This is a genomic window from Pseudomonas sp. 21, from assembly GCF_000955805.1.
Classification (GTDB): domain Bacteria; phylum Pseudomonadota; class Gammaproteobacteria; order Pseudomonadales; family Pseudomonadaceae; genus Pseudomonas.
Genome location: NZ_JYOA01000003.1, coordinates 754,837 through 811,422 on the forward strand (window position 1 = coordinate 754,837; position 56,586 = coordinate 811,422).

General features: G+C 66.0%; 47 protein-coding genes and 4 tRNA genes. 29 read left to right on the forward strand and 22 right to left on the reverse strand.

From position 1 onward, the window contains the following. Window positions 1-22: 22 nt before the first annotated feature. Window positions 23-613: a hypothetical protein gene (locus tag UB43_RS29555; RefSeq protein ID WP_177329782.1), complete on the reverse strand. Its 591-nt coding sequence runs from the start codon at window positions 611-613 to the stop codon at window positions 23-25. Between the two features lie 91 nt (window positions 614-704). Between UB43_RS29555 and UB43_RS09080 the strand changes: the two genes are divergently transcribed. The 15 genes from UB43_RS09080 (at window position 705) to UB43_RS09150 (ending at window position 15,970) form a co-directional block, all read left to right on the forward strand. After that, window positions 705-1,886 carry an acyltransferase gene (locus tag UB43_RS09080; RefSeq protein ID WP_045210108.1) on the forward strand — a complete coding sequence of 394 codons (1,182 nt, stop codon included), beginning with the start codon at window positions 705-707 and terminating at the stop codon, window positions 1,884-1,886. A gap of 344 nt (window positions 1,887-2,230) precedes the next feature. Then, window positions 2,231-3,451 (forward strand): aspartate aminotransferase family protein, encoded by a 1,221-nt coding sequence (locus UB43_RS09085; protein WP_045210109.1) that lies wholly within the window; start codon window positions 2,231-2,233, stop codon window positions 3,449-3,451. A 152-nt stretch (window positions 3,452-3,603) separates the two neighbouring features. Then, on the forward strand, window positions 3,604-4,620 hold the full coding sequence (aruF, locus tag UB43_RS09090; RefSeq protein ID WP_045210110.1) for an arginine/ornithine succinyltransferase subunit alpha: 1,017 nt from the start codon (window positions 3,604-3,606) through the stop codon (window positions 4,618-4,620). 11 nt (window positions 4,621-4,631) lie between these two features. Further along, entirely contained in the window at window positions 4,632-5,651 is a 1,020-nt protein-coding gene (gene astA, locus UB43_RS09095; protein WP_024766337.1) for an arginine N-succinyltransferase, read from the forward strand. A gap of 25 nt (window positions 5,652-5,676) precedes the next feature. Beyond that, window positions 5,677-7,143, forward strand: a complete 1,467-nt coding sequence (astD, locus tag UB43_RS09100) for a succinylglutamate-semialdehyde dehydrogenase (protein ID WP_156160377.1) — start codon at window positions 5,677-5,679, stop codon at window positions 7,141-7,143. Continuing rightward, entirely contained in the window at window positions 7,143-8,489 is a 1,347-nt protein-coding gene (gene astB, locus UB43_RS09105) for an N-succinylarginine dihydrolase (protein ID WP_045210112.1), read from the forward strand. Before astD ends, astB begins: the two co-directional genes overlap by 1 nt. A gap of 9 nt (window positions 8,490-8,498) precedes the next feature. Continuing rightward, window positions 8,499-8,780, forward strand: a complete 282-nt coding sequence (locus UB43_RS09110) for a GTPase (protein ID WP_045210255.1) — start codon at window positions 8,499-8,501, stop codon at window positions 8,778-8,780. 50 nt (window positions 8,781-8,830) lie between these two features. Next, window positions 8,831-9,823, forward strand: a complete 993-nt coding sequence (gene astE, locus UB43_RS09115; RefSeq protein WP_045210113.1) for a succinylglutamate desuccinylase — start codon at window positions 8,831-8,833, stop codon at window positions 9,821-9,823. Between the two features lie 175 nt (window positions 9,824-9,998). Further along, window positions 9,999-11,003 (forward strand): low-specificity L-threonine aldolase, encoded by a 1,005-nt coding sequence (gene ltaE, locus UB43_RS09120; RefSeq protein ID WP_045210114.1) that lies wholly within the window; start codon window positions 9,999-10,001, stop codon window positions 11,001-11,003. A 121-nt stretch (window positions 11,004-11,124) separates the two neighbouring features. Continuing rightward, entirely contained in the window at window positions 11,125-13,749 is a 2,625-nt protein-coding gene (alaS, locus tag UB43_RS09125; RefSeq protein ID WP_045210115.1) for an alanine--tRNA ligase, read from the forward strand. A 101-nt stretch (window positions 13,750-13,850) separates the two neighbouring features. Then, a complete protein-coding gene (locus tag UB43_RS09130) occupies window positions 13,851-15,086 on the forward strand; it encodes an aspartate kinase (protein ID WP_045210116.1) in 1,236 nt (411 codons plus the stop codon). A 186-nt stretch (window positions 15,087-15,272) separates the two neighbouring features. Further along, window positions 15,273-15,458, forward strand: coding sequence for a carbon storage regulator CsrA (gene csrA, locus UB43_RS09135; protein WP_003085981.1), 186 nt, complete (start codon window positions 15,273-15,275; stop codon window positions 15,456-15,458). Window positions 15,459-15,518: 60 nt separating this feature from the next. Then, a tRNA-Ser gene (locus UB43_RS09140) sits at window positions 15,519-15,609 on the forward strand. A 109-nt stretch (window positions 15,610-15,718) separates the two neighbouring features. Beyond that, window positions 15,719-15,795, forward strand: a tRNA-Arg gene (locus UB43_RS09145). 98 nt (window positions 15,796-15,893) lie between these two features. Then, window positions 15,894-15,970 (forward strand) — tRNA-Arg (locus UB43_RS09150). A gap of 67 nt (window positions 15,971-16,037) precedes the next feature. Here UB43_RS09150 and bamE read toward each other — a convergent pair. After that, on the reverse strand, window positions 16,038-16,565 hold the full coding sequence (gene bamE / locus UB43_RS09155; protein WP_045210117.1) for an outer membrane protein assembly factor BamE: 528 nt from the start codon (window positions 16,563-16,565) through the stop codon (window positions 16,038-16,040). A gap of 322 nt (window positions 16,566-16,887) precedes the next feature. Here bamE and mgtE point away from each other — a divergent pair, with 322 nt between their 5' ends. Beyond that, entirely contained in the window at window positions 16,888-18,330 is a 1,443-nt protein-coding gene (gene mgtE, locus UB43_RS09160; RefSeq protein ID WP_045210118.1) for a magnesium transporter, read from the forward strand. Window positions 18,331-18,455: 125 nt separating this feature from the next. Here the strand turns inward: mgtE and amrZ are convergent, their stop codons facing one another. Next, a complete protein-coding gene (gene amrZ, locus UB43_RS09165; RefSeq protein WP_017517196.1) occupies window positions 18,456-18,788 on the reverse strand; it encodes a transcriptional regulator AmrZ in 333 nt (110 codons plus the stop codon). Window positions 18,789-19,273: 485 nt separating this feature from the next. Here amrZ and phnN point away from each other — a divergent pair, with 485 nt between their 5' ends. Further along, window positions 19,274-19,837 (forward strand): phosphonate metabolism protein/1,5-bisphosphokinase (PRPP-forming) PhnN, encoded by a 564-nt coding sequence (gene phnN / locus UB43_RS09170; RefSeq protein ID WP_045210119.1) that lies wholly within the window; start codon window positions 19,274-19,276, stop codon window positions 19,835-19,837. 2 nt (window positions 19,838-19,839) lie between these two features. Here phnN and UB43_RS09175 read toward each other — a convergent pair whose 3' ends face one another. Next, entirely contained in the window at window positions 19,840-20,316 is a 477-nt protein-coding gene (locus UB43_RS09175; RefSeq protein WP_045210120.1) for a GNAT family N-acetyltransferase, read from the reverse strand. Window positions 20,317-20,408: 92 nt separating this feature from the next. Between UB43_RS09175 and UB43_RS09180 the strand changes: the two genes are divergently transcribed. Continuing rightward, a tRNA-Arg gene (locus UB43_RS09180) sits at window positions 20,409-20,485 on the forward strand. A 40-nt stretch (window positions 20,486-20,525) separates the two neighbouring features. Here UB43_RS09180 and UB43_RS09185 read toward each other — a convergent pair. The 5 genes from UB43_RS09185 to wecB all read right to left on the reverse strand — a co-directional run bounded on the left by UB43_RS09185 (window position 20,526) and on the right by wecB (window position 29,072). Continuing rightward, entirely contained in the window at window positions 20,526-21,593 is a 1,068-nt protein-coding gene (locus tag UB43_RS09185) for a diguanylate cyclase (protein WP_045210121.1), read from the reverse strand. A 96-nt stretch (window positions 21,594-21,689) separates the two neighbouring features. After that, on the reverse strand, window positions 21,690-22,565 hold the full coding sequence (locus UB43_RS09190) for a DUF4434 family protein (RefSeq protein WP_045210122.1): 876 nt from the start codon (window positions 22,563-22,565) through the stop codon (window positions 21,690-21,692). Then, a complete protein-coding gene (locus tag UB43_RS09195) occupies window positions 22,565-25,750 on the reverse strand; it encodes a bacteriophage N4 receptor, outer membrane subunit (RefSeq protein WP_045210123.1) in 3,186 nt (1,061 codons plus the stop codon). The genes UB43_RS09190 and UB43_RS09195 overlap by 1 nt, the downstream gene beginning before the upstream one ends. Then, complete coding sequence (gene nrfB, locus UB43_RS09200) at window positions 25,747-27,921, reverse strand: cyclic di-3',5'-guanylate-activated glycosyltransferase NrfB (protein WP_045210124.1); 2,175 nt, start codon at window positions 27,919-27,921, stop codon at window positions 25,747-25,749. The genes UB43_RS09195 and nrfB overlap by 4 nt, the downstream gene beginning before the upstream one ends. Continuing rightward, window positions 27,918-29,072 carry a non-hydrolyzing UDP-N-acetylglucosamine 2-epimerase gene (gene wecB, locus UB43_RS09205; protein ID WP_045210125.1) on the reverse strand — a complete coding sequence of 385 codons (1,155 nt, stop codon included), beginning with the start codon at window positions 29,070-29,072 and terminating at the stop codon, window positions 27,918-27,920. The genes nrfB and wecB overlap by 4 nt, the downstream gene beginning before the upstream one ends. Before the next feature lie 255 nt (window positions 29,073-29,327). Between wecB and UB43_RS09210 the strand changes: the two genes are divergently transcribed. The 6 genes from UB43_RS09210 (at window position 29,328) to UB43_RS09235 (ending at window position 37,232) form a co-directional block, all read left to right on the forward strand. Continuing rightward, window positions 29,328-30,179 (forward strand): LysR family transcriptional regulator, encoded by an 852-nt coding sequence (locus tag UB43_RS09210; RefSeq protein ID WP_045210126.1) that lies wholly within the window; start codon window positions 29,328-29,330, stop codon window positions 30,177-30,179. Between the two features lie 690 nt (window positions 30,180-30,869). Further along, complete coding sequence (locus UB43_RS09215) at window positions 30,870-31,925, forward strand: putative 2-aminoethylphosphonate ABC transporter ATP-binding protein (RefSeq protein ID WP_045210127.1); 1,056 nt, start codon at window positions 30,870-30,872, stop codon at window positions 31,923-31,925. A 1-nt stretch (window position 31,926) separates the two neighbouring features. Next, window positions 31,927-33,642 (forward strand): putative 2-aminoethylphosphonate ABC transporter permease subunit, encoded by a 1,716-nt coding sequence (locus UB43_RS09220; protein WP_045210128.1) that lies wholly within the window; start codon window positions 31,927-31,929, stop codon window positions 33,640-33,642. A gap of 94 nt (window positions 33,643-33,736) precedes the next feature. Next, the gene (locus tag UB43_RS09225) at window positions 33,737-34,762 is read left to right on the forward strand and encodes a putative 2-aminoethylphosphonate ABC transporter substrate-binding protein (protein WP_037012373.1); all 1,026 of its coding nucleotides are present in this window, start codon (window positions 33,737-33,739) and stop codon (window positions 34,760-34,762) included. Window positions 34,763-34,966: 204 nt separating this feature from the next. Further along, window positions 34,967-36,097, forward strand: a complete 1,131-nt coding sequence (locus UB43_RS09230) for a TIGR03364 family FAD-dependent oxidoreductase (RefSeq protein WP_045210129.1) — start codon at window positions 34,967-34,969, stop codon at window positions 36,095-36,097. A gap of 112 nt (window positions 36,098-36,209) precedes the next feature. After that, a complete protein-coding gene (locus tag UB43_RS09235; protein WP_037012376.1) occupies window positions 36,210-37,232 on the forward strand; it encodes a transporter in 1,023 nt (340 codons plus the stop codon). Window positions 37,233-37,390: 158 nt separating this feature from the next. Here UB43_RS09235 and UB43_RS09240 read toward each other — a convergent pair whose 3' ends face one another. From UB43_RS09240 to phhA, 3 genes are all read right to left on the reverse strand, one after another. Continuing rightward, window positions 37,391-38,587: an amino acid aminotransferase gene (locus UB43_RS09240; RefSeq protein ID WP_045210130.1), complete on the reverse strand. Its 1,197-nt coding sequence runs from the start codon at window positions 38,585-38,587 to the stop codon at window positions 37,391-37,393. Further along, entirely contained in the window at window positions 38,584-38,940 is a 357-nt protein-coding gene (locus tag UB43_RS09245; RefSeq protein ID WP_024764391.1) for a 4a-hydroxytetrahydrobiopterin dehydratase, read from the reverse strand. The genes UB43_RS09240 and UB43_RS09245 overlap by 4 nt, the downstream gene beginning before the upstream one ends. Window positions 38,941-39,045: 105 nt before the next feature. Beyond that, a complete protein-coding gene (gene phhA, locus UB43_RS09250; RefSeq protein WP_045210131.1) occupies window positions 39,046-39,834 on the reverse strand; it encodes a phenylalanine 4-monooxygenase in 789 nt (262 codons plus the stop codon). Window positions 39,835-40,105: 271 nt separating this feature from the next. On the opposite strand from phhA, the gene UB43_RS09255 reads away from it, so the two are divergent. Then, window positions 40,106-41,668 (forward strand): sigma-54-dependent phenylalanine hydroxylase transcriptional regulator PhhR, encoded by a 1,563-nt coding sequence (locus tag UB43_RS09255; RefSeq protein ID WP_045210132.1) that lies wholly within the window; start codon window positions 40,106-40,108, stop codon window positions 41,666-41,668. Between the two features lie 63 nt (window positions 41,669-41,731). Here UB43_RS09255 and UB43_RS09260 read toward each other — a convergent pair whose 3' ends face one another. Further along, the gene (locus UB43_RS09260) at window positions 41,732-42,100 is read right to left on the reverse strand and encodes a hypothetical protein (protein ID WP_045210133.1); all 369 of its coding nucleotides are present in this window, start codon (window positions 42,098-42,100) and stop codon (window positions 41,732-41,734) included. 111 nt (window positions 42,101-42,211) lie between these two features. Here UB43_RS09260 and UB43_RS09265 point away from each other — a divergent pair, with 111 nt between their 5' ends. Together UB43_RS09265 and UB43_RS09270 are read left to right on the forward strand one after the other, a co-directional pair. Continuing rightward, window positions 42,212-46,528, forward strand: coding sequence for a DEAD/DEAH box helicase (locus UB43_RS09265; protein WP_045210134.1), 4,317 nt, complete (start codon window positions 42,212-42,214; stop codon window positions 46,526-46,528). A gap of 57 nt (window positions 46,529-46,585) precedes the next feature. After that, the gene (locus UB43_RS09270; RefSeq protein ID WP_045210135.1) at window positions 46,586-48,106 is read left to right on the forward strand and encodes a glycosyltransferase family 39 protein; all 1,521 of its coding nucleotides are present in this window, start codon (window positions 46,586-46,588) and stop codon (window positions 48,104-48,106) included. A 12-nt stretch (window positions 48,107-48,118) separates the two neighbouring features. Here the strand turns inward: UB43_RS09270 and UB43_RS09275 are convergent, their stop codons facing one another. Beyond that, entirely contained in the window at window positions 48,119-48,436 is a 318-nt protein-coding gene (locus tag UB43_RS09275) for an Mpo1-like protein (RefSeq protein WP_045210136.1), read from the reverse strand. Between the two features lie 144 nt (window positions 48,437-48,580). Between UB43_RS09275 and UB43_RS09280 the strand changes: the two genes are divergently transcribed. Further along, a complete protein-coding gene (locus UB43_RS09280; RefSeq protein ID WP_045210137.1) occupies window positions 48,581-49,579 on the forward strand; it encodes an AraC family transcriptional regulator in 999 nt (332 codons plus the stop codon). 158 nt (window positions 49,580-49,737) lie between these two features. Here the strand turns inward: UB43_RS09280 and UB43_RS09285 are convergent, their stop codons facing one another. Continuing rightward, complete coding sequence (locus tag UB43_RS09285) at window positions 49,738-51,192, reverse strand: TrkH family potassium uptake protein (RefSeq protein WP_045210138.1); 1,455 nt, start codon at window positions 51,190-51,192, stop codon at window positions 49,738-49,740. A gap of 178 nt (window positions 51,193-51,370) precedes the next feature. Between UB43_RS09285 and UB43_RS09290 the strand changes: the two genes are divergently transcribed. After that, window positions 51,371-51,931, forward strand: a complete 561-nt coding sequence (locus UB43_RS09290; protein WP_017517219.1) for a nitroreductase family protein — start codon at window positions 51,371-51,373, stop codon at window positions 51,929-51,931. Here the strand turns inward: UB43_RS09290 and UB43_RS09295 are convergent. The 7 genes from UB43_RS09295 to UB43_RS09325 form a co-directional block, all read right to left on the reverse strand. Further along, window positions 51,912-52,391 (reverse strand): hypothetical protein, encoded by a 480-nt coding sequence (locus UB43_RS09295; protein WP_045210139.1) that lies wholly within the window; start codon window positions 52,389-52,391, stop codon window positions 51,912-51,914. The genes UB43_RS09290 and UB43_RS09295 overlap by 20 nt on opposite strands. 26 nt (window positions 52,392-52,417) lie before the next feature. Beyond that, entirely contained in the window at window positions 52,418-53,755 is a 1,338-nt protein-coding gene (locus tag UB43_RS09300; protein ID WP_045210256.1) for a HAMP domain-containing sensor histidine kinase, read from the reverse strand. 93 nt (window positions 53,756-53,848) lie between these two features. Next, window positions 53,849-54,304: a Spy/CpxP family protein refolding chaperone gene (locus tag UB43_RS09305; protein ID WP_045210140.1), complete on the reverse strand. Its 456-nt coding sequence runs from the start codon at window positions 54,302-54,304 to the stop codon at window positions 53,849-53,851. A 170-nt stretch (window positions 54,305-54,474) separates the two neighbouring features. Continuing rightward, window positions 54,475-55,152, reverse strand: a complete 678-nt coding sequence (locus UB43_RS09310; RefSeq protein ID WP_045210141.1) for a response regulator transcription factor — start codon at window positions 55,150-55,152, stop codon at window positions 54,475-54,477. A gap of 13 nt (window positions 55,153-55,165) precedes the next feature. Further along, window positions 55,166-55,576: a hypothetical protein gene (locus tag UB43_RS09315; RefSeq protein WP_045210142.1), complete on the reverse strand. Its 411-nt coding sequence runs from the start codon at window positions 55,574-55,576 to the stop codon at window positions 55,166-55,168. A 107-nt stretch (window positions 55,577-55,683) separates the two neighbouring features. After that, window positions 55,684-55,983 carry a YciI family protein gene (locus tag UB43_RS09320; protein ID WP_045210143.1) on the reverse strand — a complete coding sequence of 100 codons (300 nt, stop codon included), beginning with the start codon at window positions 55,981-55,983 and terminating at the stop codon, window positions 55,684-55,686. Between the two features lies 1 nt (window position 55,984). Continuing rightward, on the reverse strand, window positions 55,985-56,578 hold the full coding sequence (locus UB43_RS09325; protein ID WP_045210144.1) for a septation protein A: 594 nt from the start codon (window positions 56,576-56,578) through the stop codon (window positions 55,985-55,987). Between the last annotated feature and the right edge of the window lie 8 nt (window positions 56,579-56,586).

Below are 56,586 nucleotides of genomic sequence, written 5' to 3' on the forward strand. Positions count from 1 at the left end.
ACAAGCTAGGCGCGACCATAGATCAGGCTCTGGCTTTCAACTGTGCTAATCCTTCGCTCGAACGCCGCTGGCAAGCCTGGAGAAAACCGTCGCGCTGCTCGCGACTTTCCCCGTGCTTGGACGTCTCGGTCGCTAGAAGGCGTGGCAACAGATCCAGGCCAGCTTGCACCTCTGCCGCAGGCAACGCAGGGGGCGCCAGCCAGCGAAGTAAAGGCTCCACGCGACCGATTTCCAGTTGATTGAGGTCTGGGAAAAATTCGTTAAGGACTTTTGTGCGAATACCGCTGCTGATGGCCTTCAGTGCTTGATCGCCGGACTGCTGTTGGCCGTGCAGACGATAACTCAGCAGCACTTGGGGTAGATTGGCAAACTTTCCCCCGTGGCACATGGCATTGACGAAGTAACCATAGTCAGCAGCACCTTTTGGGTCGAGACTTGGCTTGGAGAACGGTCTTTTTCCGTAGTTTAGAGGGCGGAGGCATTGAAGGCGGTCGAGGGAGAGTCGGCGCTTTTGCGGTGATGCTGGCGGTCGCCGTTTCGAGAGCGGTACTCGGCATCCCTCGTATTCACCCTTCGCCGTCATCTTCTCGCAATCACCTAGGTGCGTTTCCATCCCCAAAACAGAAGGGTCTGTCATCAAGCACGGTGATTGACGCAAGTTTCCTCGTCTAACCTGCGACGCCGCTGAGACGTCGAGGTTCGCCGTGAGCAATGACCTGGTGCCTTCCCGGAGCGCCTCATCCTCTTTCGATTACCTGCTGATACTGCGCGGCATCTGCGCGATGGCGGTAGTCTTTCGCCACTACCCCTTCGAGCTTGCCTCCGTGCCTGGGTTGGGTGGCGTCGAGTGGCTATTGCGGCCATTCGGATATATTCCGGTGCTGCTGTTTTTCTGCCTGAGCGGCTTCTTGATTACCCAGGGTTTCGTGCTCCGTCGCTACGACGTCGGCTCACCCGTCGAGGTAATGCATTACTACCGCAGTCGGGCGCTGCGGATGCTCCCGTTGTATTACCTGTCGATCGTGCTCTGTGTGGCCATCTATTGGCCAGGGCCGCGAGAGCGCCTCTGGGATGTGGCCAGGCTGTTCTGGTTCACGGGTGCCTACAAGCAGACGGACGTCGTCTTCAACCATGTGTACTGGACGCTCCCCATTGAAATGGCATTCTTCCTTCTGGCGCCTTGGCTCTTCCTTGTGCTCGACGCTGCGTACCGTCGGCTGACCCCGCTGGGCGCGTGGCTTCTCGTCATGGTTGGCTATGCAGCATTCAGTCTCGGATCGTTTGCCGGTTATCCCGAGCAGAACGGCGTCGTGATGAGTCGGGCTGACTGGAACAGGCTCGCCCACCAGGACCTTCTTTATAACTTTGAAGTCTTTCTACTGGGTGCGCTGACGGCCATGCAGCTGCACCACGGTAAGCCACTGGCAAGTGGCTGGCGTCCTGCATTGAAGCTGGTTCTGGTCCTGGGGCTGATGGCGGTGCTGGCACGTACAGGCTTGGTGGGCGATCGGTTGTTTGAGCAGGGCCGGGTCGATGGATTCACGCTCTACCTGTTGCTGCCCTTGCTGGGAATCTGGTTTCTCGGCTTCGCTCTTTTGTATGCTCGGCCACAGCTACGCGCCGTTGCATGGCCTGGCAAAGCTATACGCCGGGTATTCGAGACGATTGGCCATTGGTCCTACGGCATCTACCTGTTGCACATGCCGGTGCTCTTTCTGCTCGAGCGAACTGGGTTGTTTGATTCGAGCGCAAGGGTGCTGAGCTTCGTGGCCCTTTCGGGGGTGCTCATGGGGGCTGCACTGACGTACCGCTTTATTGAGCGGCCACTGCTTAAGTTCCGCGCACCGCCGCGGTGCCTTGGCGAAGCGACGGCACTGCCTGGTTAAGTTGCACCAAGCCCCGTTGCCTCGCTCGCCTCGATATTGGGCCGGTGCAGAATTCCTCCGCGCTTACTTCAGCGCCAGGGAGGAATTCGACCGCCACCTGCCGGCCTCGCCTTATTCCTTTCCCCGCGGTGCGCCGAGCGAACAAATTCCACGCGCGTTGGTACCCGCAGCAGTTCGCAGGCCTTACACTGCGCCTTCCCGACGCTTTCTGTCGCATTTCCGTAAGCCTCGGCAATTCGCGGGTTGGCGCTATAACAAGTTGTCGCATGGCGGCAATGACGGCCCGCAGTTCGTCCCTACAATCCATTCATCGATAGCCGCCTCAACCAGGCAGGAGAACACCGATGTCCGCTCCGCAAGCTCAGGTCCAACGCTCCGATTTCGACCAGGTCATGGTTCCCAACTATTCGCCGGCTGCCTTCATTCCGGTGCGTGGCGAGGGTTCCCGAGTCTGGGATCAGAGCGGCCGAGAGCTGGTGGACTTTGCCGGCGGCATCGCAGTGAGTTCCCTGGGTCACACCCACCCGGCACTGATGCAGGCGCTGACCGAGCAGGCCGGCAAGATCTGGCACGTCTCCAACGTGTTCACCAACGAGCCGGCCCTGCGTCTGGCGAAGAAGCTGATCGACGCCACCTTCGCCGAGCGCGTGTTCTTCGCCAACTCCGGCGCCGAGGCCAACGAGGCCGCGCTGAAGCTGGCGCGCCGCTACGCCCATGACGTCTACGGCCCCGAGAAGTACGAGATCATCTCGATGGTCAACAGCTTCCACGGCCGCACCCTGTTCACCGTCAACGTCGGCGGCCAGGCCAAGTACTCCGATGGTTTCGGCCCGAAGGTCGAAGGCATCACCCACATTCCTTTCAACGACCTGGAAGCCCTCAAGGCAGCCATCTCCGACAAGACCTGCGCCGTGATCATCGAGCCGGTGCAGGGCGAGAGCGGCGTGCTGCCGGCCGACAAGGCGTACCTGGAAGGCGTGCGCAAGCTGTGCGACGAAAACAACGCGCTGCTGATCTTCGATGAAGTGCAGAGCGGCTTCGGTCGTATCGGCTACCTCTATGCCCACCAGTACTACGGCGTGAACCCGGACATCCTCTCCAGCGCCAAGGGCCTGGGCGGCGGCTTCCCGATCGGCGCCATGCTGACCACCGCGAAGATCGCCGAGCACCTGGTCGTCGGCACCCACGGCACCACCTACGGCGGCAACCCGCTGGCGTGTGCGGTCGCTGGCGCCGCCTTCGACGTGATCAACACCCCGGAAGTGCTCGAAGGCGTGAAGGCCAAGCATGAGCGCTTCAAGGTCCGCCTGGAGAAGATCGCCGCCGAGTACGGCATTTTCACCCAGGTGCGCGGCATGGGCATGCTGATCGGCGCGGTGCTCAACGACGCCTTCAAGGGCAAGGCCAAGGACGTGCTCAACGCCGCCGAGAAGGAAGGCGTGATGGTCCTGCAGGCCGGCCCGGACGTGGTGCGCTTCGCGCCCAGCCTGGTGATCCCGGACGCCGACATCGACGAAGGCCTGGATCGCCTCGAGCGCGCCATCGCCAAGCTGACCCGCGGCTGATCCCCCGGCTACGCTGAGTCGGCGGGGCCCGCGCCTCGCCGTTTAGCCGGCCGGATCGTCCCGGCTGGTGCTTTCGAATGCCCTGATGAGTGCGGCACGGGTCGTGTCGCGCCTGCCAATCATGAATTTTGTCTGGTTAGAGGAGTGACGCCATGCTGGTGATGCGCCCCGCCCAAGTGGCCGACCTGCAGCAAGTGCAGCGTCTCGCCGCGGACAGCCCGGTCGGCGTCACGTCGCTGCCGGATGACGCGGAACGCCTGCGCGAGAAGATCCTTGCCTCGGAGGCCTCGTTTGCCGCCGAAGTGAGCTTCAACGGTGAAGAGAGCTATTTCTTCGTGCTGGAAGACACCGACACCGGCCGCCTGGTCGGCTGCTCGGCCATCGTCGCCTCGGCCGGTTTCTCCGAGCCGTTCTACAGCTTCCGCAACGAGACCTTCGTGCACGCTTCGCGCGAGCTGAAGATCCACAACAAGATCCACGTCCTCTCGCTGTGCCACGACCTCACCGGCAACAGCCTGCTGACCAGCTTCTACGTCGAGCGCGACCTGGTGAACACGCCGATCGCCGAGCTCAACTCCCGTGGCCGCCTGCTGTTCATGGCCAGCCATCCGGAGCGTTTCGCCGATGCGGTGGTGGTGGAGATCGTCGGCTACAGCGACGATCAGGGCCAGTCACCGTTCTGGAACGCCATCGGGCGCAACTTCTTCGACCTCGACTACACCGAGGCCGAAAAGCTGTCCGGCCTGAAAAGCCGCACCTTCCTCGCCGAGCTGATGCCGCACTACCCGATCTATGTGCCGCTTCTGCCGGACGAGGCGCAGGAGGCGATGGGGCAGGTGCATCCACGTGCGCAGATCACGTTCGACATCCTGATGCGCGATGGCTTCGAGTCCGAGAACTACGTGGATATCTTCGATGGCGGCCCGGCACTGCATGCGCGCACCTCGAACATCCGCTCCATTGCCCAGAGCCGCCAGGTGCCGGTGCGCATTGGCGCATCGGGGCATGGGAGCCGCAGCTACCTGGTCACCAACGGCCAGCTGCAGGATTTCCGCGCCATTGTCGCCGAACTCGACTGGGTACCGGGCAAGCCCGTCACCCTGAACCAGGAAACCGCCGAAGCCCTGGGCATCGGCGAGGGCGCCAGCGTGCGCCTGGTTGCGATCTGAGGGGAGAGAGCATGATCGTCCGTCCCGTAACCAGCGCCGACCTGCCGGCCCTGTTTGACCTGGCGCGCAGCACCGGCACCGGCCTGACCACGCTACCGGCCAATGAACAGCGCCTGCAGCACCGCGTGAACTGGGCCGAAAAAGCCTTCCGCGGCGAAGCCGAGCGCGCCGATGCCGACTACCTGTTCGTCCTCGAAAACGATGACGGCAAGGTGGTGGGGATTTCCGCCGTGGCCGGCGCTGTCGGTCTGCGCGAGCCCTGGTACAACTACCGCGTCGGCCTGACCGTCAGCGCGTCCCAGGAGCTGGGTATCCACCGCGAGATTCCCACGCTGTTCCTGGCCAACGACCTCACCGGGCAGTCCGAGCTGTGCTCGCTGTTCCTGCATGCCGACCACCGCGCCGGTCTGAACGGTCGCCTGCTGTCCAAGGCGCGCTTCCTGTTCATCGCCGAGTTCCGCGAGCTGTTCGGTGACAAGGTGATCGCCGAGATGCGTGGCATGTCCGATGCCGCCGGGCGCTCGCCGTTCTGGGAAAGCCTGGGCCGGCACTTCTTCAAGATGGAGTTCAGCCAGGCCGACTACCTGACCGGTGTGGGCAACAAGGCCTTCATCGCCGAGCTGATGCCCAAGTTCCCGCTCTACAGCTGCTTCCTCTCCGAGGATGCGCGCGAAGTGATCGGCCGCGTCCACCCGGACACCGAGCCGGCGCTGGCCATGCTCAAGGCCGAGGGTTTCAGCTACCAGGGTTACGTCGACATCTTCGACGCCGGCCCCGCCATCGAAGCGCCGACCGAGAAGATCCGCGCCATCGCCGACAGCCAGAACCTGGTGCTGGCCATCGGCACGCCGGGCGATGACGCCGAGCCCTTCCTGATCCACAACCGCAAGCGCGAGGAGTGCCGCATCACCGCTGCGCCCGCGCGCCTGGCCGCCGGTTCGCTGGTGGTCGATGCGCAGACCGCCAAGCGCCTGCGCCTGTCCGCCGGGGCTTCGGTCCGCGCGGTGCCCCTCTCCGGAAAACGCAACTGACGCCGCCCGGCGTCAGGGGAGCCTGATGATGAATACCCACTACATTGCCGGCCAGTGGCTGGCGGGCGAAGGCGAGCCGCTGGAATCCCTGTGCCCGGTCAGCCAGGCCGTGGTCTGGTCCGGCCGTGCCGCTTCGCAGCAGCAGGTCGCCGCCGCCGTCGCCGCTGCGCGCAATGCCTTCCCGGCCTGGGCCCGTCGCCCGGTGGAAGAGCGCATCGCCGTGCTGGAGCGCTTCACCGCCGCCCTCAAGGGCCGTTCCGAGGAACTGGCCCGCGCCATCGGCGAGGAAACCGGCAAGCCGCTGTGGGAAGCCGCCACCGAAGTGACCAGCATGGTCAACAAGGTCGCCATCTCGGTGCAGGCCTTCCGTGAGCGCACCGGCGAGAAGAGCGGCCCGCTGGCCGACGCCACCGCCGTGCTGCGCCACAAGCCCCACGGCGTAGTGGCCGTGTTCGGCCCGTACAACTTCCCCGGCCACCTGCCCAACGGCCACATCGTGCCGGCGCTGCTGGCGGGCAACGCCGTGGTGTTCAAGCCCAGCGAGCTGACTCCGAAGGTCGCCGAGCTGACCCTGCAGGCCTGGATCGAGGCGGGCATTCCCGCTGGTGTGATCAACCTGGTGCAGGGTGCCCGCGATACCGGTGTGGCGCTGGCGAGCAACGATGACATCGACGGCCTGTTCTTCACCGGCTCCAGCCGCACCGGCAACCTGCTGCACAGCCAGTTCGGCGGTCGCCCGCAGAAGATCCTGGCGCTGGAGATGGGCGGCAACAACCCGCTGCTGGTCGACGAAGTGAAAGACGTCGATGCTGCTGTCTACACCATCATCCAGTCCGCGTTCATCTCCGCCGGCCAGCGCTGCACCTGCGCCCGCCGCCTGCTGGTGCCGCAAGGCGCCTGGGGCGATGCGCTGATCGAGCGCCTGGTGGCCGTGGCCTCCACCATCAAGGTCGGCCGCTTCGACGAGCAACCGTCACCCTTCATGGGCTCGGTGATTTCCCTGGCTGCCGCCGAACACCTGATCAAGGCCCAGGAGCAACTGCTGGCCAAGGGTGCCAAGCCGCTGCTGGCGATGACCCAGCCACTGGCCACCGCCGCGTTGCTGACTCCCGGCATCCTCGATGTGACCGCCGTGGCCGAGCGCCCGGACGAAGAATTCTTCGGCCCGCTGCTGCAGGTGATCCGCTACGCCGACTTCGACGCCGCCGTGCGTGAAGCCAACGCCACCCAGTACGGCCTCGCCGCCGGCCTGCTGTCGGACTCCCGCGAGCGCTACGAGGACTTCCTCATCGAGAGCCGCGCCGGCATCGTCAACTGGAACAAGCAACTGACCGGCGCCGCCAGCAGCGCGCCGTTCGGCGGCATCGGCGCCTCCGGCAACCACCGCCCGAGCGCTTACTACGCCGCCGACTACTGCGCGTACCCGGTCGCCTCGCTGGAAAGCGACAGCCTGAGCCTGCCTGCAACCCTGACTCCGGGAGTGAGCCTGTGATGACCGCCTATGAAATGAACTTTGACGGCCTGGTCGGACCGACGCACAACTACGGCGGCCTGTCCTACGGCAACGTGGCCTCGCAGAGCAACAGCCAGGCCGCATCCAACCCGCGCGAAGCGGCGAAGCAGGGCCTGTCGAAGATGAAGGCGCTGATGGAGATGGGCTTCAAGCAGGGTGTGTTCGCCCCGCAGGAGCGTCCGGCGGTTGCCTCGCTGCGCGCCCTGGGTTTCTCCGGCACCGACGCCGAAGTGATCGCCAGGGCGGCGAAAGAATCCATGCCGCTGCTCGCCGCCGTCAGTTCGGCGTCCTGCATGTGGACCGCCAACGCCGCCACCGTCAGCCCCGGTGCCGATACGGCCGATGGCCGCGTGCACTTCACCGCCGCCAACCTGAACTGCAAGTTCCACCGCTCCATCGAACATCCGCAGACCAGCCGCATCCTCGCGGCGATGTTCAACGACGAGAAACACTTCGCCCACCACGCCGCTCTGCCGGCAGTCGCCCAGTTCGGCGATGAAGGCGCGGCCAACCACACGCGCTTCTGCAAGTCCTACGGCGAAGCCGGCGTCGAGTTCTTCGTGTTCGGTCGCAGCGCCTTCGACAGCCGCTTCCCGGCGCCGCAGCGCTACCCGGCGCGGCAGACCCTGGAAGCCTGCCAGGCGGTCGCCCGCCTGCACGGCCTGAGCGATGACGGCGTGGTCTACGCCCAGCAGAACCCGGCGGTGATCGACCAGGGCGTGTTCCACAACGACGTCATCGCGGTCGGCAACGGCGAAGTGCTGTTCCACCACGAAGACGCCTTCCTCGACACCGAGCGTGTACTCGCCGAACTGCACGACAAGCTGGGCCGCCGTGGCGGTCGCTTCCGCGCCGTGTGCGTGCCGCGCGACCAGGTCACCGTCGAGGATGCGGTGAAGTCCTACCTGTTCAACAGTCAGTTGCTCACCCGTGCCGACGGCAACATGCTGCTAATCGTCCCGGAGGAGTGCCGCAAGAACGAGCGCGTCTGGAACTACCTTTCGCGCCTGACTGCCGAGGACGGCCCGATCCGCGAGGTGAAGGTGTTCGATCTCAAGCAGAGCATGCAGAACGGCGGCGGCCCCGCCTGCCTGCGCCTGCGCGTGGCGCTCAGCGACGCCGAGCTGGCGGCGGTCAACCCGGGGGTGATCATGACCCCGACCCTGCACGACACCCTGGTCACCTGGGTCGACAAGCACTACCGCGATCGCCTGGCCGAAACCGACCTGGCCGATCCGCAACTGCTGGTCGAGTGCCGGACGGCGTTGGATGAATTGAGCCAGATCCTTAAACTGGGCTCGGTTTATCCCTTCCAGCAGAACTGAGTGAACGACATGACCGAAAGCCTCCCGCTGATTCTCGAAGACAACAAGGGCGAGCGCCGCGAAACCCACACCGCACGCCTGGCCATCCGCCTGGAAGGGCGCGAGCTGTGGCTGGAAGCCGACGGCAAGGGCGGCCTGGTGATCTACGCCGACTCCCATGAGGACGCCGCCGAGATCCCGCTGCTGGTGGTGCGCCCGCAGGCGGTGAACCAGTTGGGCCTGAGCCTTGAACTGGAAGCCGCCGAAGTCCACGAACATGGTCCAGACTGTGGATGTGACCATCACCACTGATCGCGGAGTCCGCGGCCGCTCCGGCCGCGGGGAATGATGGAGGCGTCCGCATGCTAGCTCTGGGCAAACTGCTCGAACTGACCCTCGCCGGCCGTGAGCCGACGGAAAAGATTCAGCTCACCGCCGACGGCACCCGTCTGCACTGGCTGGCTGAAGGCGCCCTCGAAGTCACTCCGCCGGTGGCCCGCGACAATGGCCGCGACCTGTTGCTCTCGGCAGGTATCCACGGCAACGAGACGGCCCCCATCGAACTGCTCGACCGACTGGTGCACCGCATCGCCCGTGGCGAGCTGAAGCCGGCGTCGCGGGTGCTGTTCCTGCTCGGCAACCCCGAGGCCATGCGTCGTGGCGAGCGTTACCTGGAGCAGGACATCAACCGCCTGTTCTGCGGTCGCCACGAGGAGGGCAGCGGCAACGAGGCCCTGCGCGCGTCAGAGCTGGAACGCCTGGCTGCCGCGTTCTTTGCCCGTGAGGGCCGGCCGCGCCTGCACTACGACCTGCACACGGCCATCCGTGGTTCGAAGATCGAGCAGTTCGCGCTCTACCCCTGGGCCAGCGGCCGCGAGCACTCTCGCGACGAGCTGGCGCGCCTGCGCAGCGCCGGCATCGATGCGGTGCTGCTGCAAAGCAAACCGGGCATCACGTTCAGCGCCTACACCTACAGCCAGCTCGGCGCCGAGGCATTCACCCTGGAGCTGGGCAAGGCCCGCCCGTTCGGGCAGAACCAGGCAGTGAACCTGGATCGCCTCGAAACCATGCTGCAGGGTGTGATCAGCGGCCAGGAAGCGGGCGGCGCGCAGATCGACGGCCTGCAGTTGTTCGCCGTTTCCCGCGAAGTGATCAAGCACAGCGACCACTTCCGTCTGCACCTGGACGACGCGGTGGACAACTTCACCGAACTGGACCACGGCTTCCTGCTCGCCGAGGACATCGGCGGCACCCGCTGGATCGTGGAAGAGCAGGGTGCGCGGATCATCTTCCCCAACCCACGGGTAAAGAACGGCCTGCGCGCCGGCATCCTCGTGGTGCCCACCGAACTCTGAACTTTTGTAGGAGCGAGCTTGCTCGCGAATCGCCCGACGCTGAAGTCGCCGGAAAGATGCGTTCGCGAGCAAGGGCTGGGCGCCCCCCTCGATCCTACAGTCTTCTCACCCTTGTTCCGTCATTGGCGAGCGCTTAGCATCGGTCCTTTCCGCCTGATGCCCGAGGAGCCTTGCCATGTCCATCATCGACCTTCGCAGCGACACCGTGACCCTGCCCACCGCCGGCATGCGCGAGGCGATGGCGCGGGCCGAGCTGGGCGATGACGTCTACGGCGAAGACCCGACGGTGAATCGCCTGGAAGCGACCCTGGCCGAGCGTCTGGGATTCGCTGCCGCGCTGTTCGTGCCCACCGGCACCATGAGCAACCTGCTCGGCCTGATGGCCCATTGCGGCCGTGGCGACGAGTACATCGTCGGCCAGCAGGCGCACACCTATAAATATGAAGGCGGCGGCGCCGCGGTACTGGGCTCCATTCAGCCGCAGCCCATCGAGGGCGAAGCCGACGGTTCGCTGGACCTGGCCAAGGTCGAGGCGGCGATCAAGCAGGACGATTTCCACTTCGCCCGCACCCGCCTGCTGGCGCTGGAAAACACCATGCAGGGCAAGGTACTGCCGCTGACCTACCTGGCGGCTGCGCGGGAAATGACCCGCCGCCGCGGCCTGGCGCTGCACCTGGACGGTGCGCGCCTGTACAACGCGGCGGTGAAGCTGGGCGTGGACGCCCGCGAGATCACCCGCCATTTCGACTCGGTCTCGGTGTGCCTGTCCAAGGGGCTTGGTGCGCCGGTGGGATCGGTGCTCTGCGGCGATGCCGAACTGATCGGCCGCGCCCGACGCCTGCGCAAGATGGTCGGCGGCGGCATGCGCCAGGCCGGTGGCCTCGCGGCAGCGGCGCTGTATGCGCTGGACCATCAGGTCGAGCGTCTGGCCGAGGACCACGCCAACGCTGAAGCGCTAGGCCGTGGCCTGGCCGAACTGGGCTACGCCATCGAGCCGGTGCAGACCAACATGGTCTACGTCGGCATTGGCGAGCAGGCCGGCGCACTGGGTGAACACCTGGCCGACCATGGCATTCGTGTCAGCCCGGCAGCGCGCCTGCGCCTGGTCAGCCACCTCGATGTGAAAAGCGCCGATATCCCGCGTATTGTCGAAGCTTTTGCCGCCTTTCGTCGTTCCTGACAGAAATTATTGCGCGATAGGGGTTAACTATCGCGCAAAGACACTACAACCTTGATGCGGGGCCGATATAATGCGGCCCTTTGCCGGCGATTCGTGGCCGCATTTTTCCGTGGAAGAACCTATGAAAAGCGCTGAAATCCGTGAAGCCTTCCTCCGCTTCTTCGAAGAGAAGGGGCACACCCGCGTAGCGTCCAGTTCGCTGATCCCCGCGAACGACCCGACCCTGCTGTTCACCAACGCAGGCATGAACCAGTTCAAGGATTGCTTCCTGGGCCTGGAAAAGCGCGCCTACACCCGCGCTACCACCAGCCAGAAGTGCGTGCGTGCCGGCGGCAAGCACAACGACCTGGAAAACGTCGGCTATACCGCGCGCCACCACACCTTCTTCGAAATGCTGGGCAACTTCAGCTTCGGCGACTATTTCAAGCGCGATGCCATCACCTATGCCTGGGAATTCCTCACCTCGGACAAGTGGCTGAACCTGCCCAAGGACAAGCTCTGGGTCACCGTCTACGCCACCGATGACGAGGCCTACGACATCTGGACCCAGGAAGTCGGCATTCCGGCCGAGCGCATGGTCCGCATCGGCGACAACAAGGGCGCTCCCTACGCTTCGGACAACTTCTGGGCGATGGGCGACACCGGTCCTTGCGGCCCGTGCACCGAGATCTTCTTCGACCACGGCGCCGACATCTGGGGCGGCCCGCCCGGCTCGCCGGAAGAAGACGGCGACCGCTACATCGAGATCTGGAACAACGTCTTCATGCAGTTCAACCGCACCGCGGATGGCGTCATGCACGCGCTGCCGGCGCCGAGCGTGGACACCGGCATGGGCCTTGAGCGCATCAGCGCCGTGCTGCAGCACGTTCACTCGAACTACGAGATCGACCTGTTCCAGAGCCTGCTGAAGGCGTCGGCCGACGCCATCGGTTGCGCCAACGACGACGCGCCGTCGCTGAAAGTGGTCGCCGACCACATCCGTTCCTGCGGCTTCCTGATCGCCGACGGCGTGCTGCCGTCCAACGAAGGCCGCGGCTACGTGCTGCGTCGCATCATCCGTCGCGCCTGCCGCCACGGTAACAAGCTGGGCGCCAAGGGCACCTTCTTCCACAAGATCGTCTCCGCCCTGGTCGGCGAGATGGGCGAGGCCTTCGTCGAACTCAAGCAGCAGCAGGCGCACATCGAGCGCGTGCTGAAGACCGAGGAAGAGCAGTTCGCCAAGACCCTGGAGCAGGGCCTGAAGATCCTCGAGCAGGACCTGTCCGAGCTCAAGGGCAGCGTCATCCCCGGCAACGTGGTGTTCAAGCTGTACGACACCTACGGCTTCCCGGTGGACCTGACCAACGACATCGCCCGCGAGCGCAGCCTGACCCTCGACGAGGAAGGCTTCGAGCGCGAGATGGAGGCCCAGCGTGAGCGTGCCCGCTCCGCCAGCGCCTTCGGCATGGATTACAACAGCCTGGTGAAAGTGGATGGCGACACCCGCTTCCTCGGTTACCAGGGCGTTTCCGGCGCCGGCCAGATCATCGCGCTGTTCAAGGATGGCAAGGCCGTCGAGCAGCTGAACGAAGGCGAGGAGGGCGTCGTCGTCCTTGACCAGACCCCCTTCTACGCCGAGTCCGGCGGCCAGGTCGGTGACAGCGGCTATCTGCAGGGTGCTGGCGTGCGCTTCGACGTACGCGACACCACCAAGGCCGGCGGTGCGCACCTGCACCACGGTGTGGTTGCCCAGGGCAGCCTGAGCGTTGGCGCGGCTGTCAAAGCCGAAGTCGACGCCTCCGTGCGCCAGGCTACCGCGCTGAACCACTCCGCTACCCACCTGCTGCACGCTGCGCTGCGCCAGGTGCTGGGCGATCACGTCCAGCAGAAGGGCTCGCTGGTCGATAGCCAGCGCCTGCGCTTCGACTTCAGCCACTTCGAGGCGATCAAGCCCGAGCAGCTGAAGCAGCTGGAAGACATCGTCAACACCGAGATCCGCAAGAACTCCGAGGTCGAGACCGAAGAGACCGACATCGAATCCGCCAAGAACAAGGGCGCCATGGCGCTGTTCGGCGAGAAGTACGGTGATCAGGTGCGCGTGCTGAGCATGGGCGGCAGCTTCTCCGTCGAACTTTGCGGCGGCACGCACGTGTCCCGTACGGGCGACATCGGTCTGTTCAAGATCACCAGCGAAGGCGGTGTGGCTTCCGGCGTGCGCCGTATCGAAGCGGTCACCGGCGGCGCTGCGCTGGCCTACCTCAATGGTGCCGAGGAGCAACTCAAGGAAGCGGCCGGCCTGGTCAAGGGCAGCCGCGACAACCTGCTGGACAAGCTGTCCGGCCTGATCGAGCGCAACCGTCAGCTGGAGAAGGAGCTGGAGCAGCTCAAGGCCAAGGCTGCCAGCGCAGCCGGTGACGACCTGGCGGGTTCCGCCGTGGACGTCGGTGGCGTGAAGGTGCTGTCCTCGCGTCTCGACGGCCTCGATGGCAAGGCGCTGCTGGCGCTGGTCGACCAACTGAAGAACAAGCTGGGCAGCGGCGTGATCCTGCTGGGCGGCGTGTTCGAAGAGAAGGTCGTGCTGGTCGCCGGCGTGACCCAGGATCTGACCGCCAAGCTCAAGGCCGGCGATCTGATGAAGCAGGCCGCTGCGGCCGTGGGCGGGAAGGGCGGTGGTCGCCCGGACATGGCCCAGGGCGGTGGCGTGGATGCCGGCAAGCTGGACGAAGCTCTGGCGCTGGCCGTGACATTTGTCGAACAGGGCCTCTAAAGGCCCTGAAATACGGGGCCCGCAGCGCGTCCGGCGGGCCTTGGCAGCATGCGGTGATGCATGTTTAATGGGCGCCCTTCAGGAATCAGGCGGCTTTTGAAATGGCTTTGATCGTACAGAAGTTTGGAGGGACCTCCGTCGGCACCGTCGAGAGAATCGAGCAGGTAGCCGAGAAGGTGAAGAAATTCCGTGAAGCGGGCGACGACATCGTCGTGGTGGTGTCCGCCATGAGCGGCGAGACCAACCGCCTGATTGGTCTGGCGAAACAGATCATGGACCAGCCGATTCCGCGCGAGCTGGACGTGATGGTCTCCACCGGCGAGCAGGTGACCATCGCCCTGCTGAGCATGGCGCTGATGAAGCGCGGCGTGCCGGCGGTGTCCTACACCGGCAACCAGGTCCGCATCCTGACCGACAGTTCCCACACCAAGGCGCGTATCCTGAGCATCGACGATGCGAACATTCGCGCAGATCTGAAAGCCGGCCGCGTAGTCGTTGTCGCTGGCTTCCAGGGGGTGGACGAGCAGGGCAACATCACGACCCTCGGTCGTGGCGGTTCCGATACCACCGGCGTAGCCCTGGCGGCGGCACTGAAGGCCGACGAGTGCCAGATCTACACCGACGTCGATGGCGTCTACACCACCGACCCGCGCGTCGTGCCGCAGGCGCGTCGCCTGGACAAGATCACCTTCGAAGAGATGCTGGAAATGGCCAGCCTCGGTTCCAAGGTGCTGCAGATCCGCTCGGTGGAATTCGCCGGCAAGTACAACGTCCCGCTGCGCGTGCTGCACAGCTTCCAGGAGGGTCCGGGCACCCTCATTACCCTTGATGAAGAGGAATCCATGGAACAGCCGATCATCTCCGGCATCGCCTTCAACCGCGACGAAGCCAAGCTGACCATCCGTGGCGTACCGGATACCCCCGGCGTTGCTTTCAAGATTCTCGGCCCGATCAGTGCCGCCAATGTAGAAGTCGACATGATCGTGCAGAACGTCGCGCACGATAACACCACCGACTTCACCTTCACCGTGCACCGCAACGACTACCAGGCCGCCCTGGAAATCCTCAAGCAGACCGCTGTCACCATCGGTGCGCGCGAAGCGACCGGCGACACCAACATCGCCAAGGTTTCCATCGTCGGTGTCGGCATGCGTTCCCACGCCGGTGTCGCCAGCCGCATGTTCGAAGCCCTGGCCAAGGAGACCATCAACATCCAGATGATCTCCACCTCGGAAATCAAGGTGTCCGTGGTCATCGAAGAGAAGTACCTCGAGTTGGCGGTCCGTGCCCTGCACACCGCTTTCGAACTCGACGCCCCGGCCCGACAGGGCGAGTAAGGCGAGAACTACCGAAAGGCGCGGCTACCCCGCGCCTTTTGTCGTTTTTGACTGTCTGACAGGAACTTTCTTTCCGGCAGGACTGGTCAATACTTGGGTGAAGGATTCGCGCACTTGATCTATACGAATCTGCCACCATTTCTTTTTTTGCAGACTGCTTATCCCGTAACACGTAAGGAGAAAGGAATGCTGATTCTGACACGCCGGGTCGGAGAGACCCTGATGGTCGGTGATGACGTCACCGTGACTGTACTGGGCGTCAAAGGTAATCAGGTGCGTATCGGTGTGAATGCGCCGAAGGAAGTTGCTGTGCACCGTGAGGAAATCTACCAGCGCATCCAGAAAGAGAAAGACCAAGAACCAAACCATTAATTTTTCTAAAATTTTTCTTTGCAAACGGGGAAAACATGGATATCATGCGCCCCGTGTTGCGGAGAGGTGGCCGAGTGGCCGAAGGCGCTCCCCTGCTAAGGGAGTACACCTCAAAAGGGTGTCGGGGGTTCGAATCCCCCCCTCTCCGCCATTGCATCCTCTGGTGCGATGAGTTGTCCGGTTACGTAAGTGACTGAAAAGATTGAAAAATCTTGTTGACAGGTCAGAAAAATCGCCCTAGAATTTGCGCCCTCATCAGCGCACTCATAGCTCAGCTGGATAGAGTACTCGGCTACGAACCGAGCGGTCGGAGGTTCGAATCCTCCTGAGTGCGCCATATACGAGGCAACGCGAAAGCGGGGCTTCAGTGGCGAAAGGGCTGAAAAGCCAATAGCTGCAACCAGTTGGTGAATCTGGTTAAACTTTGCCAACGACGCACTCATAGCTCAGCTGGATAGAGTACTCGGCTACGAACCGAGCGGTCGGAGGTTCGAATCCTCCTGAGTGCGCCATATACGAAAGGGTCTGCAGAAATGCAGGCCCTTTTTCTTTGCCTTCAAGAAAGCATGGGCAAGTTGGTCAACGCTTCGCCTTGCCCATCACGCAACCATCCTCATCGAAGGTCACGGTGCGTGCGCCGTGCTTCTTGTCCGCCTCGTAGTGATAGCGCAGCGTCTCGTTGTGCTGGCTGGTCCTGTCTGGCCTCCCCAGGGCGCTCTCCACGTCGCTGCGCGTCATTCCCGTCCTTACGCGCCCCTCGATGATCGCCTTGCGCCGTGCGCTGCCCGTGACGCGGTTGCCGCAGCCGTTCTGCTGTTCGCCAACGACCACGACGGACTCTCCTCGCTCGGCTTCCTTGCCCCGGCCCCTGCTTCGCGTCGCAGGCTTCTGCACGATGGTCTCCTGCGGTATCGCCATCGGCACCGGCTCGCCGCTGCCGGGCGTGGGGTTGTTCGCTTCCTGGATTTCCTGCTGTCGTTCCGTGGGGCAGCCATACTGACTGAACAGCACGCTGCCATCGGCCGCGGTGCAACGGAACACCGAGGCCGCCTCGCAGGTCGGTACCAGTGGAATCAGGAGTGAACAGAGCAGGGCGGGCAGGCGCATGGATTCCTCCGTGATGGCGGGCCTGCCTGCAGCCTAGGAGTGGAAATTGTCAGTCGGAGCCGGGTGTCCTGTGGGAGCTTTCGGGCGTCGAACCGGGCAGTGATTCGGCAGTGAACTTTCGCCTGCAAGCGATTGTTCTGGCCGCCATTTTGTAACGCCTAATACACCCCGGAGTGTTATCATTTCCCGCATCTGCCCTCGATGGGCGCATGGGACACCACCATGGACTTACCCAGTAGTTACTCAGAACCCCGATTGCGTACACACGACCTGATGTATTGATCCCCTCTGGCCCGTTCTGCCACTGGGGGTGGAGCGTGCTATGACCGAAGTAGAAGCCAAGAAGCCGCAGGAAAGCCTGCAGGACCGCCTCAACCAGGTGGTCGACCTGCTGCACAAGCACAAGCTGGTGGAAGACCTGACGCACCGTCAGGAAGGCCAGCATCAAGACCTCGTCGAAAACCTCGTGCACCGCCAGAACCTGGCGGAACTCCAGCGCAAGCTGGAAGAGCTGCACCCGGCCGACATCGCCCACATCCTCGAATCCCTTCCGCTGGATGACCGCCTGACGGTCTGGCAGCTGGTCAAGGCCGAGCGCGACGGCGACATCCTCCTCGAAGTGTCCGACTCCGTGCGGGAAACCCTGATCGCCGACATGGACGATCACGAGATCCTCGCCGCGGCCAGGGACATGGATGCCGACGAACTCGCGGACCTTGCGCCGGAACTGCCGCGCGATGTGGTCCACGAGCTGATGGAAAGCCTCGACCAGCAGCAGCGCGAGCGTGTGCGTTCGGCGCTGTCCTATGAGGAGGACCAGGTCGGCGCGCTGATGGACTTCGAGATGGTCACCATCCGCGACGACGTCAGCCTGGAAGTGGTGCTGCGCTACCTGCGCCGCCTGAAGGAACTGCCGGGCCATACCGACAAGCTCTTCGTGGTCGACTACGACGGCGTGCTCAAGGGCGTGCTGCCGATCAAGCGCCTGCTGGTGAACGATCCGGACAAGGACGTGGCGGAGGTCATGGCCACCGATCCGGTGGCTTTCACCCCCGATGAGGATGGTTATGACGCCGCCCAAGCGTTCGAGCGTTACGACCTAATTTCCGCCCCGGTGGTGGACAAGAACGGCAAACTCATCGGCCGTCTGACCATCGACGAGATGGTCGACCTGATCCGTGAGGAAAGCGAAAGCGAAGTCCTGAACATGGCCGGTCTGCGCGAAGAGGAAGACATCTTCGCCTCGGTCTGGAAGTCGGTCGGCAACCGCTGGGCGTGGCTGGCCACCAACCTGGTCACCGCCTTCATCGCCTCGCGGGTGATCGGCCTGTTCGAAGGCTCCATCGAGAAGCTGGTGGCGCTGGCCGCGCTGATGCCCATCGTGGCCGGCATCGGTGGCAACTCCGGCAACCAGACCATCACCATGATCGTCCGCGCCATGGCGCTGGACCAGATCCAGACCAGCAGCGCGAACCGCCTGCTGCGCAAGGAGCTGGGCGTGGCACTGGTGAACGGCCTGGTATGGGGCGGGGTGATCGGCCTGGTCGCCTTCTACCTGTACGGCAACTGGGAGCTGGGCGCGGTCATGACCGGCGCCATGACACTCAACCTGCTGCTCGCCGCGCTGATGGGGGTGCTGATCCCGATGACGCTGCTGCGTCTGGGGCGCGACCCGGCGATGGGCTCCAGCGTGATGATCACAGCCATGACCGATAGCGGCGGCTTCTTCATCTTCCTCGGACTGGCCACGCTGTTCCTGATGTAACGCCAGCTCTGCCGAAAAGGCCGCCTGCGAGGCGGCTTTTTTGTGCCTGTCGTTACGTGTCACCCGTGAATCGCGGGCATGAAAAAGCCGGCTCGAGGCCGGCTGTTTCGGGTGACGCGAACGAGTCAGGCGTCGTTCTGCGCCATCTCGGCATCGTGCGCAATCAGGGCGATCAGCGCGTTCTGCTGACGATGGGTCAGTTGGCGGAAGCGCTGCAGCAGTTCGCGTTCGTGCAGGCTGAGCTCCGGGCTGTCCAGGCGGATGCCCAGGTTGTCCTGCAGCGCACCTTCCTGCAGCAGGCTCTGTTCGAGACGCGCGATGATCTCGGAGTTCATGCTGCGGTGGTGGCTGCGAGCGACGTCGGCGATACGCTCACGCATGCCTTCGGGCAGACGTACGACGAACTTGTCAGCGGTACGGCTGGAGTAGGTGGGGGTTGCCTGTTTCAATGGGCGCATACTTTAAACCTGTAAGTCAGGGAGGCCGATGCCATGGGTCAGCGTTCGTTCAGGCCCTTTGACAGCGATTTCCAGTGGCCGTTCAGCGCGTCGTCAAAGCTTTTGAAAAATATCCAATAACTTGACGTCAAACCTTCGGCATATTGTGTCTCGGGTGAAGGCTAAATGCCAGCACCAATCGTCCGAAATGAGACCGTCTAGGCAGACCCTTCTTTGGATGGGAGTTGAAGGGAAAGCTGGCGATTTGCCCATATCCGTCAGCGTAGTCGATGTATACCGTGCGCCTGCCTGCCGTTGGGCAGCCTGATGGGGGCACTTCGTCGTGGATTGCCATGATGGCACAGCGCTGGATGGTGAGTCAGGAGCGGTGGGGCGGGCGGGCATCGAGATCGGGATTTCACTGATATCCCACAAGGCTCGGAGTATTATCCGCCCCGCGGATCAGAATTGAAGTAGCGCCGAGCCGCCGGCGCACCGAGAGTCTCATGACCCCAGGCAGACTGATTTTCCTGATGGGCCCTTCGGGTTCCGGCAAGGACAGCGTGTTGCAGGCCGCCAGCGTTCCGCTGGCGGCGATGGATTGCCGGATCGTCCGGCGCGTCATTACCCGTTCCGCCGAGGCGCGGGGTGAAGAGGCGCATTCGGTGAGCGTCGACGAATTCACCGAACTGGAGCGCTCCGGCGCCTTCGCCATGAGCTGGCGCGCCAATGGCCTGCACTACGGCATTCCCCGCGAGATGGACGATTGGCTCGCTGCCGGCCACGACGTGCTTGTCAATGGCTCGCGCAAGTACCTGCCCGAGGCCCGTCGTCGTTACCCCCGGCTGATCGCGGTGTTGCTGAAGGTCGATTCCGAGGTGCTGCGCCAGCGTCTGCTCAAGCGCGGGCGGGAGACGCTGGTGGAAATCGAGGAGCGCCTGGCGCGCAATGCGCACTTCGCCGATGGCCTGCCCGGGCCGCTGGTGGAGTTGGACAACTCGGTGTCCCTGGATGTGACGGTCGGCCACCTGCTCGACCTGCTCGCCCCTCCGGACGCCCAGGCCAGCTGAGGTCAGTCCAGGCTCAGCGACAGGCTGACGCCATGGGGCGCAAAGCCCATCGCCGCATAGAAGCGGTGCGCCATTTCCCGGTCCTGATGGCTGGAGAGCGCGAGCTTGTAGCACCTCCAGTCCCGCGCCCATTCCACGGCCCGGCCGATCAGTGCCTGGCCGATGCCCTGACCGCGTGCGCGGCTGTCCACCACCATGTCCTCGAGGATTGCCGAGCGGGCGAAGCCGTGGGCGATGTGCTCGATCAGGTGCAGGGTGCAGGTGCCGAGCAAGGCGCCATCGCGCTCGGCGATCAGCGTCACCCGCGAGGGTTGCTGATCGCTCAGGGCAAGGGCGAGCAACGCGGTGTCGGGCAACGGGTCACGCGTGCCCAGTTGCTGCAGCAGCGGAGCCAGGGCCGCCGCATCATCGGCCGTGGCGACGCGCACATCGAAGGTGGCAAAGGGGGAATCGGGCAGGGCGCCGTCGTCTGTGGTCATGGCGTTTCTCCGGCTGACGACGAAATTATGGACCGCGCCGGTGGCGGCGGCATGACAAATCGCTTGTCGGTGGTTAACATGCCGACCCGATTGTCCCGGTAGCTCAATTGGATAGAGCGTCCCCCTCCTAAGGGGAAGGTTGGAGGTTCGACCCCTCTCCGGGACACCAGCATGAAAAGGCCCGCATCCGCGGGCCTTTTTCGTTCTGCTCAGGGCGAATAGGTCGTTCGATTGCGGCCATTGTGCTTGGAGCTGTAGAGCGCCTTGTCAGCCTTGATCAGTGCTTCGCTGAGACTGCCCTCCAGGCTCAGGTGGGCGAGGCCGAGGCTAATGGTGACGTTGGGGTGGCCGGGCAGGTCCGCGGTGGCCTGGCGCAATTGCTCGACCCGCGCCTGCGCCTGGTCGGCATTCAGGCCCCAGAGGTACAGGCCGAACTCCTCGCCTCCCAGCCGGGCGAATTCGAAGTCCCCCATCTGCTGCTTGATCGCCAGCGCGACGCGGGTCAGCACTTCGTCGCCGATGTCATGGCCGTAGGTGTCGTTGACGCGTTTGAAATGGTCGATGTCGACCATCGCCAGGTAGCGTTGCTCGCCGTCTTCCCCCAGGCGCTTGCCGACGCGGGCCATGAAGGAGCGGCGGTTGGGAATGCCGGTGAGGGTATCGATGTAGGCCTGGTCCAGCAGCAGGCGGGCCATGGCGTAGTTGTGCAGCTTGGCCTGGCTGAGGTGGTGGAAGATGTACACCGTGAGCGCGCTGATGAAGACCGGATAGCAGATCAGCATGCTGTGCCGCACATTGAATTCGGGCACGTTGCCCAGGAACGGGTTGAGCAGCACCCAGGTGACGAGCAATACCGCGAAGAAGGCCGGGCGGTTCAGTGGCAGCACCGTCGCGCTGTAGAGCACGGTGGAGGCGCAGATCACCAGCCAGGCCTGGCGGACGTCACTGGGAATGCCTTCGATCAGCAGGCGCGCGCCCCAGGCGAAGGTCACGACGAAGGCGAAGTTGATCAGGTAGAAATGCAGTGCGCGGCGGGCCACGGCGGTCAGGGCAAAAAGGATGACGAAGGCGGCGAGGAACAGCAGCGAGATGTAGCTGAAGCCTTGGCCGGTCTGGAAGCTGACGATCAGGTCGAAGAGAAGCCAGATGCCGATGCTGACGCCGAATACCAGCAGGCTGAAGCCTTTGAGCCGCTCGAAATCATGTTGCAGGAACTCGGCGCGCAGTTCAGGTGAAACGTGTTGTTTCACGACTTCCGATTCGATGGTCTTGAACATGAACGGTCCTGTGTGGGTGCGGGATCGCTCGCGCGAGCATAGACGAACTCGCGTCCCCTCGCGCGCCGCCCGGTAGGCGGCGTGCGGGGGCTGGTTTCAAGGGTGAATGCTGGTGCCGGCGCTTGCCTGCTGGTTATCCAGCAGTACCTTGCCCCAGGGTCGGTAGCGCACCTCGAACACGGCGCTGGCGTGGCAGCCGGTGGACGCGCTGGAAGGCGCAGCGGGCTCGGCATGGAAGGGCTGGCCGGCAGCGCTGGTCTGGCGGAAGGCTTCGCGGACGATGCCGACCGGGCAGGGCATGGCGGCAGCGTAAGCCTGGCGCACCCGCTCGGGCAGGGCACCGGTGCCGGCGCCGTCCTGCCACCAGACCTGCACGCCCAGCCCGGCGATCTGCCCCAGCCAGTCGCCGTACACCTGTGGTGCCAGCTTGCCGCCGGAGAAGGCGCTCAGTTGCAGCGGCGCCTTCAGTTGCCCGGCAAAGTCCTTGAGCTGATGTTGCAGGGCCAGGCGACGTTCGACGGCCTGGAAGTGCCAGTCGTCCAGTTCCATCGGCAGGTACCAGGCGGCGACTGGCAGTTTCCACTGCTCGCTCACCTGCCGTTGCTGCGCCAGGGACCGGCCCAGCTGGTGCTGCCAGTAGGCCTCCAGACCGGGCGTGTCCAGCTCGCCCTGGCGCTGGTAGTAGGCCGGGTCCATGTACAGCCCGAGGACCAGTTGCAGGCCGTTGTCGTGGGCGCTTGTCAGGGCGCGCGCGAGCCAGCCGTGGGCGCCGCCGAAGTCGGAGTCGCCATAGGCGGTCCATTGCACGATCAGGGTCTTCGCGCCCTGGGCCGCGCTGGCGCGCCATATCTGCTGCCATTGCGCGTCGCTCAGCGCAGCATCGACATTCAGCGGCTGGTAGAACAATCGGTCATCGGCGTGCGCCGTGACGGCGGAGCACAGCAGGGCCAGGGCGAAAATCAGGCGTCGCATCAGAAGTTCACCTCGAGTCCCACCAGCCAGCCGTTGGCCTGTTCATAGAGATTGCCCGCCATGCCCAGTTGGTACTCGGTGCGCACGGTGACGTGGGCGCGGTACGCGTTGTAGCGGTCTTCGCCGTACCAGTACTGCCAGCGCAGGCCGACGCCGCTGCGCAGGTCCTGGCGCCAGTCGTTGCTCGGGTCCTGCGCGGAGAACTCGGCAAAGCCGTACGGCATGATCGTCTGCGGCGAGTCCACCGGCAGCTTCCAGGTGTGGCCCTGCTGGTAGCGCGAGACCCACTGGTGGTCGCCGGCGTGGGTCCACCAGGCGAAGTCGGTGTAAAGGAAGCGCTCGTCCCAGTCGCTCTCGTCCACGCGCCAGTCGTTGCGGTACTCGCCCTGGTCGAGGAAGGAGGCGGTGGCGCGCAGCAGGAAGTCGGTGGAGGTCTGGCCGTACTTGTCGCGCTGGCGGGCGTAGCGCTCGAACTTCTCGGGAGTGCCGATCTCGTGCCAGCGGATGCCATCGAAAGCGTCTTCGGCATCGCCGTCGTTCTTGATGGTGTTCTGCTTGTACAGCTCGCTGTAGAGGTTGAGGTTGTAGTCGCCGAAGGGCTTGTAGCGCAGGCCGAAACCGGCGGCGAGGGTCTGGGTGTATTCCTTGCGCCCTTCGTTGCCGGCGATTGCCCGGCCATACACCGAGAGGGTGCTGCCGTTGCGGGTCGGTTCATCGCCCAGGGCGTGGTCCCAGATGAACGTCTGCAGGTTCTGCGATTGGGCGCGGCGCTTGTTGCCGACCTTGTCTTCGCCGATGGGAACGGCCACGGTGGTGATGCCTGCCGGCGACCAGGTGCTGGCGATGGTCAGGTTGTCGCGCTGGGACAACGTCTGATGCGCGCGGCGCTGACGGAAGCGACGAGCTTCGAGGCTGCCGTATTCGTCGTCGGCGGCCACCGGCTCCTGTTCCAGGTCGATCACCCGGCGCAGCTCGCGGCGGGCGGCGAAGCTGTCTTCGGCTTCGTCATAGCGCCAGGCGAGGGTTTCGCCCAGGCGGAAGTCCTCGGGGTAGTCGCGGGTGGCACGTTCCAGGTAGGGGATCGCGGTGCGCCGCTCCTGGGGTGTGTCAGTGCCGGCCAGGCGCATGCCGTAGTCGGCGCGGAAGCGCGGGTTGTCGGGTTCGCGGCGAACTGCCTCGGCCAGCCAGAGCTTGCTTTGCTGCTGGTCGCCGGCCTTCTGGGCACTGCCGGCGGCGTTGTAGAAGTGTTGGCCGTTGGGGGAATGCTGCAGGGCCTCGCGGTGCCGCGAAAGCGCTTCGGGGTAATCGCCACGGGCGTCGGCGATGTTGGCGCCCAGTGCCCAGTCGTCCGCGCTGCCTTTCTTCGCCTGCTGCCAGTAGCGCTCGGCGCCGGCATTGTCGTTGGTGAGCAGCGCGGCGCGGCTGGCGGTGAGGCGGGCGTTGTCGTTGAGTTCGCTGGCGGGCAGGGCGTTGAAGATGCGCAGGGCGCCGGCCGGGTCGCCGGCGGCTTCCAGCGCATAGGCCAGCGGCAGTTGGCTGTCCTTGTCGCCGTGGGCGATGGCGGCCTGGTAGTAGACCACCGCTTCGCCGGGCCGCGCGGGCATGGAGCAGCGGCCGAGGGCGCGCAGCTCGCCGGGGGTGTTGGAATCCGGGCTCAGGTAGCGTTGCAGGGCATCACAGCGCCCGGCTTCGGCGAGGCGGCCGAGCAGGTAGGCGCGCGAGACCGGGTCGGCCTTGGGCAGCAGGGCTTCGATGCGGGCGACGTCCAGCGGCGTGTCGCTGCGCGCGTGGATGCCGGCCAGGCGTTGCAGCAGCGTGGGCGGCAGGTTGCCGCCGCGGCGGTCGTAGGCGTTTTCCAGCAGTTGCTTGGCGCGCTCGGTGCGCCCGGCATTGAGGGCGAGATAGCTGGCCTGGTCCAGTGCCTTGAGGTCGCCGGTCTGGCGATAGCGTTGCTCCCACAGCGCGGCCGCTTCGCCGGTGCGGCCGCGGGCCTGCAGCAGTTCGGCGCGCTGGCGCACGGTATCGGGCGTCTGTGGCTGGCGCGATAGCCAGGCCAGCGCCAGGTCGGTGCGCCCCTGTCGGCGCCAGCTATCCACCAATTGGTCGCGCCGGGCAGTGTCCCAGGGCTCGGGCAGGCGGGTGTTTTCCAGCAACTCGGTGGCGTCCAGGCGCTGCGCCAGTACCAGCCAGGTTTTCGGATCTTCCGCAGGCTTGCACTGCTGCAGCTTGGCGAGTGCGGCTGCCTGGTCGTGGCGCGACAACCATTCGGTGGTTTCCAGGCAGGGGCGGTTCTGCGCGTCGCTGAGTTTTTCCACCAGCGATGTGTCGCTGCTGTCTCGGGCTACTTCCAGCAGTTGCGCCTGGCGCGTCGGATCATTGCGGTCCTGCTCCGGCAGGGTGAGCAGCCAGCGCTTGGCGACTTCGGTCTGCTCGACGGCAATGGCGCGGTCGATGATCGCCAGTCTTGCCTGGCGCGCGGCGTTGGCATCGGGCGCTTGCTGAATCAGCTGCTCCAGCGGCTTTTCTTCCAGGCGCTGGGCGTAGGCGTTGGCCAGGCGTCGCCAATCGTCGGCGGACAGCTGGTGAGCGGCGGCCAGCGGCGCCAGCTGGGCGATGGTGGTGTCCCAGTCGCGCAGTTGTTCGGCCCAGTTGGCGCGGGCTTCGCGCAGCACGCGGCCATCGTTGCCCGGCGGCAGGGTGCCGAGCCAGTCCAGCGCCTTGGCGGCGCCCTGGGTCTGGCCGAGCTTGAGGCTGTACGCCTGCCACAGGCGTACGCGCTCGTTGGCGTTGCTGGTGTGGGCCAGCCACTGGTTGATCTGGGCTTCGGGTGGCGGGCCGTTCTCGATCAGGTCCAGGCGCAGTTCGGTCAGCGCCTGCGCGCCCGCTGCGGTGCCGGCCAGTGCCTGGGCTTCCTTCTCGGCATCATCGAAACGCTGCTGCTTGGCCAGGGACTGGATCAGCAGGGAGCGTGCCTCGGTGTTGTTCGGTACGCGGTCGAGCAGGTGGCGCATCAGGCGTTCGACTTCCGCCCAGTTGCTCTTCTTCGCTTCCTTGTAGCCCTTGTCGAGGTAGGGGAAGCTGCGGAAGCGCTGGAACTCCGTGAGCTGGTCATCGGCGGCCTGGGCCAGCGGGGCGGCGATGCTCGCCAGGATCAGGCCGTAAAGCAGGGGTTGTTGCGGTTTCACACGGCCTCCCGGGCGATGCGATAGGCCTCGTGCTGTTCGCTGGCCTGTTCCTTGAGCGCTTCTTCAAGTACCTGTTGGGTAATGATGCCGCGCTTGATCAGGTGCTCGCCGAGCGAGTCCTGCTCGGGATCGAAGTCGATCAGCGCCTGGTTGAACAGGCTGGGAGGCACCATCCCGCGTACCTGCAACAGGGTGCCGAACATCACCACGTGGCCACAGAGGCGCTCCATCAGGGCTTCATCACCCTGGCGTTGCCTGAGCGCGTCGACGATGGCGCGGGTTTCATCGGTCTGGTGACGGCCGCCGTACCAGTGGCGCAGCCCCAGGGTGACGCGCCCCTGCGGAGCCAGTCGACCGCGCACCGGGCGTTTGAGCTGGCGGCTGATGGCGCCGAGGGAGACCTGGCTGATCTGCTGTTCGCTGGCCAGGACCAGAGTGTCTCCCTCCACGGCTACCGGCAGCACGGCATAGCGCAGCGCCAGCTTGCGCGGCAACGCTTCGATCAACTTCGCATCGAGGGTGAAGGGGTTGAGCGGCGCCCATTCCTCGCCCAGTTCCTCGGCCAGGGTTTCCACCAGTTGCGTGCTGGTGATCAGCTCGCGCAGCAGCAGCTCGCGGCCCAGGCGCCGGCGCACCGGGCTGGTGAGCGCCGATTGCAGCTGCTCCTCGGTGATCAGGCCCTTTTCCTTCAGTCGCTGGCCCAGCGGCGTGCGCTGCGGGCCGGCGAGGGCGGGGAACTCGTGGGTGGTCTTGTCCCAGGCCACACGGCGCGAATCACCCATCTCCATCACCTGCTTGAGCGCGCGCAGGTTGGCGAAGAAGTTGACGAAGTTGCTCCACATCATCCGCGGCGCCGACAACAGCCCCTCGAAGATGCCGTAGAAACGGGTGACGAACCAGAAACGCTGGAACAGCCGGTTGAACAGCATCAGGCCGTTGAGGAACAGCAGCACCACCAGCAACTGGCTGCCTTCGAGGATCGACGGGAAGCGCCAGGCGTTGGGCGACAGGCTGGTGATCAGCCACATGGTGATCAGCACCAGGAACAACAGGTTGACCAGGAAGCTCAGCAGGTAGGCGATCAGCCCCCGGCGGTCGCGCCAGAGGAAGTAGTTGAGCATCCCCTTGCTGCTCCAGCCCAGGTTGCGCGTGCCCTGGAAGACGATCCCGGTGATCCACCGGGACTTCTGGCGGATGGCGTGCTGCCAGGTGCGCGGGAAGTGTTCGCGCACGCAGATGACCTGGGAGAAGCGCCGGTCCATGCCCGGCACCCAGGTGCTCTTGAGCGCCAGCTGCGGGTCGGTGATGGAGTAGCGGGCGAAGATGCACTTCATGCCCTTCTGCTTGAGGCGGAAGCCGATGTCGTAGTCCTCGGTGAGACTCTGCACATCGAAGGCGATGCCGTCGCCGTCTTCCAGCAGCGCGGCGATGGCGCGGCGGCTGAAGCAGGTGCCGACGCCGGCGCTGGGCACCTGGCCGGTCAGCGCCTCGCGCACCGGTACGTCCTTGCCGTGGTTCTCGGCGAACTCGTCGACGTAGTGGCCGGCGGTGAAGCCGGTCCATTCCGGGGCATAGGGGTAGACCGGGATCTGGATCAGGTCCTTGGCCGGCAGCAGGTAGTTAAACAGGCGCAGTTCCAGCGGCGAGATGACGTCTTCGGCGTCATGCAGGATGAAACCGGAGAACTCGATCTTGGCGTCGGCCTCGAAACGCAGGATGGCGTCGATGATGTTGTTCAGGCAGTCGGCCTTGCTGGTGGGGCCGGGGCGCGCGCAGACCACCTTGTGCACGTTGGGATAGTGCAGGCACACCGCGTCCACGTCCGCCTGGGTCTGCGGGTCGTTGGGGTAGGTGCCGACGAAGATCTGGTAGTTCTCGTAGTCCAGCGTCGAGGCCGCCAGGCGCGCCATCTCGCCCACCACGCCGACCTCGTTCCAGGCCGGCACCATGATTGCCAGCGGCTTCTCCGGGGCGGCGAAGAGGCGCTCCTCGTCGGCCCGGTCGAAGCGGTTGTAGATGCGGAAGCGCCGCACCAGCACCCGGCCCCAGTACACCAGGTCGATGAACAGGTCATCCAGGCCGAGCAGGAACATCAGCGCGGCAAGGATGATCGCCAGGTACTTCAGGGCATAAAGAACGTAAGTGAGGATATCGACCAGTTCGAGGCTCATTCGAACTCGCTTGGCGCGCGTGATTCACCGAACCAGGACAGCAGCCGGGCGACGATCTTCTCGCTGGCGTGGCCGTCACCATAAGGGCTGAATACCCGGCTCATCTGTTCGTAGACTTCCTCGTCGCGCAGCAGGTGGCTGGCTTCGCTGACGATGCGCCCGGTGTTGGTGCCCACCAGCACCACGGTGCCGCCTTCCAGCACGGCGGGGCGCTCGGTGACGCGGCGCAGCACCAGCAGCGGCTTGCCCAGCGCCGGGGCTTCCTCCTGGATGCCGCCCGAGTCGGTGAGGATGATGTACGCGCGGTCCATCAGCCAGACGAAGTGCTGGTAGTCCTGCGGGGCGATCAGGTGGATGTTGGGCTTGTCCGAGAGCAGGCCGTAGACAGCGTTCTGCACCTGCGGGTTGAGGTGCACCGGGTAGACGAAGTCCACGTCCGGGAAGCGCTGGCCAAGCTCGGCCAGGGCCAGGCAGATGCGCTCGAAGCCCTTGCCGAAGTTCTCCCGGCGGTGGCCGGTGATCAGCACCACGCGGCGGTCCCCGGTGAACTTGGCCAGGGGCGAATCGATGGCGGGTATCCAGTTGGTTTCGTGCAGGTGTTCGCGCATCCACAGCAGGGCGTCGATCACCGTGTTGCCGGTGACCTCGATCTGGTCGATGTTCACCCCCTCGCGCAGCAGGTTGTCGCGCGAGGCCTTGGTCGGCGGGAAGTGCAGGTCGGCGATCACCGCAGTGAGGCGGCGGTTGGCCTCTTCCGGCCACGGTTGGTGAATGTTGCCGGTGCGCAGGCCGGCCTCGACGTGGCCCACCGGAATCTGCCGATGGAAGGCGGTGAGGGCGGCGATGAAGCTGGTAGTGGTATCACCGTGGACCAGCACGATGTCCGGCCGGTGGCGGTCGTAGCTGTCATCCAGCTTGCCCATCATCTGCAGGGACAGGCTGTTCAGGGTCTGGCCCTGGGTCATCACGTCGAGGTCCTCATCGACCTCCAGTTCGAAGGAGTCCAGCACTTGCTGTAGCATCTCGCGATGCTGGCCAGTGGAGCAGATGCGCAGCTCGATTTCCGGGGTACGGCGAAGGACGCGGGCGAGGGGGGCCATCTTGATGGCTTCCGGACGGGTTCCGAAAACCATGGTGACTTTGTACTTCATTAATTGCTCCTTGGGCGCACCCTTGTGAGGCCGCCTTCGGTTTTCCGTGTGGGATTTTTCCAAGGGCAATGAAAGTCGCTCAAGTCCGGGCTGTCCAGCGACAACTGGTGTTGCCAGTGATACAGGTCAGGTACATTGACCTTTTAAGATGTTTTGTCACGTGGCTGCAGGCCGCGTCGTCAGCGGGCTGGCGCCGGTTTGCCGGCAGCGCCGAGAAAAAATGTTGATGAATTTTTCGAAAAGGCGGATCGGTCGATGCTGAGCGCGGAACTGAAGGCGTTCTACCGGGTGGCGAAGCTGGGCAGCATCACCCAGGCGGCGAAGAAGCTCGGCCTCAGCCAGCCGACCGTGACCACGCAGATTCGCAACCTGGAAAGCCAGTACGCGGTGGAGCTGTTCTATCGCGGCGGCCGTCGCCTGACCCTGAGCGACGAGGGCGCGCGCCTGCTGCCGATGGTCGAGGCGCTGCTGCAGCAGGAAGCCGATATCGAGTTCTACCTGCGCAACTGCGGGCAGATGCAGGGCGCGCTGCGCATCGGTGCCACCTCTCCTTATTACGTGCTCGGGCTGATCAAGACCTTTCGCGAGCGCTTCCCGCAGATCGAAGTGTCGGTGGAGATCGGCAACTCCCAGCAAGTGCTCGAATCGCTGATCGAATGCCGGGTGGACCTGGCGGCTTCCTCACAGCAGGTAGACGACGCGCGCCTGACCCGCGTGGTGCTGGGCAGCGATCCGCTGGTGCTCGCGGTGCACCGCAGCCACTCGCTGGCGGCGCTGCAGTCGGTGAGCCTGGGCGATCTGCGCAGCCATTGCCTGCTGATGCGCGAGGCGGGCTCGACTACCCGTCAGCTGACCGAGGCCATGCTGCAGCAGGCGGGGGTAACCCCGGCCTCGATGCTGGAGATCGGCAGCCGTGAATCGATTCGCGAGGCGGTGATCCGCAACCTGGGGGTGAGCATCATCGCCCGCCAGGAAGTGCCGGATAACCCGCAGTTGTGCGTGCTGGAGATCAAGGGCGCGAGCCTGATCGACGAGTACCTGTATTGCCTGAAGGATCGGCGGCAGGCGCGCTTGCCGAGTGCTTTCCTGGCATTGGCGCAGGGTTAGAGGCTGGTCATTGTAGGAGCGGAGCTTCTCCGCGATCCGTCGGCAGGGCCGATGTTTGCCCTGATTGCGCTGCTTGCAATTAGGCTTTTCAGCGCCGCTTCGGCGTGCGCGCGGACTTTGTGTTTCGCCCCCTCGGGCGAGTCCCTTTTGTCAAACGCCACAAAAGGAACCAAAAAGGCTTGCCCCGGACATCCGGTTTTTCGCTCAGGCGAAAAATTCCCTCGTTGAATCGAAGCTTCAGGGGCACGAACTAGGCGTCCCCCTACGAAGGGCCGTCCCTGGCCCATCGCAGCTCTCGCGACATCCATGTCGCTCAGCCCCTGAAGCTTCAATTCAACGAGGCCTCCTGAACGGGGCGTTCGGAGTGCGCGGGTGTTTCTCTGGAAGTCGTTCAAATGCAGAGCCAGAGCCAGAGCGCGGAGTACGCATTTTCTGTAGGAGCGAGCTTGCTCGCGAACCGCTTGGCACCGTGCCATGCAAGTTCGCGAGCAAGCTCGCTCCTACAGGTCGACTCCAAGGCGAAGCGCATCTACGAAAATTTTTTCACCCCCATACCAAAATCTGCCTATGGATCTATCGGCGCACTTGGCCCTTTAGCAATAGTGCCGTCGCAATCCGTCCCTAGCATGGACCTCGTTCCTTCACGCCACGGCTCACGCGGTGTGAACCACAAGAAGACGAGGTACCGCCATGCATCCCACCATCGCCGGCACGCCGCTCAGCGTGCGCCACATCCGCAAGCGCTTCGGTCAGTTCGTCGCCCTCGACGGCGTGTCGCTGGACGTCAAGGCCGGTGAACTGGTCTGCCTGCTCGGCCCCTCCGGCTGCGGCAAGACCACCCTGCTGCGCTGCATCGCCGGGCTGGAGCAGCAGGACGAGGGAACCTTGCACCTGGGGTCGCGCGATGTGTCGAACCTGCCGCCGCAGGCGCGGGACTACGGCATCCTGTTCCAGTCCTACGCGCTGTTTCCCAACCTCACGGTGGAGCAGAACATTGCCTATGGCCTGACCAACGCATCCAAGGAAGAAGCCCGCCGCCGCGTTGCCGAGATGCTCGAACTGGTCGGCCTGACCGGCAGCGAGAAGAAATACCCCGGCCAACTCTCCGGCGGCCAGCAGCAGCGCGTCGCCATGGCCCGTGCGCTGGCGCCGAGTCCGTCGCTGCTGCTGCTCGACGAGCCGATGTCGGCGCTCGACGCCCGTGTCCGCGAGCACCTGTGTGGCGAGCTGCGCCAACTGCAGAAGAGCCTGGGCATCACCACCGTGATGGTCACCCACAACCAGGACGAGGCCATGCTGATGGCCGACCGCATCGCGGTGATGAACCACGGGCGCATCGAGCAGTACGGCACTGCCCAGGAGATCTACAGCACCCCGAGCACACCCTTCGTTGCCGAGTTCGTCGGCCAGGGCAACTGGCTGCCCTTCGAACGCGGCAGCGATGGCCATGCCCGCGTCGGCAGCCTCAACCTGCGCCTGCACAGCCAGGCGCAAAGCGCCTCGGGCCGGCTGTTCTGCCGCCCGGAGGCGATCAGCGTGAACCCGGCGGTGCACCAGGAAAACCTGTTCCGCGCGCAGATCCGCGAGATCACCTTCCTCGGCAACCGCTGCCGCATGAGCTTCGAGCTGGAACAGCTGCCGGGCCATGCGCTGCTCGCCGAGCTGGCGCCGGAGGACATGCCGCGCCTGGGCACTCCGGATATCTGGGTGTCACTGCCGCCGCGCAGCCTGCAGGTGTTCGCCTGAGATGGAAGCCGTGGTGAAGCACAGCCCGACGCTTTCGGTCGGCAAGGTTCGCGGCGATCTGGGTGATCGCCTGTTCGTCCGTGGCGGCAAGTACCTGCTGCTGGTCCTGCTGACCCTCGCGGTGCTGATGCCGCTGCTGGCCATCTTCTGGCGCGGCTTCAGCGGTGAGGCGGGGCAGGGCGGTGGCCTGGCGGCCATGGGCGAGTTGCTGCGCAGCGACAACTTCCACTGGCTGCTGGGCAACAGCCTGAAGGTCTCGGTGAGCGTGGCGTGCATCGTCGTGCCGGCGGCCTACCTGTTCGCCTACGCGCTACAGCGCACGCTGATCCCGGCCAAGGGCCTGTGGCGCGGGATTTCCCTGCTGCCGCTGCTGGCGCCGTCGATGCTGCCGGGTATCGCGCTGATCTACCTGTTCGGCAACCAGGGCCTGCTGCGCCACCTGCTGCCGGACAACATCTACGGCTTCTGGGGCATCGTCCTCGGCGAGGCGATCTACACCTTCCCCCATGCGCTGATGATCCTGCTGTCGGCGCTGTCGCTGGCCGATGCGCGCCTGTTCGACGCTGCCTCCAGCATGGGCGCCGGCCCGTGGAAAGCCTTCCGCAGCATCACCTGGCCGGCTTCGCGCCAAGGTGTGTTCGCCGCCTTCTGCCTGGTGTTCACCCTGACCATCACCGACTTCGGCGTGCCGGTCGTGGTAGGCGGCGACTACCAGGTGCTGGCGCTGGAAGCCTACAAGGCGGTGGTCGGCCAGCAGCAGTTCGGTCGTGGCGCGCAGATCGGCATGATCCTCCTGCTGCCGGCGCTGCTCAGCTTCGCCGTGGACACCTGGCTGCGCCGTCGCCAGGGCGATGCCATGAGCGGCCGCGCGCAGGTCTACCATCCCAAGCCGTCGCGCCGCCGCGATGCCGCCTTCCTCGCCATCGTCGTGCTTATCAGCACCGTTTTGCTGGGCGTGCTGGGCATGGCCGTGTACTCCTCGCTGGTGAAGTTCTGGCCCTACAACCTGTCGCTGTCGCTGAACCACTACGACTTCAACACCACCGCCGGTGGTGGCTGGCTGGCCTACCGCAACAGCCTGACCATGGCCGTGTGCACCGCGATCATCGGCAGCGCGCTGATCTTCACCGGCGCCTACCTGATCGAGAAGACCCGCGAGCAGCGCTGGCTGAGCCAACTGCTGCGGATGCTGTGCTTCGTGCCGATGGCCGTGCCGGGCCTCGTGCTGGGCCTGGGCTACGTGTTCTTCTTCAACCTGCCGGGCAACCCGCTGCACGTGTTCTACGGCAGCATGGCGCTGCTGGTGGTATGCACCATCGCCCACTACCTGACCACCGCGCAGATGACCGCCACCGCCGCGCTGCGCCAGCTCGACGGCGAGTTCGAGGCGGCCGCGCTGTCGCTGAAGATGCCGCTGTGGCGCCACTACCTGCGCGTCACCGTGCCGATCTGCCTGCCGGCGCTGCTGGACATCACCCGCTACCTGTTCGTCTCGGCGATGACCACGGTCTCGGCGGCGATCTTCCTCTACAACCCGGACACCATCCTCGCCGCCGTCGCCGTGCTGAACATGGACGACTCCGGCAACGTCGGCGGCGCCGCCGCCATGTCCACCCTGATCCTGCTCACCTCCGCGGCTGTGTCGCTGCTGCTGGCCGGCGCCTCGCGCGGCCTGCTGCGCCGCTCCCAGGCCTGGAGGAAGGGCGCGAACCCGTAACACCGCTGGACGCTGTCGCCCCCGTTTCGGCGAGGGCTCAACCCCTGACAACACCCGCCCCGCGCGGGGAAAAAACACTGCCAAGGAGCTCCACATGTTCAAACGTCTTGCCCTCGCCGCCGCCGTGGTTGCCGGTTTCGCCGCACAGGTCCACGCCGCCGACACCGAACTGACCGTCTACACCGCCCTGGAACCGGAACAGCTGACCGCCTACAAGCAGGCCTTCGAAGCCGAGAACCCGGACATCAAGATCAAGTGGGTGCGCGACTCCACCGGCATCGTCACCGCCAAGCTGCTGGCCGAGAAGGATCGCCCGCAGGCTGACGCCGTCTGGGGCCTGGCCGCTTCCAGCCTGGCCATCCTCGACCAGCAGGGCATGCTGGAGAAGTACGCGCCCAAGCACCTGGACGCCATCGGCAAGAACTACCGCGACCCGGCCAACCCGCCGGCCTGGGTCGGCATGGACGTCTGGGCCGCCACCATCTGCTTCAACACCGTCGAAGCCGAGAAACTGGGCCTGGAGAAACCGGTGAGCTGGCAGGACCTGACCAAGCCGGAATACAAGGGCAAGATCGTCATGCCCAACCCGGCGTCCTCCGGCACCGGCTTCCTCGACGTTTCCGCCTGGCTGCAGACCTTCGGCGAGAAGCAGGGCTGGGCCTACATGGACGCCCTGCACGAGAACATCGGCCAGTACGTCCACTCCGGCTCCAAGCCGTGCAAGCTGGCCGCCGCCGGCGAATTCCCGATCGGCATCTCCTTCGAGTACCCGGCCGTGCAGCTCAAGCGCCAGGGCGCGCCGCTGGACATCGTCCTGCCGAAGGAAGGCCTGGGCTGGGAAATCGAAGCCACCGGCATCGTCAAGGGCACCCAGCATGAAGCCGCGGCGAAGAAACTCGCCGACTTCTCCGCCAGCCCCAAGGCCATGGAGCTGTACAAGGAAAACTTCGCCGTGCTGGCCCAGCCGGGCATCGCCAAGCCGCAGACCGAACTGCCGGCCGACTACGAGCAGCGCCTGATCAAGAACGACTTCGCCTGGGCCTCGAAGAACCGCGACGAGATCCTCGCCGAGTGGCGCAAGCGCTATGACGGCAAGTCGGAGAAGGTTGCGCAGAAGTAAGGTTTGACACCGATGGCTCCCTCTCCCCAACCCTCTCCCTGAAGGGAGAGGGGCTGTTCGGTGTGTTGGTTCGGTTTCAGCGTCTGCCTGTGCCTTTGATGGTTTCAGGATGAACTCAGGGTTTCTCTTCGCAGAGGAGAGCTCCCTCTCCTTTCGGGGAGAGGGCGGGGGAGAGGGGCTCTTCGCCACGCAGGAAATACCCCCATGACCCACACCCACTGCGACGTTGCCATCGTCGGCGCCGGTATCCTCGGCCTTTCCCACGCCTACGCCGCTGCCCGCCGCGGGCTTTCCGTGCGCGTCTTCGAACGCACCGCCACGCCCCTGGGCGCCTCGGTGCGCAACTTCGGCCAGGCGCTGGTCACCGGCCAGCCGCCGGGCGTGATGTCCGACCTGGCACGGGCCAGCCGGCCGATCTGGGCGCAGTGGGCGGAAGGCGCCGGGTTCTCCCTGCGGCGCAATGGTTCGTTGCTGTTCGCCCGCACCGAGGCCGAGGAGCATCTGCTGGAAGCCTTCTGCGCCGGCCGCGCGAAGGAGCTGGACTACCGAGTGGGCCTGCTGCGCGGCAGCGAGCTGAACGACCTCTACCAGGGGCACTTCCGCCATCACCGCGCCGCGCTGCTCGGTTTCGACGACCAGCAGCTGTACTCCCGCGAAGCGCTGCCGAGCCTGATCGATTACGTGCGCCGCGAGCACGGCGTGCAGTTCCATTTCTCCACCCTCGTGCGTGACGTCGACACCGGCGTGCTGCGCACCACGGCGGGCAGCTTCACCGCCGGGCAGGTGATCGTCTGCTCCGGCCACGACTACCAGACGCTGCTGGCCGAGGTCATCGCGCCGCTGCAGCCGCAGGTGTGCCGCCTGCAGATGCTGCGCGCGCGCCCGCAGGTCGATTTCGGCCTCGCCCACTCGATCCTCACCGGCCTGAGTTGCGTGCATTACGGCGCCTTCTCCGACCTGCCCGAGGCCGAGGCGGTGCGCGAGCAGATTCGCCGAGAGACGCCGGAGCTGGAAGAGCAGGGCATCCACCTGCTGGTCAGCCCGACGCCCCATGGCGAGCTGATCATCGGTGACTCCCATCATTACGGCAGCGACGCCGCGCCGTTCAATGCCGAGGCGGTGGACAGGCTCATGCTGGAGCTGGCCGAGGACACCCTGGGCATGCGCGTGGAGGTGGTCGAGCGCTGGCAGGGCGTCTACGGCTCGCGCGGGCCGGGGCCGTTCTCCGTGCTGCAGGCCGCCGACGGCATCACCGCCGTGCTGATGCACACCGGCGTCGGCATGAGCATCGGCCCGGCGCTGGGCGAGCGCACCGTGGCCGGGTTGTTTGGCTGACACGCAGCTGTCATCTGCCGTTCACCGGGTTCTGGTACTGCCGGCACACACGGATTCGCTTTTTTGTAGGAGCGAGCAAGCTCGCTCCTACAGGCTGCGCGCGCGGAGAGACATGAACCACAGCATCGTCCAGAGCCATCAGGATTCCGACCTGTTCGGCCTCCTCTATGGCTTCAGCTTTCGTCCCGGCCAGCCCGGCCTGGAAATCGACTCGCCCACCGCGCTCCAGCGCCTGCAGGAGCCGCGGGCGACGGACGAGTTCCTCTGGTTGCACCTGAACCTGGCGCACGCCGCGTGCGAGCGCTGGATGAAGTCGCACCTGGAGCTGCCCGACTACTTCTTCGAGACCCTGCGCGAAGGCTCGCGCTCCACCCGCATCGAGCATGTGGACGGCGCGCTGCTGGCGGTGGTCAACGACGTGGTGTTCGACTTCAGCAGCCGCATGTCCTCGGACGTCGCCACGCTGTGGGTCTGCGCCCGTGGCCGCCTGCTGGTGACTGCCCGCGCGCAGCCGCTGCGCTCGGTGGATACGCTGCGCTCCTCGGTGAAGCACGGCGAGAGCTTCAACTCGCCGCTGGAGCTGCTGGTCCACCTGCTGCGCGACCAGGGCGAAATCCTTACCCGCATCGTTCGCGAGACCAGCATCAGCGTCGACCGCATCGAGGACCAGTTGCTGTCCTCGCGCCTCTCCGCCAGCCGCGCCGACCTGGGCGGCATGCGCCGGGTGCTGGTGCGCCTGCAACGCCTGCTGGCGCTGGAGCCGGGCTCGCTGATGCGCCTGCTCAACCGCCCGCCGCTGTGGCTGAAGGAAGACGACGTGCGCGTGCTGCGCGAGGCCACCGAGGAATTCTCCCTGGTGATCAACGACCTCACGGCGCTGGGCGAACGCATCAAGCTGCTGCAGGAAGAGATCGCCGCGAAGATCAACGAGCAGAGCAACCGCACGCTGTTCACCCTCACCGTGGTCACGGTGCTGGCGCTGCCGATCAACATCATCGCCGGCTTCTTCGGCATGAACGTCGGCGGCATTCCCTTCTCCAGCGACCCGGAAGGCTTCTGGATCCTGGTCGTGCTGGTGGCCAGCTTCACCGGCCTGGCCGGGCGCTGGGCGTTTCGCAAGCGCGACGACTACTGACGGAGCTTACCTGTAGGAGCGGGCCATGCCCGCGATCGCCCGCATGGCCCGCTCCTACAGGTTCACACCGGCGTTACCCGGCTCTTACGCTCGGGCCAAACCTCGCCCAGATAAAAAAAGACCGGCTCACAGGCCGGTCGAGGGGGAAGAATTCGTCGTCAGCGGCAGACGCGGGCGATGGCCGCTGCCAGGTGGTCCAGGCGTTCGCCGTCGAGCCCGGCGATGTTGGCGCGGCCGCTGCTGACCAGGTAGATGCTGTGCTCCTCGCGCAGGATGCGCACCTGCTCGGCCTGCAGGCCGGTATAGGAGAACATGCCGCGCTGGATGGCGATGTGCGCAAAGCGCTCCGCCAGCCCGTGGGGGCGCAGGGCTTCCACCAGGCCGATACGCAGGTCGGCGATGCGCCCGCGCATGGCGTCCAGTTCCGCCAGCCACAGGCTCTTCAGTTCCGGGTCGCCGAGGATGGCGGCGACCACTTCGGCGCCGTGGGCCGGTGGGGTGGACCACAGGTTGCGGGCGAACAGGGCCAGCTGGCTGCGGATGTCGGTGAGCTTGTCGGCATTCTCGGCGCAGACGATCAGCGCGCCGACGCGGTCGCGGTAGAGGCCGAAGTTCTTCGAGCAGGAGCTGGTGATCAGCACTTCCGGCAGGCTCTCGGCCAGCAGGCGCACGGAGTACGCGTCCTCCTCCAGCCCATCGCCCAGGCCCTGGTAAGCGAAGTCCAGCAACGGCAGCAGCTCGCGGCGACGGACGATCTCCAGCACGCGCTGCCATTGCGCGTGATCCAGGTCGAAGCCGGTGGGGTTGTGGCAGCAGGCGTGCAGCAGCACCACGTCGCCCTGCGGGATTTTCTCCAGCATGGCGAACATGGCCTCCGCGTCGAGGCGGTTGTCCGCGCCGACATAGGGGTAGTGCTTGATCGGCACGCCGGCGGCGGCGAACAGGGTCTCGTGGATCGGCCAGGTCGGGTCGCTCAGCCAGATATTTTTCCCCGGCAGGCAATGGGCGATGAACTCCGCCGCCAGGCGCAGGGCGCCGGTGCCGCCGGGCGTCTGCGTGGCATCGGCACGCGAATCGGCCAGCAGCGGCGAGGTGACGCCCAGCACCTGCTCACACAGGCGTGCGGCGAACAGCGCGTCGCCGTGGCTGCCGACGTAGCTCTTGGTGGTCTCGCTATCCACCAGGCGCTGCTCGGCGAGCTTCACCGCGCGGGGGATCGGCGTGAGGCCCTGGGCGTCCTTGTAGACGCCCACGCCAAGGTCGAGCCGCGCGGGGTTGGGGTCCGCCCGATAGGCTTCGAGCAGGCCCAGGATCGGGTCGCCCGGTACGCGGGTGACCTTGGCGAAATGACTCATTTGCGTCCCTCTGCTTTCGCGGCCAGCTCGTCGGTGCGCGCGGCCATGATGAAGTCGTTGCGGTGCAGGCCCTTCAGCTCGTGGCTCCACCAGGTGACGGTGACCTTGCCCCACTGGGTGAGCAGGTCGGGGTGGTGGCCTTCTTCCTCGGCAATGGCGCCCACTGCGTTGGTGAAGGCCAGGGCGTGCCTGAAGTTCTTGAACAGGAAGACCCGCTCCAGTTCCATGTGATCGTCACGGACCTCGATGTTCCAGTCCGGAATCTGCTTGATCAGCACCGCCAGTTCTTCGTCGGACACCTTCGGGGCGTCGGCGCGGCAGGCTTCGCAATGGGCTTGGGTGAGTGCGGTCATGAAAGGTTCTCCTTGTCGTGGGGGGGCATAGGAGTGCGCTCGCGAACCATCTTAGGCTCGCGAGCACGTCTCATCCTAGGCACAGATGGGATCGATTGCAGCGGATCAGGCGGCCTGTTTCGGCGGAAACTTCGGCGCGTGCAGGCCCAGGTGCATGGCTTCGCGCACCAGCGCCATGATGTCCTCATGGGCCAGCTCGAACAGGCGCTTGAGCTCGGGCAGCACGAAGTACAGGGGCTGCAGGATGTCGATGCGGTACGGCGTACGCATGCATTCCAGCGGATCGAAGGGCTGGTGTTCAGGCGCGTCGGAAAGGCTGTAGACCGTCTCCTTGGGCGAGGAGAGGATGCCGCCCCCGTAGATGCGCAGGCCTTGCGGGGTGTCGAGCAGGCCGAATTCGATGGTCATCCAGTAGAGGCGGGCGAGGAACACGCGCTCTTCCTTGCTGGCGGCCAGGCCGAGCTTGCCGTAGGTGTGGGTGAACTCGGCGAACCAGGGGTTGGTCAGTAGCGGGCAGTGGCCGAAGATCTCGTGGAAGATGTCCGGTTCCTGCAGGTAGTCCAGCTCTTCCGGGGTGCGGATGAAGGTCGCGACGGGGAATTGCTGGCTGGCCAGCAACTCGAAGAAGGTCTGGAAGGGAATCAGCGCCGGCACCCGCGCCACGCGCCAGCCGGTGGCGGCCTGGAGCACCCGGTTGACCTCGCCCAGTTGCGGGATGCGCTCATGGGGCAGGCCGAGCTGCTCAATGCCGTCCAGGTATTCCTGGCACGCGCGGCCCTCGATCACTTTCAGCTGGCGGGTGATCAGGGTATTCCAGACCTGATGTTCGGCTTCCGGGTAGTGGATAAAGCCATCTTCGTCAGGCTGGCGGGCCACGTACTGCGTTGTCTTCATGGGTGCCCTCATAGGTCCTGTGGCTTCGAGGCCTTGTTGTTGTGATGACCAACAGATAGCGCGAGTCGTGCCGCCGAACAGCCCCCTCGGCGCTGCGCGGGCAAGCTCGCGGCACGTCAATCCGTAAAGAAAATATTACGATTGGCGGCGCGGGTATCCGGCCATGGCTTGAAGGTGCGGTGATCTGTCACATATTCTTGACGGTAATTTCCGGCCGCCTTGCGAAAATCCGTGCCGGAGTGCCCACCACAACGACAACCACGGGCCCGCCATGCGCATCAAAGTGCACTGCCAGAACCGCGTCGGCATCCTGCGCGACATCCTCAACCTGCTGGTCGACTACGGCATCAACGTCAACCGTGGCGAAGTCGGCGGCGAGCAGGGCAACGCCATCTACCTGCTCTGCCCGAACCTCATCAACCTGCAGTTCCAGTCGCTCAAGCCCAAGCTCGAAGCGGTGCCCGGCGTGTTCGGCGTCAAGCGCGTCGGCCTGATGCCCAGCGAGCGCCGCCACCTGGAGCTGAACGCGCTGCTGGCGGCGCTGGAGTTCCCGGTGCTGTCCATCGACATGGCTGGGCAGATAGTCGCCGGCAACCGTGCCGCTGCGCAGCTGCTGGGTGTGCGCGTGGATGAGGTGCCGGGCATCCCGCTGTCACGTTACGTCGAGGACCTCGACCTGCCCGAATTGGTGCGGGCCAACAAGGCGCGCATCAATGGCCTGCGGGTGAAGGTGAAGGGTGACGTGTTCCTCGCCGACATCGCGCCGCTGCAGACCGAACATGACGAAAGCGAAGCGCTGGCCGGTGCCGTGCTCACCCTGCACCGCGCCGACCGTGTCGGCGAGCGCATCTACAACGTGCGCCGCCTGGAGCTGCGCGGCTTCGACAGCATCTTCCAGAGCTCGCGGGTGATGGCCGCCGTGGTCCGTGAAGCACGCCGTATGGCGCCACTGGACGCGCCGCTGCTGATCGAGGGCGAAACGGGCACCGGCAAGGAGTTGCTGGCCCGCGCCTGCCACCTCGCCAGCCCGCGCGGGCAGTCGCCGTTCATGGCGCTGAACTGCGCCGGCCTGCCCGAATCGATGGCCGAGACCGAGTTGTTCGGCTACGGCCCCGGCGCCTTCGAAGGCGCGCGTCCGGAAGGCAAGCTCGGCCTGCTGGAGCTGACCGCCGGCGGCACGCTGTTCCTCGATGGCGTCGGCGAGATGAGCCCGCGCCTGCAGGCCAAGTTGCTGCGCTTCCTGCAGGACGGCTGCTTCCGCCGGGTGGGCAGCGACGAGGAGGTGTACCTGGACGTGCGGGTGATCTGCGCGACCCAGGTGGACCTGTCCGAGCTGTGCACCAAGGGTGAGTTCCGCCAGGACCTCTACCACCGACTCAACGTACTGTCGCTGCACATCCCGCCGCTGCGCGAGTGCCTGGACGGCCTGGAGCCGCTGGTGGAACACTTCCTCGACCAGGCCAGCCGGCAGATCGGCTGCTCGCTGCCCAAGCTCTCGCCACAGGCCCTGGACCGCCTCGGCCGCTACCACTGGCCGGGCAACGTGCGGCAGCTGGAGAACGCGCTGTTCCAGGCGGTTTCGCTGTGCGAAGGCGGCACCATCCGCCCCGAGCACATCCGCCTGCCGGACTACGGCGCGCCGCATCCGCTGGGAGACTTCTCCCTGGAAGGCGGGCTGGATGCCATCGTCGGCCGGTTCGAGAGGGCGGTGCTGGAGCGGCTCTACCGCGAGCACCCGAGCAGCCGGCAGTTGGGCAAGCGGCTCGGGGTGTCGCACACCACCATTGCCAACAAGCTGCGGACGCATGGGTTGGGGCACAACGAGGAGTCCTGAACCGGGCTCCTTCCACAGGAGCGTGCTCTGCCCGCGATCCGTCGGCAGGGCCGACGGGGCCAGTCACCAGGTCTTCGGCCGATAGCCCTTCACGCAGGCTCGCACCTCATCGTCGATCACATTGCCCGGCTTGATGCAGTCGGACAGCTTGCGCGGGCTGTCGCTGTAGGGCGAGCTCGCCGGTGCCGGCTGCGCGCCGGCCGGGGAAAGCCCCAGCCGGCTTTGCAGCACCACCCAGCGCTCCGCCAGCCAGGCATGGCCGGCCGGATTGCGCCACAGGGCGGTACCGGCAGCGAGGATCAGCAGCGGAATGAGGAACCACAGCAGTGGCTTCACCAGCATCCGCCAGTTGCGCTTCGGGTCTTCGGGCGGCTTCTGCTTGTTCTGCTGCCTGACCTGCTCCCAGTAATAGTCGCGATCACGGTCGCTCATCGATGTACTTCCGCCGGGTGGATGCGTGAAGAGTAACGGCTGGCGCGGTCCGCGGCGAGGCGCGATCAGTGGTCCTTGTGACGGCCTTCGCGCACCACCATATTGGTCCGCATGAGCGCCCCTCGTATCTCCTCCCGCACCCAGCGAGCCGATGTGCTGTCCGCCTTCCATCCGGCGGTGGCCGCCTGGTTCCGTGCGCATTTCAAGCTGCCGACCCAGGCGCAGGTGCAGGCCTGGCCGGCGATCCAGGCGGGGGAATCGACGCTGGTCGCCGCACCCACCGGCTCGGGCAAGACGCTCACGGCCTTCCTCTCGGCCATCGATGCCTTGGTCCGCGAGGGGCTGGACAACGGCGGCGTGCTGCCGGACCGCACCACGGTGGTCTACGTCTCGCCGCTCAAGGCGCTGTCCAACGACATTCGCATCAACCTCGAGGAACCGCTGGCCGGTATCCGCGCCGCGCTGGGCGAGATGGGCCTGCCGGAGGTGGACATCCGCACCGCCGTGCGCACCGGCGACACCACGACCCGGGAACGTGAGGCCATGCGCAAGCAGGTGCCGCATATCCTGGTGACCACGCCCGAATCGCTCTACGTGCTGCTCGGCTCGGACTCTGGTCGCGCCATGCTCGCCGGCGCGCGCAGCGTGATAGTCGATGAAATCCATGCGCTGGCCGCGAGCAAGCGTGGCAGCCACCTGGCGCTGTCACTGGAGCGTTTGCAGGCGTTGTGCGAAGCGCCGCTGGTGCGCATCGGCCTGTCCGCCACGCAGAAGCCCGTCGAGGCGGTGGCAAGCTTCCTGGTCGGGCGTCACCAGGCCTGCCGCATCGTCGACATCGGCTACAGCCGCGAGCGTGACCTGAACCTGGAAGTGCCGGCGGCGCCGCTGGAAGCGGTGATGTCCCACGATGTCTGGGACAAGGTCTACGACCGCCTCGCCGAACTGGCCAGCGAGCACCGCACCACGCTGGTGTTCGTCAACACCCGGCGGCAGTCCGAGCGAATCACCCGGCACCTGGCCGAGCGTATCGGCGCCGGCTGGGTCGCGGCGCACCACGGCAGTCTGTCCAAGGAGCTGCGCCTGGGCGCCGAGCGGCGGCTCAAGGCCGGGCAACTGAAGGTGCTGGTGGCCACCGCTTCGCTGGAGCTGGGCATCGATATCGGCGAGGTGGATCTGGTCTGCCAGATCGGCTCGCCGCGTTCCATTGCCGCCTTCCTGCAGCGCGTCGGCCGTTCCGGCCATAGCGTCGGTGGCACGCCCAAGGGGCGGCTGTTCCCGACCTCGCGGGACGACCTGATCGAGTGCGTGGCGCTGCTCGACAGCGTGCGGCAGAACGAACTGGATGCACTGGACATTCCGCGCGCGCCGCTGGACGTGCTGGCCCAGCAGATAGTCGCCGAAGCCGCCTGCCAGGAATGGCGCGAAGATGCGTTGTTCGAGCTGTTCACCGCTGCGCAACCCTATGCCGACCTCAACCGGGCGCACTTCGACGCGCTGCTGCGCACCCTCGCCGAGGGCTACACCAGCCGCAACGGCCAGCGCGGTGCCTACCTGCACCGCGACGCCGTGCACCAGCGCCTGCGCGGCCGGCGCGGCGCCAAGCTGACCGCGGTCACTTCGGGCGGGACCATTCCCGATACCGGCGACTATGCCGTACTGCTGGAGCCGCAAGGCCTGACCGTGGGTACGGTGAACGAGGACTTCGCGGTGGAGAGCCTGGCGGGCGACGTGTTCCAGCTGGGCAATATTTCCTATCGGATCCTGCGCGTCGAGCCGGGCCGCGTGCGCGTCGAGGATGCCCAGGGCCAGCCGCCGAACATTCCCTTCTGGCTCGGCGAGGCGCCGGGGCGCAGTGACGAGCTGTCCACCAGCGTCGCGCGCCTGCGCGGCCAACTGGACGCATTGCTGGCCCAGGGCGAGAACGATCCCGAACCGCTGGCGCGGGCCATCGACTGGCTGCAGGAACAGCTCGGCCTGAACGATGCGGCAGCGCGACAACTGGTGGAATACCTGGCCCGTGCGCGCCACGCCCTCGGTGCGCTGCCGACGCAGAAGACCCTGATACTCGAACGTTTCTTCGATGAATCCGGTGGTATGCAGCTGGTCATCCATTCGCCCTACGGCAGCCGCCTCAACCGCGCGTGGGGGCTGGCGCTGCGCAAGCGTTTCTGCCGCACCTTCAACTTCGAACTGCAGGCAGCCGCCACCGAAGACGCGATCATCCTGTCGCTGTCCACCAGCCACAGCTTCCCGCTGGACGAGGTCTGGCGCTACCTGCATTCCAACAGCGCCGAGCACGTGCTGATCCAGGCGCTGCTTGACGCGCCGCTGTTCGGCGTGCGCTGGCGCTGGAACGCCACCACCGCGCTGGCGCTGCCGCGCTACAGCGGCGGCCGCAAGGTCGCTCCGCAGCTGCAGCGCATGCGCAGCGAGGACCTGCTGGCCTCGGTGTTCCCCGACCAGGTGGCGTGCCTGGAGAACATCGTCGGCGAGCGCGAGATTCCTGATCACCCGCTGGTGGCGCAGACCCTCGACGACTGCCTGCACGAGGCGATGGACTGCGAAGGCTGGCTCGACCTGTTGCGGCGCATGGAAAACGGTGCGCTGACCCTGCTGGCGCGCGACTTGCCGGCGCCGTCGCCGCTGGCGGCGGAGGTGCTGTCCGCCAGCCCTTACTCCTTCCTCGATGACGCGCCGCTGGAAGAACGCCGTACCCAGGCCGTGCAGAGCCGCCGCTGGACCGACCCGGAAAGCGCCGACGACCTTGGCGCGCTGGATGCCGAAGCCATCGACGCGGTACGCGCCGAGGCCTGGCCCGAAGCCCGCGACGCCGACGAGATGCACGAGGCGCTGACCGGTCTGGGCGGCATCCGCGAGAGCGAGGCGCAGGCCAACGAGGGCTGGCCCTTCCTGCTCAAGGCGCTGGCCAGGGCGGGCCGGGCAACGCGCCTGGAACTGTCTGTGGGCGATGTCTGGGTGGCGGCGGAGCGGCTCAGCCAATGGCTGGCACTGCATCCCCAGGTCGCGATGAGGCCACAGCTGGACCTGCCGCCGTCACTGCTTCAACCCTGCGCAACCGATGAGGCGCAGGTCGAACTGGTGCGCGCGCGCCTGACCGGCTTCGGCCCGCGAGTGCTGCAAGCGCTGGCGGCCGACCTGGGGATTTCCACCGGCGATACCGGCTTCGCCCTGGCCAGCCTGGAGCGCGAGGGCTACGTGCTGCGCGGTCGCTTCACGCCGGGCGCGCAGGACGAAGAGTGGTGCGAGCGCCACCTGCTGGCGCGTATCCACCGCTACACGGTCAAGCGCCTGCGCCGGGAAATCGAGCCGGTGGCGCGGGCGGATTTCATGCGCTTCCTGTTCGACTGGCAGCGGGTGTCCGCTGGATCGCGGGTGCGCGGTGCGGAGTCCCTGGCCGGCGTGCTCAGCCAGCTGGAAGGCTTCCAGGCCGCCGCCTCGGCCTGGGAAAGCGACATCCTGCCCAGCCGCGTGGCCGACTACGGCATCAATTGGCTGGACGATTTGTGCCGTGCCGGCCGTATCGTCTGGGCGCGCTTGCCGGGCCGAACTGCAGCGAAGGGGCGCGGCGGCCCGCTGAAGAGCACGCCCATCGTATTGCTGCCGCGTGCGCAGATGGCGCAATGGAGCGCGCTGGGTGGAGGGCAGGCGGACGCCGAGCTGTCCGCCAAGGCCAGCAAGGTGCTGGAGGTGCTCAAGGAGCACGGCGCTTCCTTCTTCGAGGAGCTGGCCAGCGACAGCCACCTGCTGCGTACCGAGCTGGAAACCGTGCTGGGCGAGCTGGTGGCGGCGGGGCGGGTGAATGCCGACAGCTTCGCCGGCCTGCGCGCCCTGCTGATGCCGGCGGCGCGTCGCCATCCGCAGCGCCGTTCGCGCACGCCGTTGTTCGGCATGGCCGATGCCGGCCGCTGGGCGCTGCTGCGTCGCGCCACGCTGGAACCAGGCGCGCGGTTGCCGGCGGAAGTGCTCGAACATGTCGCCATGACCTTGCTGCGCCGCTACGGCGTGGTCTGCTGGCGTTTGCTGGACCGCGAGGCCGATTGGCTGCCGCCGTGGCGCGACCTGCTGCGGGTCTACCACCGCCTGGAGGCGCGCGGGGAAATCCGTGGCGGGCGCTTCGTCGCCGGGCTGACCGGTGAGCAGTTCGCCCTGCCCGAGGCCGTCGGCCTGCTGCGTGAAGTGCGCCGGCGTGAAGCGAGCGGCGAATGGCTGGTGGTGTCGGCGGTCGACCCGCTGAACCTGGCCGGCACCCTGTTGCCAGGGCGCAAGGTACCGGCGGTGGGCGGCAACCGCGTGCTCTATCGCGATGGCGTGCCGGTGGGGGCTTTGATCGCTGGCGAAGTGGACCTGCTCGCGGAGCTGGCGCCGGAAGACCAGGCCCGCGCGCGGCAACTGCTGATCCGCCGGTAAGCCGGGCGCGGCTGACGTACACTCAGCGGCACGGAAGTTTCTCCTTGCGAGGCTGTGATGTCTTCCTGCGAGCCCCCGAGTCTGCCCGCCCTGTTGCGCCAGTGGTGGTTCCTGCCGCTGCTGGCGCTTGCGCTGTGCCTGCGCCTGTATGAACTGACCGGCTCGGCCATCTGGGGCGACGAAAGCTCCAGCCTGTTCCTCGCCCGCTATTCGCCATTGCAACTCTGGCAGCACGCCGCCCACGACGTGCATCCGCCGCTGTACTTCTACCTGCTGCACCTGTGGACCGGGCTGCTTGGCGAGGGTGTGCTGTCGCTGCGCCTGTTCAGCGCGGTGTTCGGTACGGTCGCGGTGTTCCTCGGCGGCTGGCTGGCCTGGCGCCTCGCCAGTCGCCGCGCGGCGTTGCTCGCCGTCGTGTTGCTGGCGCTGCTGCCCACGGCGGTGCGCTACAGCCAGGAAGTGCGCATGTATTCGCTGCTCGGCTGCTGGCTGCTGGCCGCGACACTGGCCTTGCTCTACTGGCTGGACGAGGGCAAGCGCCGCCACCTGCTGGCCTACGTGCTGCTGATGGCCGCGGCGTTCTACACCCACTACTTCAGCCTGTTCGGCCTGCTGGTGCATTGGGCCTGGCTGGCGTTGCTGCCGAACAGTCCGCTGCGCCGCCGCGACTGGTGGCTGGCGAACCTGGCCATCGCTGCGCTGTTCCTGCCCTGGTTGCCCGGCCTGCTGGACCTGGTTCGCCACATGGCGGTGCTGGTCGCTGGCGGAGACGTGGGCTGGGAGCCGCCAGTGGATGCCCGTTCCGTCCCGTCGATGCTCTGGCAATGGCTGGCGCAGTCCGATGGCAACGAGCTGTCGTGGCCTCTGCTGGTGGGCGTGCCGTTGCTGGTGCTGGGGGCGATGCTGCTGGTGCTGCATCGGGATCGCAGCCGCCAGCGCGCCGGTGTGTTGCTCTCGCTGTATGTCGGCCTGCCGCTGCTGGGGCTGTATGGCGTGTCCTTCGTCTCGCCGGTGTTCGTCGAGCGCTACCTGACGGCCTTTGCGCTGGGCCTGCCGCTGCTGTTCGCGGTGGCGCTGGACCGCCTGCTGGAAGCACGGCGGGCGCTGGGAGTGGTGACGCTGGCAACGTTGCTCGGCTTGCAGGGCCTGGGGCTGGCGCGCGCCTACGAGACGGACCCGGACGAGCAGTTCGACGGCATGGTCGCCTACGTCAATGCCCATTACCGCGCCGGCGACCGGGTGGTGGTGGACGATATCCTCTGGTACCTGGCGTTCCGTTACTACAACCGCACCGGCAGCGAACCGCTGCTGTACACCGCGCCGGCCGCGGATGGTTCGTCCGGACGGCCGGGGCACTATGGTTTCGGTTCGCTGATCGATGACCGCCAGCACAGCTTCGTCGATCGCCTGGCCGACCTGCCGCAAGGTGATGGCCGAGTCTGGCTGGTGATGAGTCGCTACAACGACGAGGAGATTCCCGACGTGCCCGCCAGTTGGCGCCGCATCGCCCAGCATGCGGGCGGGGAAGTGCAGGCTCTGCTGTTCGAGCGCGCGTCGATGCGTAACGCCGCGCGCTGACTGCTCAGTGGCTCAGAAGCGGATGCGCCCGGTGAAGGCGTCCTTGAGCATCACCCAGTCGCCCATCAGCGACCACAGCGGGTACTTGAAGGTGGCGGGGCGGTTCTTCTCGAACACGAAATGGCCGACCCAGGCGAAGCCGTAGCCGGCCAGCGGCATGGCCAGCAGCCACAACCAGTGCCCGCTGACGATGGCGTAGGCGAGGATCGACAGCACCAGCAGGCTGCCCACGTAATGCAGGCGACGGCACACGGCGTTGCTGTGCTCCTGCAGGTAATACGGGTAGAACTCGGCGAAGCTCTGGAATCGATCGGCGGTCTGGGTGCTCATGGCGCACCTCCTGTTGTTGTGGTGGCCCAGTGTAGGACGGAGCCGTCGGACTTGCGGATGGCATGGGGGACCAGTTTAGTATCCCCCTGCGCCGCCGGCTGTCTCGCGGTGGCGCCGTTGACCACCATAACCAGAAGAAAACGCATGCCTGAGCGTACGACCCTGTCCAGTTGGGTGCGGGGAATCGTCCAGTCCCTGGAACTGGAAGGCCTGGACAGCCGAGCGCTGTTCGCCGAACTGGGATTGGATTTCGCTGCCCTCGACGACCCCGATGCGCGCTTCCCGCAGGACGCCATGAGCCGTCTGTGGAACCGCGCCGTGGAGCTGTCCGGCAACCCGGCCATTGGTCTGAACATCGCCCGCGTACACACCCCGGCGTTCCCGGTGGTGGGCTATGCACTGATGTCCAGCCGCAACCTGGGCGAGGGCTTCGAGCGCCTGGAGCGCTACCAGCGGATCATTGCCGAGGGCGCCGACCTGACCTTCCGTCGTCTGCCCGAGGGCTGTTTGTACCGCATCGTGGTGCACGGTGACCGTTTGCCTGTGCCACGGCAGAGCGCCGAGTGCTCGCTGGCGAGCCTGATCGCCATGCTGCGCTGGATCACCGGGCGGGCGATCAAGCCGCTGGAGGTGCGCCTGGCCGGGGACGCGCCGCAGAACGTCGAGCCCTACCGGGAGCTGTTCCAGGCGCCGCTGAGTTTCGGCCACGCCGACTGCGCGATGCTGTTTTCCCACGAGGACATGGCCGCGCCGCTGCCCACTGCCAACGAGGAGCTGGCGCGCCTGCACGATCGCTTTGCCGGGGAATACCTGGCGCGCTTCGTCAGCAGCCGCTTCAGCCACCAGACGCGCCAGGTCCTGTGCCGCCTGCTGCCCCAGGGCGAGCCCAAGCGCGAAAGCGTGGCGCAGGCGCTGCACCTGTCCGAACGCACCTTGCAGCGCCGCCTGCAGGAGGAGGGCACCAGCTACCAGCAACTGCTCGACGACACCCGCCGCGAACTGGCCCAGCAATACCTCGCCACGCCGCGCATGACGCTGCTGGAGATTGCCTACCTGCTGGGCTTTTCCGAGCCGAGCAACTTCTTCCGCGCCTTCCGCCGCTGGTTCGGCAAGACGCCGGGGGAGTACCGCGAGGAGCTGTGATGCCTCCGGCGCCAAGCGGCTGGTTGTAGGAGCGAGCTTGCTCGCGAACCGCTTGATGGCGGTGCCCAGCCGTTCGCGAGCAAGCTCGCTCCTACAGAGGCCCGCCGCAGCCGGCTAGCGCAGGAGCGGGCTTTGTCCGCGATACCGCGCCGCGGGCCTCAGTGCCGCCAGAACGCCGGGGTGAACAGCACCAGCACCGTGATGATTTCCAGGCGGCCCGCCAGCATGCCGCCGCAGAGCAGCCACTTGGCGGCGTCCGGCAGCGAGGCGAAGTTGCCCGAGGGGCCGATGATCGGGCCCATGCCCGGGCCGACGCCGGCCACGGTGCTGGCCGCGCCGGTCAGCGACGTCATCCAGTCCAGGCCGAGGAACGACAGGCCCAGCGCCAGGGCACCGACGGTGGCGCCGAAGAAGAACGAGAAGGTCAGGATCGAACGCACGATCTCTTCGTCCAGGCGGTGGCCGTTGTAGCTCTGGCGGATCACCGCGCGCGGGTGGATCAGCTGGTACAGGCTGGCGCGCAGCAGGGTGAAGGCCACCTGGAAGCGGAAGATCTTGATGCCGCCGGCGGTGGAGCCGGAGCAGCCGCCGATAAAGCCCAGGTAGAAGAACAGCATGATCGAGAAGTGGCCCCACAGGCTGTAGTCGCCCAGGGCGAAGCCGGTGGTGGTGACCACCGAGGTCACGTTCACCGCGACGATGCGGAAGGCGTCCAGCCAGGGCAGGCTGGACGTCACCGAGTACCAGGTGCCCATCACCAGCCAGGTGACCAGCAGCAGGCCGAGGAAGCCGTGCACCTGATGGTCGCGGATCAGCGCCTTGCGGTTGCCGCGCAGCATGGACACATACAGCACGAAGGGGATGCTGCCCAGGATCATCACCACCACCGCCACCCAGTGCACCGCCGGCTGGTGCCACTTGGCCAGGGACTGGTCGGAGGTGGAGAAACCGCCGGTGGAAATGGCCGACATGGCGTGGTTGAGCGAGTCGAACAGGCCCATGCCGGCCCACCAGAAGGCCAGCGTGCCGGCGATGGTGATCGCCACGTAAACCCCGACTATGTACTTGGCCACCATGTGCGAGCGCGGCATGACCTTGTCCGAGCGGTCCGAGGATTCAGTCTGGAACAGGCGCATGCCACCGATGCGCAGCATCGGCAGGATCGCCACCGCCATGGCGATGAAGCCGATACCGCCCAGCCAGTGCAGCAGCGAGCGCCAGATGAGGATGCCCGGCGACATCTTGTCCAGCCCGCTGAGGACGGTGGAGCCGGTGGCGGTGATGCCCGACATGCTCTCGAAGATCGCGTCGGTGAAGCTGATGTGCCGCGCGAACATGAAGGGCAGGGACGAGAAGAAGCAGACGATCACCCAGCTCGACACGGTGAGCATGTACATGTCCCGCGGACGCATGTGTACCTGCTCCGGGCGGCCGGGAATGACCATGCCCAGCCCGCAGGTGAAGGTGATGATCGCCGACCAGATGAACGGGTGCAGCTCGTTGGCGCGGCCGTAGTACAGCAGCGTGGCCATGGGCACCAGCATGGCGACTGCCAGCGTGATGACGAAGATGCCGATGATGAATCCGAGGGTGCGTAGTGTCGGCAGGGCCATGCGCTGAGGTCTGAATCCAATGGGAATCGGCCATTTTACCTGCCGCCTGCCGAGAGTAAACCGCGTGACACCGTTCCCCTTTACAAGTGGGGCGGAGTTGCAGCGGGCTGTCTTTCCCGGACAAATGCGAACCCTTTGCGTCTACAATGGCGGCTTCGAGATTGACTGGAGGCAGCCCATGGAGGCTCTCGACGCGTTGCTCAACCGTGTGTCCCACGCCCGCCTGAGCGAGCCGGCACCGTCCGCCGAGCAGCTGGACCGCCTGTTCCGCAGCGCCTTGCGCGCCCCGGACCACGGGCAGCTGCGCCCCTGGCGCTTCCTTACCGTGGAAGGCGAGGCGCGCAAGGAGCTGGGAGAGTTGTTTGCCCGCGCCGTGGCGGCCAATGAGCCGGACGGCAAGCCCGAGGCGCTGGACAAGGCTCGCGCCATGCCGCTGCGCGCGCCGCTGCTGGTGGTGGCCGTGGCACGCCTGCAGGATCACCCCAAGGTGCCGGAGATCGAGCAGTGGCTGGCGGCGGGTTGCGCCGCCCACGGCATCATCCAGGCGGCCTACGTCGAAGGGTTGGGTGCGATGTGGCGCACGGGCGCCATGGCGTTCGATCCGCTGGTGCGCGAGGGCCTGGGCTTGGCCGAGAACGAGCGCATCGTCGGTTTCATCTACCTCGGCACGCCGGTCGGCGAGCTGCGCCGCCCGGCGCCGCTGGACCCGGCCGGGTTCGTCAGCGCCTGGCGGGGCTGAGCGGCAGTTCCAGGCGTACCTTCCAGCCAGCGTCGCGAGCGCGCCAGAGCAGGTGTCCACCCTGCCAGGCGGCCAGGCGACGCGCCGGCGGCAGGGCTTCCGGCAGCCAGGCCCGCGCCTGCGGGTCGTCGCCTTGCAGATCCAGGCGCAGCTCACCGCGTGCTGAACTGAGCGACAGCTCCAGCGCCGCATGCGGATGGCGCGCCAGCGCCCCTTCCAGCAAGGCATCCAGTGCTTCGCCCAGCGCATCCGGCCAGCTTTCCAGTGGCCAGGTGCCGCTCTGCGGCAGGCTCAGGCGCAAGCCGGGCCAGCGTGCGCGCCAGTGCGTGGCGAGACGCGCCAGTTCCACCGCCAGCACCAGGTACTGCGGGTCGTCGTAGGGTTCACTGCGCAGCAGGGCTGCCGGCGGCAGCGGCTGTTGCAGGACGGGGATCGGGGTAGCGAAGGCGGGAAGGCTCATGGTGGCTCTCCGAAAATGCGCTCGGTTCAGGCGGCCTGCCGACGCAACGGCAGGTCGATGCTGGCGACGAATCCGCCGTCGGGATGGTTGCTCAGGCGCAGTCGTCCATGGTGACGTTCGATGGCGCGGCGGGCGATGGCCAGGCCCAGGCCGTGGCCGGGGCTGCTCTGGTTGGGCGCGCGGAAGAAGGGTTCGCCCAGTTGCGCCAGGTGTTCCTCGCTGGCGCCGGGACCGTGGTCGCGCACGCGGATGTGCAGGCGTTCGCCGTCGATCCGCGCCTGTACTTCCAGCGGCTGTTCCGCCGGGTTGAAGCGCAGGCCGTTGCGCAGCAGGTTGTCGAGGGCGCGGTCGAGCATGTCCGGCCAGCCGTCGAGGGCCAGTTGCGGGCCGACGTCGAGCTGGATGGTCTGTTCCGGGTAAAGCAGTTGCGCATCGTTGCGCAGGCGCTCGAACAGCGGCAGCAGGTCGATGCGGCTGGCCGGGCCGGGCTCGGCGTCGAGGCGGGCGAGGGCGAGGATCTCGCTGATCAGTGCCTCCAGGCGGTCGCATTCCTGTTCCAGGCGCGGCCACATGGCAGCGCGCTGTTCGGGCTCGGCGCGTTCAGCCAGGGCCAGGGCGATGCGCAGGCGGGCCAGCGGCGAACGCAGTTCGTGGGAAACATCACGCAGGAGCTGGCGTTGGCTGCCGATCAGCCCTTGCAGGCGGGCACCCATGCGGTTGAAGTCACGCGCCAGCACGCCCAGTTCGTCGCCGCGGCGCGAGAGTCGGGCGAGGCTGTCCTGTTGATAACTGGTCTGGCCGAGGTCATGCACGGCGCGGCGCAGGCGGTTCAGCGGGCGGGTGATGGACAGCGTCAGCAGCAGGCTGAACACGGTCAACACCACCAGCGCGATGCCCAGCGCACTCAGCGGCCAGAGGAGGCTGCTGCGGTGCCAGGCCTGCAGCGTCGGGTGCGGAATGCGGTAGATGAACAGGTAGGTCTGGTCGGTGCGGCTGCTGGTGTATTCCTGGCTCAGTTGGCGCCAGGGGAAGCGCGGCAGGTTTTCCCGGTCGAAATTGTTGTCGCGCGGCCGTGGCGGGCGCGGCAGGTAGGTGCCGTTGACCAGGCGCTGGCCGGTCTCGTCGAGCACCTGCACGGAGAGCTCGTATTGCTTGCGGCGGCTTTCCAGCAGTTCTTGCGCGGCTTCCGGGCCTTGCGTCTCGTAGAGCTGGGTCCATTGCTTGGCGATGTCATGCAGGCCGGGATAGCGGGCGATCACCCAGGTGTCCTGGTTCAGGGCGCGGCCCAGCAGGATCGACAGTCCGGCCACCAACAGGAGGGCGAGCCAGAAGGCGGCGAGGATCCGCCAGAAGAGTGAGCGCATGGTCTTCCTGTTCAGCCGCATGGTCTATCCGTTGTCAGGGGCTCCACGGCAAGGCGCCGGGTAGAACCCGGCGCCTGCGCTTGCTGGAGCGAATCAGTTGGTCTTGGCGCCGTCCTTCTGGGCCTTCCAGGTCTGGAATTCAGCCCATTCGGCCTTGCGCTGCTCGCGCTGCTTCTTCATCTCGTCGAACTTCTTCTGCTGCTCGGGAGTGAGGATGCCGCGGATGCCGGCGTCGGCCTTGTCACGGTTGGCCTTCAGTTCTTCCTGCATGGCCTTGCGGTCAGCCTCGGGCAGCTTGTTCCAGTACTTCTCGGTGATCGCGCGGCGATCCTTCATCGAGTCGCCCATCAGCTTGCCGACTTGCTGGCGCTGGTCCTGGGTCAGGTTCAGTTCGCGGAACGCACCGCCGTGTTCGCCGCGGTGCATGCCCGGGCCGTGGTCCTTCATGAACGGGGCCGGCGGCGGAGCGTCGGTCGGCGCGGGAGTGGCCGCCAGCGCGACGGTCGGCAGGGCGGCGGCGATCAGCAGGGCGGTCAGGGTCTTGCGCATGGTGTTTCTCCTTTCAGGGGCCGGTCGTTACCGGATGAGCCCAGTCTAGGGTCGGCAAGGTCAAGGGCGGTCAGTCCCACGTAAAGCTTCGGTAAAGATTGCGTGAAGCCCTGCTGGAATCTTTACCAAGCCCGGGCCAGAGCGGCCCGGGCGCTCTGCAAGACGAGGGATCAGGCTGCGTAGAAGTAACCGCGCCCGCGCAGGGCGAGGATGCGCGGGCGGCCGTCGGGATGGCTGCCGAGCTTCTTGCGCAGGTTGCTGACGTGCATGTCCAGGCTGCGGTCGTACAGGGTCAGCTTGCGGCCCAGCGCGAGCTGCGCCAGCGCCTGCTTGTCCAGCGGTTCCCCCGGCTGGCGCAGCAGGGCCTCGAGGATGCGGCTCTCGGAAAGGGTCAGGCTGATTTCTTCGGCGCCGATGGTGGCCACGCCGCGCGACAGGTTCAGCGCCAGGTCGCCCAGCTCCAGCTGCGCGGCGGGTTGCGCCGGGTGGCTGCGGCGCAGTACGGCGCGCAGGCGGGCGGTCAGCTCGCGCGGGTCGCAGGGCTTGGCCAGGTAGTCGTCGGCGCCCAGCTCCAGGCCGAGGATACGGTCCAGCGGCTCGCCGCGGGCGGAGAGCATCAGCACCGGCAGGTCCGGGTGGTCGCTGCGCAGCGACTTGAGCAGCTCCAGGCCGCTGCCGTCGGGCAGCATGACGTCGAGCACGACCGCGTCCGGCGCGCGGCTGCCCAGCGCGGCGCGGGCCTGCGCACCATCGTGGGCGGCGCGGATGCTGAAGCCTTCCTGGGTCAGCCAGGTGGTCAGCAGTTCGCAGAGTTCGACATCGTCGTCGATCAGCAGCAGTTCACTCATGAAGAGGCTTCTTTCAGTTGATCCATTCGCGGCGCGAGCGGCGGCGGCCACGGCTCAGCATGCCCAGGATGAACGCCAGCAGCGCGGTGCCGGCGCCGGTCACGTACCAGGTCTGCTGCTCGCTGAGCAGGCGCGGCGGCTGGTTGGCCTGGGCCTCGCGCAGCTGCAGCTTCAGCCGCTGGTTTTCCTGGGTGAGGCGGGCGATGCGGGCTTCGTCCTGGCTGTTGTCCGGGTTGGACAGTTGCGCGGCCAGCTCGGCACGTTGCCGTTCGCTTTCGGCCAGACGCTGCTCCAGGTCAGGATTGGCGGCCGGCGGTTGAACGGAGGGTTGGACAGCACTTTGCGCCGGTTGCTCCGTGACGGGCTCTTCGGCGAGGGCGGGCAGTGGCAGGGCGAGGCAGGCGAGCAGGGGCAAACGGCGCATCGGGACTCCTTGTTCGATGATGTGCCGCCGTCCATGGCCATCCCGGCGCTGTCCGGCTGCGATGCCCCGTGGCGCTCCGTGCCTCGGGGTGCAACGCTCGCGCGCTGTTAGGGCAGGACTTTCTTGAACGGCTTGACCACGACGTCGGCGTAGACGCCGGCGGCGCGGTACGGGTCGGCGTCGGCCCAGGCCTGTGCGGCGGCCAGGGAGTCGAACTCGGCGACGATCAGGCTGCCGGTGAAGCCGGCGGCGCCCGGGTCGTTGCTGTCGATGGCCGGGTGCGGGCCGGCCAGTACCAGGCGGCCTTCTTCCTTCAGCTGCTCCAGGCGTGCGATGTGCGCGGGACGGGCGGCCAGGCGGCGTTCTTGGGAGGCGGTGATATCACGGGCAATGATCGCGTAGAGCATGTCAGTCCTTGGGTTTTTCGCCGGTAGGCTCATCGTGCATGTGGCGGGCCAGGAACACGCCCTGGCCGATCAGGAACAGCAGGGTCATGCCCAGGCTGCCGAACACCTTGAAGTCCACCCAGTAGTCCTGGAAGGTGAAGGCGACGAACAGCTGGACGCAACCGCAGATCAGGAAGAACAGCACCCAGGCGACGTTCAGTTTCGCCCAGAGGGAATCGGTCAGGTGCACCGCATGGCCCATGATGCGCTGGATCAGCGGCTGGCCGCCAATGAAGTGACTGCCGGCGAAAGCCAGGGCGAAGAGCCAGTTCACCACCGGCGCCTTCCACTTGAGGAAGGTTTCGCTGTGGAAGGCCAGGGTCATGCCGCCGAACACCAGGCAGGCGGCGAGCGTCACCCACTGGCCCTTGTCCAGCTTGCGCTGCTTGATCAGCAGGGCGCCGTAGACCACCACGGAGGCGGCGATCAGCACGGCCGTGGCGCTGTAGATCCCGCCGACCGAGACGTTCTGGCCGGCGAGTTCGACGTTGCGCGGGTCGAGCTTGTAGACGATGAAGAAGAGGATGAGGGGAATGAAATCGATGAATTGCTTCATTACGGCAG

Excerpts from the sequence above, each read along its gene's own strand:
- UB43_RS09270 (WP_045210135.1), top strand. The coding sequence starts at position 46,586 with ATGTCTTCCTGCGAGCCCCCGAGTCTGCCCGCCCTGTTGCGCCAGTGG.
- UB43_RS09225 (WP_037012373.1), top strand. The coding sequence starts at position 33,737 with ATGTTCAAACGTCTTGCCCTCGCCGCCGCCGTGGTTGCCGGTTTCGCC.
- amrZ (WP_017517196.1), bottom strand. The coding sequence starts at position 18,788 with ATGCGCCCATTGAAACAGGCAACCCCCACCTACTCCAGCCGTACCGCT.
- ltaE (WP_045210114.1), top strand. The coding sequence starts at position 9,999 with ATGTCCATCATCGACCTTCGCAGCGACACCGTGACCCTGCCCACCGCC.
- UB43_RS09130 (WP_045210116.1), top strand. The coding sequence starts at position 13,851 with ATGGCTTTGATCGTACAGAAGTTTGGAGGGACCTCCGTCGGCACCGTC.
- UB43_RS29555 (WP_177329782.1), bottom strand. The coding sequence starts at position 613 with ATGGAAACGCACCTAGGTGATTGCGAGAAGATGACGGCGAAGGGTGAA.
- bamE (WP_045210117.1), bottom strand. The coding sequence starts at position 16,565 with ATGCGCCTGCCCGCCCTGCTCTGTTCACTCCTGATTCCACTGGTACCG.
- UB43_RS09265 (WP_045210134.1), top strand. The coding sequence starts at position 42,212 with ATGAGCGCCCCTCGTATCTCCTCCCGCACCCAGCGAGCCGATGTGCTG.
- UB43_RS09255 (WP_045210132.1), top strand. The coding sequence starts at position 40,106 with ATGCGCATCAAAGTGCACTGCCAGAACCGCGTCGGCATCCTGCGCGAC.
- UB43_RS09275 (WP_045210136.1), bottom strand. The coding sequence starts at position 48,436 with ATGAGCACCCAGACCGCCGATCGATTCCAGAGCTTCGCCGAGTTCTAC.
- UB43_RS09320 (WP_045210143.1), bottom strand. The coding sequence starts at position 55,983 with ATGCTCTACGCGATCATTGCCCGTGATATCACCGCCTCCCAAGAACGC.
- UB43_RS09235 (WP_037012376.1), top strand. The coding sequence starts at position 36,210 with ATGAACCACAGCATCGTCCAGAGCCATCAGGATTCCGACCTGTTCGGC.
- astE (WP_045210113.1), top strand. The coding sequence starts at position 8,831 with ATGCTAGCTCTGGGCAAACTGCTCGAACTGACCCTCGCCGGCCGTGAG.
- astD (WP_156160377.1), top strand. The coding sequence starts at position 5,677 with ATGATGAATACCCACTACATTGCCGGCCAGTGGCTGGCGGGCGAAGGC.
- UB43_RS09285 (WP_045210138.1), bottom strand. The coding sequence starts at position 51,192 with ATGGCCCTGCCGACACTACGCACCCTCGGATTCATCATCGGCATCTTC.
- UB43_RS09185 (WP_045210121.1), bottom strand. The coding sequence starts at position 21,593 with ATGTTCAAGACCATCGAATCGGAAGTCGTGAAACAACACGTTTCACCT.
- UB43_RS09190 (WP_045210122.1), bottom strand. The coding sequence starts at position 22,565 with ATGCGACGCCTGATTTTCGCCCTGGCCCTGCTGTGCTCCGCCGTCACG.
- mgtE (WP_045210118.1), top strand. The coding sequence starts at position 16,888 with ATGACCGAAGTAGAAGCCAAGAAGCCGCAGGAAAGCCTGCAGGACCGC.
- csrA (WP_003085981.1), top strand. The coding sequence starts at position 15,273 with ATGCTGATTCTGACACGCCGGGTCGGAGAGACCCTGATGGTCGGTGAT.
- nrfB (WP_045210124.1), bottom strand. The coding sequence starts at position 27,921 with ATGAGCCTCGAACTGGTCGATATCCTCACTTACGTTCTTTATGCCCTG.
- astB (WP_045210112.1), top strand. The coding sequence starts at position 7,143 with ATGACCGCCTATGAAATGAACTTTGACGGCCTGGTCGGACCGACGCAC.
- UB43_RS09290 (WP_017517219.1), top strand. The coding sequence starts at position 51,371 with ATGGAGGCTCTCGACGCGTTGCTCAACCGTGTGTCCCACGCCCGCCTG.
- UB43_RS09220 (WP_045210128.1), top strand. The coding sequence starts at position 31,927 with ATGGAAGCCGTGGTGAAGCACAGCCCGACGCTTTCGGTCGGCAAGGTT.
- phnN (WP_045210119.1), top strand. The coding sequence starts at position 19,274 with ATGACCCCAGGCAGACTGATTTTCCTGATGGGCCCTTCGGGTTCCGGC.
- UB43_RS09305 (WP_045210140.1), bottom strand. The coding sequence starts at position 54,304 with ATGCGCAAGACCCTGACCGCCCTGCTGATCGCCGCCGCCCTGCCGACC.
- aruF (WP_045210110.1), top strand. The coding sequence starts at position 3,604 with ATGCTGGTGATGCGCCCCGCCCAAGTGGCCGACCTGCAGCAAGTGCAG.
- UB43_RS09295 (WP_045210139.1), bottom strand. The coding sequence starts at position 52,391 with ATGAGCCTTCCCGCCTTCGCTACCCCGATCCCCGTCCTGCAACAGCCG.
- UB43_RS09315 (WP_045210142.1), bottom strand. The coding sequence starts at position 55,576 with ATGCGCCGTTTGCCCCTGCTCGCCTGCCTCGCCCTGCCACTGCCCGCC.
- phhA (WP_045210131.1), bottom strand. The coding sequence starts at position 39,834 with ATGAAGACAACGCAGTACGTGGCCCGCCAGCCTGACGAAGATGGCTTT.
- astA (WP_024766337.1), top strand. The coding sequence starts at position 4,632 with ATGATCGTCCGTCCCGTAACCAGCGCCGACCTGCCGGCCCTGTTTGAC.
- UB43_RS09260 (WP_045210133.1), bottom strand. The coding sequence starts at position 42,100 with ATGAGCGACCGTGATCGCGACTATTACTGGGAGCAGGTCAGGCAGCAG.
- UB43_RS09280 (WP_045210137.1), top strand. The coding sequence starts at position 48,581 with ATGCCTGAGCGTACGACCCTGTCCAGTTGGGTGCGGGGAATCGTCCAG.
- UB43_RS09300 (WP_045210256.1), bottom strand. The coding sequence starts at position 53,755 with ATGCGCTCACTCTTCTGGCGGATCCTCGCCGCCTTCTGGCTCGCCCTC.
- UB43_RS09230 (WP_045210129.1), top strand. The coding sequence starts at position 34,967 with ATGACCCACACCCACTGCGACGTTGCCATCGTCGGCGCCGGTATCCTC.
- UB43_RS09245 (WP_024764391.1), bottom strand. The coding sequence starts at position 38,940 with ATGACCGCACTCACCCAAGCCCATTGCGAAGCCTGCCGCGCCGACGCC.
- UB43_RS09210 (WP_045210126.1), top strand. The coding sequence starts at position 29,328 with ATGCTGAGCGCGGAACTGAAGGCGTTCTACCGGGTGGCGAAGCTGGGC.
- UB43_RS09325 (WP_045210144.1), bottom strand. The coding sequence starts at position 56,578 with ATGAAGCAATTCATCGATTTCATTCCCCTCATCCTCTTCTTCATCGTC.
- alaS (WP_045210115.1), top strand. The coding sequence starts at position 11,125 with ATGAAAAGCGCTGAAATCCGTGAAGCCTTCCTCCGCTTCTTCGAAGAG.
- UB43_RS09110 (WP_045210255.1), top strand. The coding sequence starts at position 8,499 with ATGACCGAAAGCCTCCCGCTGATTCTCGAAGACAACAAGGGCGAGCGC.
- UB43_RS09085 (WP_045210109.1), top strand. The coding sequence starts at position 2,231 with ATGTCCGCTCCGCAAGCTCAGGTCCAACGCTCCGATTTCGACCAGGTC.
- UB43_RS09215 (WP_045210127.1), top strand. The coding sequence starts at position 30,870 with ATGCATCCCACCATCGCCGGCACGCCGCTCAGCGTGCGCCACATCCGC.
- UB43_RS09175 (WP_045210120.1), bottom strand. The coding sequence starts at position 20,316 with ATGACCACAGACGACGGCGCCCTGCCCGATTCCCCCTTTGCCACCTTC.
- UB43_RS09240 (WP_045210130.1), bottom strand. The coding sequence starts at position 38,587 with ATGAGTCATTTCGCCAAGGTCACCCGCGTACCGGGCGACCCGATCCTG.
- wecB (WP_045210125.1), bottom strand. The coding sequence starts at position 29,072 with ATGAAGTACAAAGTCACCATGGTTTTCGGAACCCGTCCGGAAGCCATC.
- UB43_RS09310 (WP_045210141.1), bottom strand. The coding sequence starts at position 55,152 with ATGAGTGAACTGCTGCTGATCGACGACGATGTCGAACTCTGCGAACTG.